Raw genomic sequence first — 57671 nt, 5'->3', positions numbered from 1 at the left:
GTAAAGGTGTTAACCGCAGTTAACAGTGCGACGTGCCAATATTCCGACAGGCGGGTATTTTGGTGTCAATATAATGTCGATTTGTTTTTGGCGACGGGGCCTGGGGCACTCAATATTGGCCTGGCTCGAATGAGCTGAAACCCAAATGGGGCATGCTCTGGCTGAGGAGTACCGGCCCTTGGACTCCATCAAATCTCAGCATTCAGCTGTTAAAAGCGCCCGCCAGAGCCTCTGCTTTGGCGGTTTTTTTCATGCCCGAACCACCCGACGACCTATATGGAAAGTCAGTCATTGCTGTGCCTTACTGCACACTCCACAAGGAGCCAAGCAATGCGACACAGAGGCTCGCAGTTCTGGTTATGGACCGATAACCGGTTACCTCTCCATACCTATGAAGAAGTGCTCAAAGATGGGGTGCAGGTGGAAGTGCGGGCGCGGATGAGTCATGAGGGTGTCACCAAGGTGTTCATCGGTATTTACGATGGCCATGGGGTCATGCTGTGTGAGGAGTTTCACGACAGGGATCGCGATGAGCCTTGCTGCGCGGTGTTGAAGTGGGGCACTCAGCGAGCGAGGGATATTTTGGCGGAGACGCAGGGGTTCGTCGCACCGCATCGGGGGCAGTTGACGCTAGGCCCGGTCATCACCGATGAGTCGGTACTGGCGCTGCGGCGGATGGAAATGAGCGAACATGAGCGTTTCAAGCTCCGCTGTGAAGACGCATGGTCGGAATACCTGGCCGCCAAAGCGGCCATGTTGAACCTCATGCGAGCACCCAAAGTCGATCCCAAGGTCTGGGCAGACCACAAGGAGCGACTGAGACAGGCGATTGACCGGCGCATCTGTGTGCAACGCACCTATTTACGCTGAGCCATTTCCGGCCCCTCAGGTCTGGGGCTGGCGCAGGGTCTCGATGGTTGCGATCAGGTCATCGTAGGAAACCGGTTTTCCAATGTGCTGGTTAAAACCCGATTGGCGGGCCTTTTTTATGTCGCTGCTGGAGCCATAGCCGGTCAGGGCAATGGCCGGAACATCCTTGGCCAGCGGCAACTGACGCAGTGCATTCATCAGCTCATGGCCGTTCAGGTCCCGGGCGATTTTGACGTAGCCTTTGAGATTGTCACCGCTGAGCAAGGTCACCTCGCCGCTGCAAAAGAAGCGGTTGCCGTCCTTGCGCACGTGCCAGCGCTCATCTTCGCTGCGGCCATGGGTGCGCACCAACAGCAGTTCGTTTTCAGGCACGCCGGACGCACGATCTTCAGGCCGCGTCTGCGACCAGGTCCTCGTAATGCAGGCGATGGGTAATATCGAGCAGGGAGCGGCCGGTATCCACCGGCAACATGCTGAAGATGTCAGTGGCGCGCGGGGTGAACCACTTGATGCGCATGCTGCGATCGACAAATACCGTGGCGATGTCGGTGGAGGCAATCAGGTTGGTCAGGTAGTCGTTGATCTTGTCGGTTTCTTCGACTTTGGTTTTCAGCTCGTAGTTGACCGTCAGCAGCTCTTCGTTGATCGATTGCAGCTCTTCCTTGCTGGTCTCCAGTTCTTCGGTGGCCGAGCGCAGTTCTTCGTTGATGGCCTGCATTTCTTCGTTGGACGCCTTGAGCTCTTCGCTGGAGACTTCCGATTGTTCGATGGTGTCCTGCAAGTGCAGCTTGGTGCGTTGCAGTTCGCGCTCAAGGTTGGACAGCACCTGGCTTTCGGTCTGTAGCACGGTGGTGGCCGCTCGTTCGGCAGGGTCGACCTCGACTTCCTCGAAAATCACCAGGACGTATTCGCCGTCAGATTCTTCATCCTTATAGGGATGCGCGACCAGATCAATCAGGTAACTGCGCTCATCACGCTTGATCGGCACTTCGCGGGACTTGACCGGGAGGCCACTCTGCTGGACCTGGAACAGCGTGGTGCGGATTTCCAGGCGCAGTTCCGGAAGAATCAGTGTCAGCAAGTTACGCGACAATTCGCCGCCAACATGACGCAGGAAACGTCCGGCACTCTCGCTCATGTGCAGGATGTCGGCGTTGGCATCGATGATCACGCTCGGTGGTGCGGACTGTTCGAGGGCGCGTTGATGGATATCGCCAAATGACAATTTACGCGGCGCGCTGCTTTGCGGGACCTGTTGGGAAGTGTTGGTCCGCACATAGCCTCCACGCGGCATGGTCGGTGTGCGCCGACTGTTGGCCGTGCCGGTCTTGGCACGGAAGATTCGGTTGCGTTTATCCACCGGCGCGAACAATTCGTGGCACGCGTCCGCGCTCTCGGAAGTACCGAGGAACAGGAAACCACCGGGACGCAGGGCAAAGTGGAACATCTGGAGGATTTCGCGTTGCACTTCGCGATCCAGATAGATCAGCAGGTTGCGGCAAACAATCAGGTCGATCTGCGAGAAGGGTGGGTCGGACAACAGGCTGTGCTTGGCGAACAAGACCTTTTCGCGGATTTCCTTGCGAATCCGATAATGATCGTCTTCCTTGATGAAGTAGTGGCGCAGCCGCGAGGGTGGCACATCGGTGATGATGGCCTGTGGATACAGGCCGGCCCGGCCGACGCTGATGGCGCGTTCGTCGATGTCGGTGGCGAACAGCTGCATCGACGCCGCACTGGCGTCCAGTTGCAATTGATCGTTGAGCAGCATGGCCAGGCTGTAGGCTTCCTCGCCCGTGGAGCAGCCCGCGGACCAGACGCGGATTTCTTCTTTCTCGGGTTGCGCGGACAGGGCCGCGCTGACCAGTTGCGGCACGACATCCCGCTCCAGGGCTTCGAAAGCCTCTCTGTCACGGAAGAAGTTGGTCACGCCGATCAGCATGTCGCCCAGCAGCGCCTTGGTTTCTTCAGGGTTGTTTTGCAGATACTGGTAATAGCCACTCAGGTCCGGTTGGCCGGTGACCTGCATCCGGCGTTCGATCCGGCGCAACACGGTGGCACGTTTGTAGTGCTTGAAGTCATGGCCGGTGCCGGTGCGCAACTGAATCAGGATGTCGCGCAGCATTTGTTCGGCAAGTGCGGCGTCGCGCTCGGACACCGCAGCAATGGTTTGCAGTTCCGGATCGTTGGCGGTGGGCAAACAGATTTCCCTGGAGTTGCGCCATAGCTCCAGCAGTTTTTGTGGCATTTCCACTACGGGCAGCACCAGGTCAACCATGTGGATTTCGATGGCGGCGCAAGGCATGCCATCGAACTCGGCGTCTTCCGGTGCCTGGACCAGTGTGATGCCACCTTGTTCCTTGATCCGTGACAAGCCCACCGCGCCGTCCGAGCCGGTGCCTGACAGCACCAGGCAGAAGGCGCGCTCGCGGTGCACGTCGGCCAGGTTGCGGAAGAACAGATCAATGGACGCGTGGCGACCTTCGCGCGGATCTGTAGCGCTGACCTCCAGAAAGCCATCGTTCATTGTCAGCCGTTGCGCCGGTGAAATGACGTACACCCGGTTTTTCTCGATAGCCACCGTTTGGGTCACCTGCAGAACCGGCATCTTGGTCGATTCCTGGATGATCTTGTCAGCGATGCTTTGGTGATCGGGCGACAGGTGGAGAATGATCACGAACGCCATGCCATTGTCCTGGGGCATGTTTTCAAAGAACAGTTTGATCGCTTGCAGCCCGCCCGCCGACGCACCGATGCCCACCACCGCAAAGTCCAGGGTGCTGGGGGGCAGGGCCTTTCGCTCAGGAGCAGGGGCCGAGTGCTTGGGAGTGGTGGTCATTACGCTTGCCTTTGGCGGGGGGGAAACGCCTCGAGTTCAAGTGGGGGGTGGGTGCGCCTTAATAAATCAGGATAATCCCGATTTTCAATAACACCTTCAAATATTTAGCGCGTACTGAGCGGCATGGTTTCTCAAGGGAACGCCACTACTGGCCGATAACCCGAACAGTCATGGTCTTCTTCTTAAATTGCCTGGAAATCTTCGATGCTGTCGTATCACCAAAAGCGCTTTTTGATCGTCGATGATTTCTCGGATTTCCGCAGTTCCGTCAGGTCCATGCTGCGCGAGCTGGGCGTCAAGGATGTCGACACCGCCGACACCGGTGAGCAGGCGCTGCGTATGTGTTCGCAGAAGGCCTACGATTTCATCCTGCAGGACTTTCACCTGGGCGACGGCAAGAAGAACGGCCAGCAGGTGCTTGAGGACCTGATGATCGAGAAGCTGATCAGCCATGAGGCCGTGTTCGTCATGGTCACCGCCGAGACCAGTCAGGCGATGGTGCTCAGTGCGTTGGAACACGAACCCGATGCGTACCTGACCAAACCGTTCAACCGTTCCGGCCTGGCTCAACGCCTGGAGCGGCTGGAGCAGCGCAAGACCTTGCTCAAGCCGATTCTGCAGGCCCTTGACCGGGGCAAACCGGTTGAAGTGCTCAATGCCTGCATCGCCCTGTGCAAGCAAGATATCCGCTACTCGCCGTTGTGCCTGCGCTACCGCGCCGATGCCTTGCGCGACCTGAATCAGAACGAGGCGCTGGAGCGTCTCTATGACAGCATCATTGCTGATCGACCTTTGCCGTGGGCGTTTGCCGGGCTGGGTAAGCTGCTGTTCAAGCGTGGCCAGGTCGCTCAGGCCAAAGGCGTCTACGAAAAAGCTCTGAAAGTGTTCCCGATGATGCCGGCGCTCTACGACGGCATGGCCGATGTGCTGGTCGCCGAAGGCGACACCAAGGCGGCCCAGCGTGTGCTGGAAGAAGCGATCCGCTTGTCGCCGCTGGCGGTGCGCCGACAAGCGCTGCTGGGCAAGTTGGCGATGGCCAACGAAGATTTTGACACCGCCTCCAAAGCCTATCGTCAGGCCGTGGCGCAGGGCGCGCAGTCACGTTTCAAGGATGCGGAGAGCAACCTTGGCCTGGCCCATGCCTTGATCAGTAAAGGCAGCGAAAAAGGTCTGGATACCCGGACTCGACTGGAAATCAACACGACGCTGAGTGCGGTGGCCAAGGAAAACCCTTCCGACCCGGGTCTGCAGATTCGTGCGCGATTGATGAAAGCCACCAGTCTGCTGCTCAACGATGCCGAAACCGCCGAGAAGCTCACCGAGCAGGCGATGATGCGCCTCGATGGCATGGAACAGTTTATGAGCGCCGAAGCGGCGCTGCTGGTGGCCAAGCAACTGCAGATGCTCGGGCAGGCCAGCGCCGGTGCCTCGATGCTGAAAAACTGTGCGGAAATCTACGGCGACGACCCGACAGTGATGAAGGGCATCGCCAAGTTGACCGACGATCCGACCATTCTCAACTCCGGCAACGCCGCTGCCGACCTCAACCGTCAGGGCGTGCGGGTGTACAAGACCGGCAACCTGGTGGAGGCGCGGCAGGTGTTCCGCAAAGCTCTGGCGCTGCAACCCAAGAACATCAGTATCGCGCTGAACATGGCGCAATCGCTGCTGCACGGCACCGACACCAGTGTCCCTTCGGCGGAGCTGGAGGAATGTCGGACGTGCCTGAAAATGGTCGGCCTGATGCCCGACACCGATGCGCGTTTTCCCCGTTATCAGAAGTTGCGAAGCAAGGCGTTTGGCGAATGAACGACAGCGAACAGGCACTCGATTTTTCCACGGTGATTGCCTCCACCGTGCACGACATGAAGAACTCCCTGGCGATGCTGATGCAGGCCCACAGCCAATGGTTGGCGCGCTTGCCAGATCCGCAACACCACACCCCGGAGCAGGGCGTGATCGAATTCGAGTTCGCGCACCTCAATGGCATGCTCGTGCAGTTGCTGGGACTGTACAAACTCGGGGTCAACCAGATGCCGTTGCAACCGGCCTACCATGAACTGGATGACTTCATCGAAGCGCAATTGGCCTGCCACCAGGACGTGTTCGCCAGCCGCGGCATCATGGCGACCTATGAAGTGGACCCGCTGAGCCCTCTGGGTTTCTTCGACCGGGAGCTGATTGCTTCGGTGCTGGGCAACAGCATCAACAACGCCATTCGTTACGCCCGCCATGCGGTGTTGATCAGCGTCAGCGATGAAGCCGGGCAACTGGTGCTGACCGTCAACGACGATGGCGAGGGTTATCCTCCCGAGATGATCGAGCGTCAGGCCGATTACGTGCAGGGCATCAACCACAGCAGTGGAAGCACCGGCCTGGGCCTGTATTTTGCCGGGCGGATTGCCGCACTCCATCAACGCAACGGCGTGGGCGGACGCACCGAAATCAGCAATGGCGGCCCGCTGGGTGGCGGGGTGTTCAGCCTTTACCTTCCCTGATGGGCATATCCCCCCGTAGGAGCTGGCGCAGCCTGCGATCTTTTGATCTTGCCTTTAAACAGCAACGTCAAAAGATCGCAGGCTTCGCCAGCTCCTACCGGATTGTGGTGGCCGAAAATCAGAGGTTTGCAGCCAATGATTTTCTTTTTGTGCGCTGCTTGATATTCCGAACAGGCGGAGCCTATTTTGTACGGGTCGCCGTTCGCGGCTTGCACATCAACAAAGGATTGCGTCATGACAACCGATGGCCATAGTTCATTCGCGGAGCGATTGACGGGCATTGATGAGATCGAATGTGTTACGCCGGATTTGAATGGCGTACCCCGCGGCAAGGTAATGACCGCCGAAGGCTTTCTCGAGGGGCGGCGTTTGCAGATGGCGCGGGGGGTGCTGCTGCAATGCATCATGGGCGGATACCCGCCAGCGCGCTTTTACGGCTGCGATGATGGCGACCTGGCGCTGGTGCCCGATCCTGCACAGATCCATCGCTTGCCGTGGAGCCAGCAGCCGCGAGCCTTGGCCATTTGCGATGCGCACGAGCTGACCGGCGAAAGCTCGTCTCTGTCGACCCGCGGCCAACTCAAAGCCGTGATTGCGCGTTACGCGGCTCTCGGCCTGGCGCCGGTGGTGGCGACCGAGCTGGAATTTTTTGTCTTCGCGCCCAATACCGACCCGACTCAACCGTTCCAGCCGCCGCTGGGCCTGGACGGTCGTCGCGAGGACGGTCATTCGGCGTTCAGTATCAGTTCCAATAATGGTTTGCGGCCGTTCTTCAGTGAAGTCTACGCATGCATGGGGGCCTTGGGCTTGCCGCGCGATACCTTCATGCACGAGATGGGCGTCAGCCAGTTCGAGATCAACCTGCTGCACGGCGACCCACTGCTGCTGGCCGACCAGACTCTCCTGTTCAAACATCTGCTTAAAGAAGTTGCGCTCAAGCATGGCCTGACCGTGGTTTGCATGGCCAAGCCGCTGGCGCACACGCCGGGCAGTTCGATGCATATTCATCAGAGCATCATCGAGATCGGCAGCGGGCGTAACGTGTTCAGCAACAAGGCTGGAGAGCCGACGGCGACCTTCCGTCATTTCATCGCGGGTCAGCAGGCCGGCATGGCGGATTTCACGGCATTGTTCGCACCGAACGTGAACTCGTATCAGCGCTTGTGCCATCCGTATGCGTCGCCGAATAATGCCTGCTGGTCCCACGACAACCGGGCGGCCGGATTGCGTATTCCGGCCAGTTCGCCCGCCGCTCGTCGGGTCGAGAACCGCTTGCCGGGGGCTGATGCAAATCCTTACCTGGCGATCGCCGCCAGCCTTGCCGCAGGGTTGTATGGCATTGAACACAAACTGGAGCCTGGCGAGCCGATCCAGGGTGAGTTCGAAGTGCCGGACAATCTTTCGTTGCCGTGTACCTTGCATGCGGCTCTTGAGCGTCTGAAACGTAGCCAATTGGCGAAGGAACTGTTTGGCAAGGAGTTCATCGAAGGCTACATCGCCTCGAAGACCATGGAGTTGACCAGCTTCTTTGATGAAATTACTCCCTGGGAGCGACGTGTTTTAGCGGCCCAGGCCTGACGTTCCATCGTCTTCGGGCTATCTTTTCGGGTAGCCCGATTCTCACTGCAAGGAGCCGCTCGGAACGCCGATGCGCCAAATCTGGAAACCCTTTCGAGCGCTTTATTTTGCCTCGCTGATGATGTTGATCGGCTCTGGCCTGTTGAGTACTTACCTGGCCTTGCGCCTGGCCGCCGACCACGTCGACAGCCTGTGGGTCGGTGCGTTGATGGCAGCCAACTATTGCGGCCTGGTGCTGGGTGGCAAGATCGGCCACCGGCTGATTGCCCGGGTCGGGCATATTCGCGCCTATTCGGCCTGCGCCGGGATTGTCGGTGCGGCGGTGCTGGGCCATGGCCTGGTGGACTGGTTGCCGGCCTGGATCTTCCTGCGGGTCATCGTCGGCCTCGGCATGATGTGCCAATACATGGTCATCGAAAGCTGGCTCAATGAGCAGGCTGAAGCCTCGCAGCGCGGGACGGTGTTCAGCGGCTACATGATCGCTTCGTACCTGGGGCTGGTGCTGGGTCAGTTGATTCTGGTCATGCACCCGGGCCTGGGTCTTGAGCTGCTGATGCTGGTCGCCTTGTGCTTCGCGCTGTGCCTGGTGCCGGTGGCCCTGACCCGGCGGATTCACCCGGCGCCGTTGCACCCGGCACCGATGGAGCCGCGGTTCTTCATCAAGCGCGTGCCGCAGTCGTTGAGCACGGTGCTGGGGGCGGGACTGATCATTGGTTCGTTCTACGGTCTGGCACCGCTGTATGCCTCACAGCAGGGGTTGTCCACGGAGCAGGTCGGCCTGTTCATGGGTAGCTGCATTTTTGCGGGGTTGCTGGTGCAATGGCCGTTGGGCTGGCTGTCCGACCGTTATGACCGGGCGCTGTTGATCCGCTGTTTTGCGCTGGTCCTGGCGCTTACCGCGTTGCCGCTGGCAATCATGCAACAGGTACCGCTGGAGATTTTGTTTATCACCGGGTTCTGCTGTTCGCTGGTGATGTTCTGCCTGTATCCGCTGGCGGTGGCATTCTCCAACGACCACGTCGAGGGTGATCGTCGGGTGTCCCTGACAGCGATGCTGTTGGTGACCTACGGTGTCGGCGCCAGTATCGGACCACTGGTGGCCGGGGTGCTGATGAAGCTGTTCGGCAGCCACATGCTCTATGCCTTCTTCAGTTTCTTCGCGTTGGTGCTGGTGTGGCGGATTCGTCCAAAAGCGGTGACCAACCTGCATGTGGTGGACGATGCACCGCTGCATCACGTCGCCATGCCGGACAGTATGTCGAGTTCGCCACTGGTGGCTTGCCTTGACCCGCGGGTCGATGAGCAGGTGGTGCAAGACCAGATGCAGAGCCCGATCAACCCTGAGCCGGACCTGGAACCTGAATCAGAGCCCGAAACCGATCCGCCGCCCGAAGACCCTGATGCACCTCGCGAGCAAAGTTTCACCGAGGCCAGGCCATAACAACGTATAAAAACAACGCATAAAAAAACGGGCAGTCACCGCAAGGGACTGCCCGTTTTCTATTGAAGCGTCGTATTACATGTCGTCTTTGTCGAAGCGCCGCGCTTCACGCTGAAGCTGATAGACGAACCGCTCGACCTGGCGCTGCACCAGCCCGCTCATGTTGTGAAAGCGTACGCCGGCGAAGGTGATGGAGATCCTTTCTTCGAAGTGCAGGTAACGCAGCTCGACGGGTGCCGTCATGTTGCCAAAGGGCAGGGCGGCGATGAAGCGGTCATAGACCTGGCCCAGTTGCAGGCTGTCCGTGATGTCGCCTTCGAAGCGCAACTTGCAGCCGGTGGCGGAGATGTCCAATAGCTTGCCGCTGATCGGCGACTTGAGCTTTTCACCGCCCAGATCGACGTTGACCAGTTGTGCCAGCTTCAATGCTGCGCGGAATGCATTGCGACGCTGGTGGTAAACCACCTCGGCGGGCAGGGCGCCACGGTAGCAGCGACCGCCACCGGATTCGTCGATGGTCAACGGGCCGTTGCTTTCCCAGGCAATACGCACGCCGTCGTGAAAGCCTTCGACCTTGAACGGTTCGCCGGCGAGCAGGAAGCGTTCACCATCGCGGGGAATCATTTCGTCCAGGGCAATCATGTTGCTGTTACGGTCAATGTCCACCAGATAACTCTGGAAGCGCTGGCTGCGCTCATGGAACGTGATGATCAGCGGGTCATGGCTGTCTTGCAGCTGGCGCAGGGTGCCGGAGATCTCCAACGGCGTGGTGAGCACCTTGGGTGGCTGCGGAGCATCTTCCGCGCTTAAGGCATTGAACACGGTTCATCAATCTCCAGACAAAATATGACTACGACTGGCCGTCATATTGCCAGCATGTTGCGCGTCTTGATAGTGCGCGCTTTTCAGCAGGCTCAAGCCTGACTGAGCGGGCGTGGCTTCGCAAGCGTGGAGGTTGATCCGCGCGCATCGTAGAGCGCTGGCGGCTCGCCGCCGTTGAGGATTTTCAGCTGATTGGCCGTCGCGGCCTGTTGCACCAGGATCGACTGGCCATTCTTGACGTTGGCCGCTTGGCACTGAGCCAGAAGATCGGTCAACACATCACTCCGCTCCAACAGCTGATCGCCAATGCTCGAATGGCTGGCAAGTTGCTCCAGGCCGTTGCGATTGGTCGGCAGGTTGAGGCTGGCGAGGATTTCACTGCGCTTGCGGCCATGCTGATCGAGCAAAATGATCAATGCCTGTTTCTGCGCCAGAATCTCTTCGAGCAGTGGCATGTCACGACCGTGCAAGGCGAGGGACTCGGTTTGCAGTAACTCCAGCAAGTGCTGTGCTGGAGCGAAATCGTCGGTGATCAGTTGCAGTAAATTAGTGTCGTGCATGGCTGGCCTTGGGTTTTAAGCGTCCAAAAGCCTGGCGCAGGCCTGGGCCTAGCGCTGGGCTTCGAAGTTGAGCAGTTTGCTGGCTACACGGTTGCTGTCGACTTTATAGCTGCCATCGGCAATCGCTGCTTTCAACTCGGCCACGCGGGCGTTGTCGACGGCAGGCTGATCGCGCAGCTTGTCAGTGACCTTCTGCAACTGTTGAGCCTCATTGCTGAGATGTACTGATTCCCCGCTTTTAACGGTACTGGCCTGTTCGGCCGGGGTATTCAGCGGCGCGGATTTGCCGGTTTCGGCGGTTTCCTTCGCGGTGCTGGTACGTGTGCTACCGGTTAGTGACGAGGAACTGTTCAAACGGCTGAAATCGATGACCATGACAAAAAACCTCTGGGTATTTGGACGCTTGCCATGTTTTCGGCCATACCCTGGAAAACTTTAGGCCCATTTATCAATGAGCTTGCGCGCGTCAGCGCTTGCCCTGCATAGGGCACAGTCTAGGGAACAGTCGAGCGGCGCGCCACATCTTCACCAACAGAGAGTTCTACATGGCCACTTCCACCTGGCCGGGCGCGGTGACTTGCGCCTTGATGACCCGCTGGGAGTTGAGGTTTTTCACCCGAATCTGTTCGCGCAAGCCGCCGTTGGACAGCGCTTCACCCGGCATGCGCACGCTGAGCGTTCCACTGCGGGCGGTAATCACCACCTGGTCACCCTTGCTGATGACTTCTGCCTGTTCCATGTGCACCAGGGTCATGACCTGGTCGGCGACCATTGGTCGGGTAAGTTTCTGCCCGATCGCCTGGTCGACGGAAGTCAGGTAACCCTGGCTGATCAGGCTGATGTCACGCTCGCGCAGGGTCACATCCTGGGGCTCGACGATACCGGCGCGTCGCAGCGGGCGGGTGGTGGTCACAATGTCGCGAAACAGGCGCACTTGAGCGGGTACGAAGACCGTCCAGGGCGACGCGCCCTCGCAGCGAACCTTGACCGTAACCCGTCCCAGCGGCGTGGCCGGGCTCTCCAGGGACGCTGTCAATTCCTTGTCGCACATGGGCATGCGCAGCCGCGGATCAAGCTGCTTGACCTCGATCTCGTAGCGGCCCTCCGTTTGACTGGTGGCCAGATAGTCTTCTACGGTGAATTCAAGAAAGCCCTGAGTGACGCCGATAAGCATGTCAGGCAAGGTAACCGCGTCAGCAAGGGCAGGGCAGCCAGCGTTGAACAGGCAGACGGCCGACACCGCGCAAAGCAATTTGCGGGCGTTTGATGTCAGGCGTCGGAAAAATGTCGGTTCTGTGTTCATAAGAGTTAAAAAGCAAGCGCCGTGCCGTTTAGTGATGAATGCGCGTCGCAACACACTTAAGCGTTGGTGTAGGAGTCTGTGCATGGCTGGTGTAATGGATGCGGTAAACCAGCGCACGCAACTGGTAGGGCAGAATCGCCTTGAGCTGTTGTTGTTCCGTCTCGACGGCCAGCAGCTGTATGGGATCAACGTGTTCAAGGTTCGGGAGGTGCTGCAATGCCCCAAACTGACGCTGATGCCAAAATCCAGTCCTGTCGTGTGCGGTGTGGCAAATATTCGGGGGGCGACCATTCCGATTCTTGATCTGGCCATGGCGACCGGTTCCGGGGCTTTGAAAGACAAGAACAATCCCTTCGTGATCATCACGGAGTACAACACCAAGACCCAGGGTTTCCTGGTGCGCTCGGTGGAGCGCATCGTCAACATGAATTGGGAGGAGATTCATCCGCCACCCAAGGGCACGGGACGCGATCATTACCTGACGGCTGTGACTCGGGTCGACAATCAGTTAGTCGAAATCATCGACGTCGAGAAAGTGCTGGCAGAAGTGGCGCCGACACCGGAAGCGATTTCCGTTGGCGTGGTGGATGTCGAAACCCAGCACAAGGCGCTCTCTTTGCGAGTACTGACGGTCGATGACTCGTCGGTGGCGCGCAAGCAGGTGACCCGTTGCCTGCAGACGGTCGGTGTCGAAGTGGTGGCGTTGAACGACGGTCGGCAAGCGCTGGATTACCTGCGCAAGCTGGTCGACGAGGGCAAGAAGCCGGAAGAAGAGTTCCTGATGATGATTTCCGACATCGAGATGCCGGAGATGGACGGGTACACCCTCACGGCCGAGATCCGCAACGACCCTCGCATGCAAAAGCTTCACATCATCCTGCATACTTCGTTGTCGGGTGTATTCAATCAGGCGATGGTCAAGAAGGTCGGTGCCGATGACTTCCTTGCCAAATTCCGTCCTGATGACCTGGCATCCCGGGTAGTCAACCGGATCAAAGCAGCAGACATCAGCCAGGGGCCTTCTGCCCCTAACGGTTAATACGATTTAAGAGGCGGCATCTTTGTCTACGGGTAATTTGGATTTCGAACAGTTCCGGGTCTTCCTGGAAAAGGCCTGTGGCATTTTGCTCGGTGAAAACAAGCAGTACCTGGTCTCGAGCCGTCTCAACAAACTGATGGAACAGCAAGGCATCAAGTCCCTGGGTGAGCTGGTCCAGCGCATCCAGACCCAGCCGCGCAGCGGTTTGCGCGAGATGGTGGTGGACGCCATGACCACCAACGAAACCCTGTGGTTTCGTGACACCTACCCGTTTGAAGTCTTGAAGAACAAGGTGCTGCCCGCAGCGATCAAGGCCGCCCCTGGCCAGCGTCTGCGGATCTGGTCGGCGGCCTGTTCGTCGGGTCAGGAACCGTATTCGCTGTCGATGTCGATCGATGAGTTCGAGCGCGTGAACATGGGCCAGTTGAAGATGGGCGTGCAGATCGTTGCCACCGACCTGTCCGGTACCATGCTGACCAACTGCAAGGCCGGCGAGTACGACAGCCTGGCGATCGGCCGTGGCCTGTCGCCCGAGCGCCTTCAACGTTACTTCGACCCGAAAGGGCCGGGACGCTGGGCCATCAAGGCACCGATCAAGAGCCGGGTGGAGTTTCGCTCGTTCAACTTGCTGGACAGCTACGCGAGCCTCGGCAAGTTCGACATCGTGTTCTGCCGCAACGTGCTGATCTACTTCTCCGCCGAGGTGAAGAAGGACATCCTGTTGCGCATTCACAGCACGTTGAAGCCAGGCGGTTATCTGTTCCTCGGTGCTTCCGAGGCGCTGAACGGTTTGCCGGATCATTACCAGATGGTCCAGTGCAGCCCGGGGATTATTTACCAGGCCAAGTGATTGGCCGGCAGCGTAAAGAAACTGTCGACCTCAAAGTAATGCCAGTCAGCCAAGCTGACTGGCCTTTTTGTTTTGGGCATAGGACATCGAACGCTATTGGCGGTACCCGAGATTATTTGAGGTCGCTGTACGTCAATGGGTACGCACACAGCGGTGGGTGGGAATCTGTCCATTCCCTGGCAAACGCCTTGCCGGCTTCGATTTGTTCGGGGGTGGATCGGCTGGTCAGAGTGGCCAGCAGATTGGCTGCTTCACGATGCCTGATATATTCCCGAGTGCTGTCGACCACCAGCCAAAGCAAGCCATAGCCCTTGATGTAGTCATAGCTGAAGTTATAGCGATCGAGGTTTTGTTCGGTGTCGAAATAGTGCATTAGCGCGTAGCTATAGGCGAGTACGGCGTTGAGATCATTGTGTTCAAGTCGCTTTAACAGCCAATACTGCTGATAAGGAATATTCCTGTACCTGACCCGCTGGTTGCTCAACCAGGTCATCGCAGGAGGGAAACCGGCTTGGGCGGACTTTCTCAGCATGATGTCCCGCAGGCTGTCCCAGTTTGAATCGGCAGGCCTGAGTGCCCTGTCGTTTTCGTAGAGGAGGGCCTGGAGGTAGATCGCCTCTCCATTGCCCGCTACGCCAGCCTTTTTCAGCCAGGCGATATCCTTGGTCAGTTCATACATTTCAAGCATGGCGTCGCTGTCGCCAATATCGGCCCGCTCGCGCGCCAGTTTCAAGGCTTTCGCAAGAGAGTCGGTATCGCCCAGGCGCATCAACGAATAGACGTGATCTTGCGCGCCGGCCAGTTCGTACCACTTTTTGGCCGAGCCGGTGGTATTGCCTTCGCGGCGTCGAAAGATTTCGCCCAGCGCATATTGTGATTCGGCATCACCAGCAGTGGCCGCGATAGTCAGGTCGCTTTCAGCATCCAGGTATTCCCGCAGATGGTAACGCTGCAGTCCTCGTGTTTTGGCAGCCCGTTGCGGATCGGTTAATGGCGACACGAGCGAGTGGATTGATTTGATCAGTGTGTGAAGCGCCGTAAATACATCAGCGTGAATATGCATGTTCAGTCCCTGTGTGGATGCAAAGTGGAGTTGCCAACACAGGTTATCGGGGGGGCGGTGGCCAGAAGCGGTACATATTTATGGACGCCTGCCACTTTTGCGTCAGCTCCTCAGAGGCATGCGCCCATGGACAAGCGGCAGAAAAGCGGCAGACGGCGGAAACCCGTTGCCGCTTTTCTGGCATTGCCACGTTGCCACGGCCCGCAAAGCCCCGGTTTACGGGCTTTTTTGAATTGGCACGCCGCTTGCTATGTCCCTGTTACGAAAAATCAGGTCACCCGAAGGTTTCCGACATGAGCATCAGCTTCGATAAAGCGCTCGGTATCCACGAACAAGCCCTGGGCTTCCGCGCTCAGCGTGCCGAAGTCCTGGCCAACAACATCGCCAACGCCGACACCCCGAACTACAAGGCTCGGGATCTGGACTTCTCGAAAGTGCTCGCCGAGCAGAACGAAAAGACCAAGAGCGGCACTTTCGCCTTGAACATGACCAACAGCCGTCATATCGAAGCCGAAGGCCTGGGCAATGGCGACGAGTCGCTGCTGTATCGCACGCCGATGCAACCGTCGATCGACCAGAACACTGTGGACGCCCAACTGGAACAGTCGAACTACGCGGAAAACGCGGTCGGCTTCCAGGCCAGCTTCACCCTGCTCAACAGCAAATTCAAAGGGCTGATATCAGCCCTGCGCGGAGAGTAAGCCATGTCTCTATCCAGTGTTTTCAACATTGCCGGTAGCGGCATGAGTGCCCAGACCACTCGCTTGAACACCGTCGCCAGTAACATCGCCAACGCCGAAACCGTCTCGTCGAGCATCGACCAGACCTACCGTGCTCGGCACCCGGTATTCGCCACCATGTTCCAGGGTGGCCAGAGCGGTGGCAGCGACTCGCTGTTCCAGAACCAGGACGCCGCCGGTCAAGGCGTGCAAGTGCTGGGCGTGGTCGAAGACCAGAGCAACCTTGAGGCGCGCTACGAGCCGAACCATCCGGCGGCCGACGCCAAGGGCTACGTCTACTACCCGAACGTCAACGTGGTGGAAGAAATGGCTGACATGATTTCCGCGAGCCGTTCGTTCCAGACCAACGCCGAAATGATGAACACCGCCAAAACCATGATGCAGAAGGTCCTGACCCTCGGTCAGTGATAAGGGGCGACTCAGATGAGTGTTACCGATACCACCAGTGGCATTAGCCTCAAGGACATCCTGGCCAACTCCTCGATCAAGACCAGCACCACGACGGATGGCCTGGCGTCGGCGACGAACAGCGCCACCGGCAAAAAGGCCCTGGGCAAGGACGCGTTCCTGCAGTTGCTGGTAACGCAACTGAAAAACCAGAACCCGCTGGAGCCACAGGACAACGGCGCGTTCGTCGCCCAGTTGGCGCAGTTCAGTAGCCTGGAAGGCATCACCACGCTCAACGACACCGTCAGTGGCCTGGCGAGCAATTACAACTCGTCCCAGGCGTTGCAGGCGTCGTCGCTGGTCGGGCGTTCGGTTATTGCACCGGGCGACAAGGCTGTGGTCGATACCTCCAAGAGTTTCAGCGGCACCCTTGCCGTACCGGCGTCGGTGGACCCGGTCCAGGTCAAGATCACCGATGCCGATGGCAAGGTTGTCCGCACCCTCAACCTGGGCAGCCAGGTCGCCGGTACTTCCAGTTTCATCTGGGACGGCAAAAACGATGCAGGCGAAGTGGCCAAGGCGGGTACCTATACCTTTGGCGCTACGGCGACCTACGACGGCAAGGCGACCTCGCTGGTGACGTACCTGCCGGCCACCGTCAACAGCGTGACCATCAGCCAGACCGGCGGTGAGTTGATGCTCAACCTGGCCGGGGCGGGCAGCATCGCCCTGTCCAAAGTACAAACCATTGGTATGTAGAGCCGACTAACACGGCACAAAGGAGTGGAATATGTCTTTCAATATCGGCCTTAGCGGTCTCTATGCAGCCAACAAACAACTGGACGTGACCGGCAACAACATCGCCAACGTCGCGACCACCGGTTTCAAATCGTCCCGTGCGGAATTCGAAGACGTTTACTCGGCCACCAAGCTGGGTTCCGGCAGCAAAACCATCGGTAACGGCGTGCGCCTGGCCAACGTTTCCCAGCAGTTCACCCAGGGCGACGTCAACAACACCGGCAACGTGCTGGACATGGGCATCAACGGTTCCGGCTTCTTCGTGCTGAGCGAGAACGGTTCGATGTCCTACACCCGTGCCGGTACGTTCAAGGTCGACAAGGACGGTTACGTCACCAATAGCGATGGCTCTGCGCGTCTGCAGGGTTATGGCGTGGATGCCAATGGCAAGATCCTCAATGGCGTTTTGACTGACCTGCGCATCGATACTTCGAACCTGGCGCCAAAAAACACCTCCACGGTTTCGTCGACGATTAACCTGAACTCCACCGCACCGGTTATCGATCAGGTTGCCACCCCGTTCGACCCAAGCAAAGAAGCTTCCTTCACCAAGCAGTTCAGTACCCCGATTTACGACACTCAGGGTAACTCGCACGTCATGGACCAGTACATGGTCAAGACGGGCGCGAACACCTGGAAAACCTACACCCTGATTGATGGTCGCAACCCGGATGGCACCGACCCTAGTCCTACCGCGATTCCGTTGAACCCGCCGGTCGCTTCGACCATGGTGTTCGATACCTCGGGCAATCTGGTTTCGGTCACCACACCGGCCGTTCCGGCGCCGATCGTCAGCCCTGACCTGAAGATCACCGGCTGGGTTCCCGGTACCGTGACCAATGGCGTGTGGACAGCGAACGGCGCTACTTCCGGCGTCGTTACGGTCTCCATGGACAAAACCACGCAGTACAACGCTGACACCGCGCGTTCGATTCCTTCGCAGAACGGCTACGCCACCGGCCAGATCACCAACCTGACCATCGACACCAGCGGTGTGATGCTCGCCAACTTCAGCAACAGCCAGACCAAGCCCATCGGCCAGATCTCGCTCGCCAGCTTCACCAACGAACAAGGTTTGCAGCCTGTAGGCGGCACCAGTTGGAAAGAAACCTATTCGTCGGGTATCCCGGGCTACGATGCGCCGAACACCGGTACCCTGGGCGAGATCCACTCCAACTCTCTGGAAGAGTCCAACGTCAACCTGACCAATGAACTGGTCGACCTGATCAAGGCGCAGAGCAACTACCAGGCGAACGCCAAGACCATTTCCACCCAAAGCACCATCATGCAGACCATCATTCAGATGACCTGATGCGGGTTGGCTGAAAGCGCTGCACAAAGAGCCCCTCGATCGAGGGGCTTTTTTGTGCCTGGCAGAATCAATATCAAAAGATCGCAAGCTCCTACAGGAAATTGCGATCCCCTGTAGGAGCTGTCGAGTGAAACGAGGCTGCGATCTTTTGATCTTAAAGGCAGGCAAAAGAAAACCCCCGACAATCCAGAGGACTGTCGGGGGGGTCGGGTTACCGGCTCAGCTTATTGGCAAGCTTCGCAATCCGGCTCGTCGATGGCGCAAGCCTTCGGCACTGGAGCTGGACCTGCGGGAGCTGCCAGGACCGAATCTTCACCGTGGTTGCCGCCGCTGGAAACAGCGTTCAGCTTGCCGGTGTTGATGGTCGACTTCTCGGTGCTGGTTGCGGCCAGGGCACGGAGGTAGTAAGTGGTTTTCAGACCACGGTACCAGGCCATGCGGTAGGTCACGTCCAGCTTCTTGCCCGAAGCGCCAGCGATGTACAGGTTCAGCGACTGAGCCTGGTCGATCCACTTCTGACGACGGCTGGCCGCGTCAACGATCCACTTGGTGTCCACTTCGAAGGCAGTCGCGTAGAGCTCTTTGAGTTCTTGCGGGATGCGCTCGATCTGCTGCACCGAACCGTCGTAGTACTTCAGGTCGTTGATCATGACCGAGTCCCACAGACCGCGAGCCTTCAGGTCGCGAACCAGGTACGGGTTGATCACGGTGAATTCGCCCGACAGGTTCGATTTCACGTAGAGGTTCTGGTAGGTCGGTTCGATCGACTGCGATACGCCAGTGATGTTGGCGATGGTCGCGGTCGGTGCGATGGCCATGATGTTGGAGTTACGAATGCCTTTCTGTACACGGGCACGAACCGGTGCCCAGTCCAGGGATTCGTTCAGGTCAACGTCGATGTACTTCTGGCCACGTTGCTCGATCAGGATCTGTTGCGAATCCAGCGGCAGGATGCCTTTGGACCACAGCGAACCCTGGAACGTCTCGTAAGCGCCGCGCTCGTCGGCCAGGTCGCAGGAAGCCTGGATCGCGTAGTAGCTGACCGCTTCCATCGACTTGTCGGCGAACTCGACGGCCGCGTCGGAACCGTAAGGAATGTGCTGCAGGTACAAAGCGTCCTGGAAGCCCATGATGCCCAGACCGACCGGACGGTGCTTGAAGTTGGAGTTCTTCGCTTGCGGCACCGAGTAGTAGTTGATGTCGATAACGTTATCGAGCATGCGAACGGCGGTGTTCACGGTGCGTTCCAGCTTGGCGGTGTCCAGCTTGCCGTTGGTGATGTGGTTCGGCAGGTTGATCGAGCCCAGGTTGCAAACAGCGATCTCGTCCTTGTTGGTGTTCAAGGTGATCTCGGTGCACAGGTTCGAGCTGTGAACCACGCCGACGTGCTGCTGCGGGCTGCGCAGGTTGCACGGGTCTTTGAAGGTCAGCCATGGGTGGCCGGTTTCAAACAGCATGGAGAGCATTTTGCGCCACAGGTCTTTGGCCTGGATGGTCTTGAACAGTTTGATCTTGCCTGGGTACTGGGACAGGGCTTCGTAGTACTCGTAACGTTCTTCGAAGGCTTTGCCGGTCAGGTCGTGCAGATCCGGCACTTCGGACGGCGAGAACAGGGTCCACGGGCCGTCATCGAAGACACGTTTCATGAACAGGTCAGGGATCCAGTTGGCGGTGTTCATGTCGTGGGTACGACGACGATCATCACCGGTGTTCTTACGGAGTTCGATGAACTCTTCAATGTCCATGTGCCAGGTTTCCAGGTAGGCACAGACAGCGCCTTTGCGCTTGCCACCCTGGTTAACGGCAACGGCGGTGTCGTTCACTACTTTCAGGAACGGAACAACGCCCTGGGATTTGCCGTTGGTGCCCTTGATGTACGAACCCAGTGCACGAACCGGCGTCCAGTCGTTGCCCAGGCCGCCAGCGAATTTGGACAACATGGCGTTGTCGTGGATCGCGTGGTAGATGCCCGACAGGTCATCCGGCACGGTGGTCAGGTAGCAGCTCGACAGCTGTGGACGCAGGGTGCCGGCGTTGAACAGGGTCGGGGTCGAGGACATGTAGTCGAAGGACGACAACAGGTTGTAGAACTCGATCGCACGGTCTTCCTTGTTCTTCTCTTCGATCGCCAGGCCCATGGCCACACGCATGAAGAAGATCTGCGGCAGTTCGAAGCGGATACCGTCCTTGTGGATGAAATAACGGTCGTACAGGGTTTGCAGGCCCAGGTACGTGAACTGCTGGTCGCGCTCGTGGTTGATCGCCTTGCCGAGTTTTTCCAGGTCGAAGGTGGCCAGGACCGGGTTCAGCAATTCGAATTCGATGCCCTTGGCGATGTACGAAGGCAGGGCCTTGGCGTACAGGTCGACCATTTCGTGGTGGGTCGCGCTTTCGGCGACTTCCAGGAAGCTCAGGCCTTCGGCACGCAGGGTGTCCATCAGCAGGCGAGCGGTCACGAACGAGTAGTTCGGCTCACGCTCGACCAGCGTACGGGCGGTCATCACCAACGCGGTGTTGACGTCGGTCAGGGCCACGCCGTCGTACAGGTTTTTCAGGGTTTCGCGCTGGATCAGGTCGCCGTCGACTTCTTCCAGGCCTTCGCACGCTTCGGTAACGATGGTGTTCAGGCGGCCCATGTCCAGAGGAGCAAAGGTGCCATCGGCGCGGGTGATGCGGATCGACGGGTGAGCGTTGACTGCTTCCTCGGCCGGTGCGTGGGCGGCGCGTTCTTTCGAACGACCGTCACGGTAGATCACGTAGTCGCGCGCTACTTTCTGCTCGCCGGCACGCATCAGGGCCAGTTCGACCTGGTCCTGGATTTCTTCGATGTGAATCGTGCCGCCCGAGGGCATGCGACGCTTGAAGGTCGCGGTGACTTGTTCGGTCAGACGGGCAACGGTGTCGTGGATTCGCGACGAAGCGGCAGCGGTGCCGCCCTCAACTGCGAGAAACGCTTTGGTGATGGCGACGGTGATCTTGTCATCGGTGTAAGGAACGACAGTGCCGTTACGCTTGATCACGCGCAGCTGGCCAGGCGCGGTGGCGGACAGATCCGAAGTCGAATCAGCGGCCTGCGGCAAGGTGCCCTGCGGGTTCTCGCGAGTTGTGTCGGTTTGCATGGGGGGTTGTCTCCACATTCTCTATGTTTGTTTGGGCACCATCACGGTGCCCACCGTTCCGTCCTGAAGCACTACAACCGGCGAGGGGCCGGGCATACCAACTTCGGGACAGATCAGGAAGGGGCAATTGGGGCGCCGCTTCCATGCCGAAGTCTTTGGTCCCAGGCCTTGAACCTGAAACCGGGATCCTTTTGGGTGACAGTAACTGACTGCAACACCCGTACCGTTAACGCCGTTTTCGGCTCAAAAACAGTAGCCATCCGCACGGGCGGTTTGGTCTTTCGAAAATACGTTTGGTTCAACCGGACAGAGGCAATAAAAGCGCTTGAAATCGGTGTCTGATTTGTGTTTGGTTTTTTACGCAAAACCCTACATGTAGGGTTTTTTTGGCGCCGGGGTACAAGATAATGCGTTTTGGGGGGTGTTGCAACGTACTACCTGTGGATAAACCTGTGCGTAAATTGTGTGTGAAAGGTGGAACGGGCGTGTAGGCCGCGACCTAGCTGGAGCGGACCGTTTTTCACTGATTTTCACCGATTGAAAACAGTCGCTCGGGTTTTTAAGGGCGCGAACCCTATCACAAAAAACCGCGTTGTCCGAACGCATTTACCGGCTTGTGTTCTTGGCGAGTGGCGTTTATACAATCGGCCAATGCAGATGCATTCTTATCCTCCCCAATCATTACAAAAAGACGGGCGGATCCTTCCTTATTAAGTGTTGTTGGCAAGCAGAGGTCACCGTGGAGCAAGAAGCCTGGCAGGTATTGATTGTCGAGGACGACCAGCGTCTGGCCGAACTGACCCGCGATTACCTGGAAGCCAATGGCCTGCGCGTATCGATCGAGGGTAACGGCGCCTTGGCCGCAGCCCGAATCATCAAGGAGAAACCGGACCTGGTGATCCTCGACCTCATGTTGCCGGGCGAGGATGGCCTGAGCATCTGCCGCAAGGTCCGCGACAAGTATGACGGCCCGATCCTGATGCTCACCGCCCGCACCGACGATACCGATCAGATTCTTGGCCTGGACCTGGGTGCCGACGACTACGTGTGCAAACCGGTTCGCCCACGTCTGTTGCTGGCGCGCATCCAGGCCTTGTTGCGACGCAGTGAAGCCCCGGAAGTGGCGCCGGAAAAACAACGGCGCCTGCAGTTCGGTCCGTTGGTGGTCGACAACGCATTGCGCGAAGCCTGGCTCAACGACAACGGCATCGAGTTGACCAGTGCCGAGTTCGACTTGCTTTGGCTGCTGGTGGCCAACGCCGGGCGCATCCTGTCCCGGGAAGAGATTTTCACTGCATTGCGCGGCATTGGCTATGACGGCCAGGACCGTTCCATCGACGTGCGCATCTCGCGCATTCGCCCGAAAATCGGCGATGACCCGGAGCATCCGCGGCTGATCAAGACCATCCGCAGCAAAGGTTATCTGTTCGTTCCGGAAGCCTGCACGCTGTGAACTCGATCTTCCTGCGCATCTATGGCGGCATGTGCGCGGCGCTGATTCTGGTGGCGGTACTCGGCGTGCTGGCCTTGCACCTGCTTAACCAGGTGCGCGGCGAGCAATACCGCGAACGCCTCGCCCACGGCACGTTCTCGCTGATGGCCGACAATCTGAACCCGATGAATGAAACCGAGCGCCACCGTGCCTTGCTGGTGTGGGAACGGTTGTTGGGGATTCCTCTGGCACTGAAGACCTTTGCCCAAACCGACCTCGACCTCACCCAGCGCACCCGCGTGCTGCGCGGTCAGGCGCTGGTGGAACAGACCGGTCCGCATGCGGCGAAGGTTTACCGGTTGGTCAGCGACAAGGAACAGCTGGTGCTGACCGGCGAAGTCCAGCAGATCAGCGAACAACTGGCCCGGGCGACTATTTACCTCTTGGCCGACGAATTGGTGCGCTACCCGGTGGCCGAGCAACCCGATCGCCTGGCGCAATTGAAGCGCGATAAAGGGTTTGGTTTCGACTTGCGGCTGGTGACGATCGAACAGGCGGACATGGACGAGGACCAGAGTCGCCGGGTGTCCGAGGGCGACACGGTGATGGCGCTGGGCAAGGGCGGCGATTCGATCCGGGTGTTTGCCGGCATGGTCGGTACGCCGTGGGTGCTGGAAATCGGCCCGTTGTATCAGATGAATCCTTATCCGCCGGAGTGGCTGGTGCTGATCGCCGCCCTGGGTTTGAGCCTGATCGGTTTGATCGTCTATTTGTTGGTGCGCCAACTTGAGCGACGTTTGCGTGGCCTGGAAGCGGCCGCCACGCGCATCGCCAAGGGCAGCCTGGAAACCCGCGTGCCGGCAAGCGGCGCGGACTCGGTGGGGCGGCTGGCCTCGGCGTTCAACGGCATGGCCGAGCACTTGCAGCAACTGTTGGCAATTCAGCGTGAGCTGGTGCGCGCCGTGTCGCATGAGCTGCGCACACCCGTGGCGCGGTTGCGATTTGGTCTGGAAATGATCGGCTCGGCCACCACGCCGCAGGCGTTGGAAAAATACTGCGAAGGCATGGACAACGACATCGAGGATCTCGATCGACTGGTGGACGAGATGCTCACCTACGCACGACTGGAACAGGGTTCACCGGCGCTGAATTTTCAGCGGATCGATCTGGATGCGTTGGTCGATCAGGTGATCGAAGAACTGGCGCCGTTACGCGCCGAGGTCACGGTGCAGCGCGGTTTGTGTTTGTCCGCCGCTGACAACGACGACGCTTGGGTCGAGGCCGAGCCGCGCTACCTGCACAGGGCGTTGCAGAACCTGGTGAGCAACGCCATGCGCCACGCTCAATCACGGGTGACCGTCAGTTATCAGGTCGGGCAGCAGCGCTGTCGAGTGGATGTCGAGGATGACGGGCCGGGCGTGCCGGAAACGGCCTGGGAGAAGATCTTCACGCCATTCCTGCGCCTCGATGACAGCCGTACCCGCGCCTCCGGTGGGCATGGATTGGGGTTGTCCATCGTGCGGCGAATCATCCATTGGCATGATGGCCGGGCGTTGATCAGCAAGAGCAAAAGCCTGGGTGGGGCGTGTTTCAGCCTGAGCTGGCCGCGGAATCAGGAGAAGCGTTGAGGCTTGGCGTATGACCTGTAGCAGCTGGCGAAGCCTGCGTTCGGCTGCGCAGCAGTCGTTAAACCATACAACTCGGTGCTTCAGATAAACCGCATGCACAGGATTTACGACTGCTTCGCAGCCGAACGCAGGCTTCGCCAGCTGCTACAGGGATCGCGTTCTCAGGCCTTGATGCTGACCAGACTCAACAACTGCCCATCCACCACCCCAAACTGCGCATCCAACTCAGTGCCATTGCACCATTCGCTGGACAGATCAGTCAGCAACCGCAGCCGCACTTCACCGCTCTCGGTCCACTCCAAGACTTCAGCGTGCTCGAAATAGAAGCGTTGCTGAACGATCGGATACAGCGCCTTGAACAGGCTTTCCTTCACCGAAAACGTCAAGGTCACCAGCATCGCCAACTGATCGCGACGGCCAGCGGTCATGCGTTGCAACTCGGGCGGGGTGAGGATTTCCCCGGCCAGTCGCTCGGCCCGTTCGGGGTTGAGCAGGTTTTCCAGGTCCATCCCCAGGCCGTGCCAGTGGGTTTTCTTCGCGACAATCGCCGAGGCCCGGCCGGTGCTGTGGGTAATCGAGCCCGTGATGTGCGTCGGCCACACCGGTGCCCGGTCTTCGCCGATGGCCGGGATGAAGCTCAGCCCTTCCAACTGTTGCAATGCCGCCCGAGCGCAAACTCGCCCGGCGAGGAACTCGGCCTGACGCTTGGCGACCGAACGCTGGATGGTGGGCGGCGGCTCGATGGCGCTGCGCTGGAAATCATCGCTGGCCAATTGCGAGGTATCGAAGTGAGTGCTCAACAGCACCGTATCGGGCAGCGCAAACGGCAGCGGCCAATGGGCATCGAGTGGGGTGCAGCAGACGGGGAGGGCGGGGGCGCGATTCATGTGGGGCATTTTGCCGGGTTGCTCTCAGGCTGGGTAGCCCTGACGGCAGACTGAGGTGTGGCCCTTCGCGAGCAGGCTCGCTCCCACAGGGATTTATGATGCTACATAGATCCAGTGTGGGAGCGAGCTTGCTCGCGATTAGCCGCGCCGCGGTCTGCCTGCTCAGCCAAATATCTTCTTGAAAAACGCCTGCATGTCCGCCCAGGATTTTTCATCCGCCGCCTTGTTATAGCCAATGTCCGGCCCGGCATGATCGCCATGGCTCAGACGATCCGCATCAGGATTACTGAACCCATGCTTGGCGCCCTCCAGGCTGACGAACTTATAGTCAGCCCCGGCCTTGTCCATTTCAGCCTTGAACGCTGCAACGTTATCCGGTGTGACCATGCTGTCCATCGCCCCATGCTCAACAAGAATTTTCGCTTTCACACTGCCAGGCGTCGCAGGCGTGTTAGTCGCCAGCGCACCGTGAAAACTCACCACGCCCGCCAGCGGCAAACCCTGACGTGCCGCATTCAGCACCACGCCGCCGCCGAAGCAATAACCGATAGCCGCGAGTTTGTTCGGGTCGGTTTGCGGTTGCTTCTTCAACAGATCGAGCCCGGCCTGAAAGCGCGCGCTGGACGCGGCACTGTCTTTCATTGCCGCTTGCATGAAGGCCATGGCGTCCTTGGGATGCTCGGTGTTCTTGCCGTCGCCATACATATCGATGGCCAGCGCGCTGTAACCCAGGCCGGCCAGATCACGGGCGCGGCGCTTGGTGTAGTCGTTGAGCCCCCACCATTCGTGCACCACCACCACGCCCGGGCGCTGGCCTTTAATGGCGTCGTCGTAGGCGTAATAGCCGATCAGCTTGGTGCCATCGGCACTCTGATAGGGGATTTCCTGAGTCTTGATAGCCGCCTGGCTGAGCCCGCTCAGGGCCAGCAAGACGAAAGCGAGAAACATGCGCATGGTCGGATCTCCAGACAGAAAAGTCATCAAAACAGCTTAGTCGGTTTGATTCAGCTCAGGTTCAGAGTGCGTTCAGGGGGAGTTCAGGGCCGGGTGAGTAACCTTGCCCCGTACCCAAATAGCACATAAGGAACTCCCCTATGACGGGCTTCAAAAAACTGCTTCTGGCTTTCACTGTCCTGAGCGCGAGTACCGCGGCTTTCGCTTCCGACGACAATTTCGCCAGCCTTACTTTTGGACAGACCAGCGACAAAGTCAAAAAGTCCCACGCCCTGAACGACAACCTCAACAGCCCGAACGCCGACGGCGTGATCGGCAAGGACAACACCTGGGGTGTGCGTCTGGGCCAGCAAAACAGCCAGGGCCGCTACTACGCCACTTACGACAACGTGTCGGGCTCGCACAATGGCATTAAACTGCGTCAGGAAAACCTCTTGGGCAGCTACGATCTGTTCTACCCGGTGGGCGGCAGCACCAAGCTGTTCGGCGGCGCCACGGCCGGTTTAACCAAAATGACTCAGGAGTCGCCAGGTTTCAGCCGCGACAGCGACATCGGTTACGCCATCGGCGGCCAATTGGGTGTCCTGCAACAGGTTTCGCAAAACACCTCGGTGGAACTGGGTTACCGTTATCTGCGCAGCAACGCCAGCACCGAGATGAGCGAGCGCGGTGGCAGCAAACAGGGTTCGCTGGACCTGACCAGCAGCGCCCAGACCTACCTGTCGGCGAACTACGCTTTCTGACAAGGGCATGCGCCAATGCCAGTGAGTTAAGCGATACCCTGTGGGAGCGAGCCTGCTCGCGAAAGCGGTATTTCAGGCGACATCAATGTTGACTATGCCGCCGCCTTCGTCGGAACGCCGCCCGGAGCAGGCTCGCTCCCACAGGTTGCGCTTAACTGACCGTTGCCATGTTAGCCATCGAGGTACGCGTGCCTCTGGAGATGTTGATTTGCGTAGGAGAGCGTTATGAAACTGCTGGTCGTCGAAGATGAAGCGCTGCTGCGCCATCACCTGCAAACCCGCCTGACGGACAGCGGCCACGTGGTCGAGTCCGTGGCCAACGCCGAAGAGGCGCTGTACCAGACCGAGCAGTTCAACCATGACCTGGCGGTGATCGACCTCGGTCTGCCGGGCATGGGCGGGCTCGACCTGATTCGTCAGCTGCGCTCGCGCGGCAAGACCTTCCCGATCCTGATCCTCACCGCCCGCGGCAACTGGCAGGACAAGGTCGAAGGCCTCGCCGCGGGCGCCGACGATTACGTGGTCAAGCCGTTCCAGTTCGAAGAACTCGATGCCCGGCTGAACGCGTTATTGCGCCGTTCCAGCGGTTTCACCCAGTCGAACATCGTCGCCGGGCCGTTGCTGCTGGACCTCAATCGCAAACAGGCGTCCCTCGATGAACAACCGCTGGCGCTGACCGCTTACGAGTATCGGATCCTCGAGTACCTGATGCGGCATCACCAGCAAGTGGTGGCCAAGGATCGCTTGATGGAGCAGCTCTACCCGGACGATGACGAGCGCGATCCGAACGTGATCGAAGTGCTGGTCGGCCGTCTGCGCCGCAAACTTGAAGGCCCGGCCGGTTTCAAACCGATCGATACCGTGCGTGGCCTCGGCTACCTGTTCAATGAGCGCTGCACTTGATTCGTTCCCTTCGTGTCCGGTTGATGCTCGCCGCCACGATCCTGGCGGTGTTGTTCATGCTGGCGTTGCTGCCAGCGATGCAGGGCGCGTTCAGCCTGGCGTTGCAGGACTCGATCGAACAGCGTCTGGCGTCAGACGTCACCACGCTGATCTCCGCCGCCCGGGTGGAGAACAACCGCTTGCAGATGCCGGCGCAGTTGCCCGATGAGCGTTTCAACCTCACTGACGGCCGATTGCTTGGCTACATCTATGACCGCGAAGGGCATCTGGTCTGGCGCTCGAAGGGCACCCAGGAAGAGCACATCAACTACAAACCGCGTTACGACGGACGCGGTAACGAGTTCGCGAGAATCAGCGAAGCCAACGGCCAGGAATTCTTCGTCTATGACGTCGAGGTCAAACTGCTCGGCGGCAAGAGCGCGGCGTTCAGCATCGTCGCGCTGCAACCGGTGCGTGAGTATGAAGCCACCCTCGAAGGCCTGCGGGAAAACCTCTACCTCGGATTCGGTGCCGCCTTGCTGGTGTTGCTCGCGCTGCTGTGGATCGGTTTGACCTGGGGCTTGCAGGCATTGCGCCGGCTCAGTCAGGAACTGGACGAGATCGAAAGCGGTACCCGCGAAAGCCTCAGCGAACAACACCCGCGCGAACTGCTGCGCCTGACCGGCTCCCTCAACCGCTTGCTGCACAGCGAGCGCGAACAACGCAGCCGCTATCGCGATTCCCTCGACGACCTGGCCCACAGCCTGAAAACCCCGCTGACCGTGCTGCAAGGCGTCAGCGAAGACATGGCCAAGCGCCCGGCAGATCGCAATCAGGCCTGGGTGCTGCAAACCCAGATCGAACGCATGAGCCAGCAGATCAGCTATCAACTGCAACGCGCCAGCCTGCGCAAAAGTGGCCTGGTGCGCCATCAGGTACGCCTGCGCCCGGTGCTGCAAAGCCTCTGCGACACCCTGGACAAGGTCTACCGCGACAAACGCGTGCGGGTGGCTTTCGATATGCCGGAGCCGTGTTATGTGCCTATCGAACAGGGTGCCCTGCTGGAAATGATGGGCAACCTGCTGGAGAACGCCTATCGCCTGTGCCTCGGCGAAGTACGCATCAGCGTGCGCGAAAGCCTTGGAGGGATTGAGTTGTGCGTTGAGGATGATGGGCCGGGCGTGCCACCGGATCAGCGAGCGCGGATTCTGCAGCGGGGGGAGCGGCTGGATCGGCAGCATCCGGGGCAGGGGATTGGTCTTGCGGTAGTGAAGGACATTATTGAAAGCTACAGCGCCAAGCTGACGCTGGGGGATTCGCCGATGGGCGGGGCGGCGTTCCGGATTCATTTTCCGGTGGTTTGATCGAAAGGTTGATTGTGTTCTTTCGGGCCTCATCGCGAGCAGGCTCGCTTCCACAATTGGATCTGCGTCGTTCGCAAAAAGTGGATGCTCCGCAGATCTCCGGTGGGAGCGAGCCTGCTCGCGATGAGGCCAGCCCTTACAGCGCAAATCCCACAGATTCTCTGCAATAAACAGCGGTGTTTAAAACACATCTCCAGACACTCACTCAGGCTACACATCCTTGCGCCGCTGCCTACGACTACGCCAGAATCCGCCGGCTTGTGCGCCTAAGGGCCGGGCTCTATCGTTTGCCGGTCGCTGAAAAACAGCGATCGGGTTTGGTAGCCCGGTTCAATCTGGCGCATTGCGCAACCTAATGCAGGGACTTTTTTCGTCTTCTGTTTTTATGGTGGCCATGCGTAGGGCGCCCTTGGGCGCGCCGGGTTGCCAGATGACCGGTCTACCAACCTCCGTATGGCCGCCACCCTCGTTTGGTAGCGAGGGTGATGGCTCCACTTTTATAATCTGGAGTTCCATCAATGTTCAAGATCACCCCAAATCCCCCAGAAACCGACGACGTTTCCCCGCACGAAACCCCCGACTCCAAAAAACTCAACGAAGCCGCCGATCGCGCCCTCGATTACTACCTCAACCCGGCTGCCCGCCTCAAAGCCACCCCGCGCACACCCGGCACCATGTTCATCGTCAACCCGGAACTCGATACCGAAACCCTGTTGGCCCACGCTTGCGAGTCGCTGGCCTCGGCCAATGTCATGACCATGGACCTGGCGGATCATATGGAGGGACCGAGTCGCAATTCGCTGTTGGGTATTGCGCAAATCATGCTGGGCGAGCTGGCGGTGAATCGGGCGCTGGATAACATCGATCCACAGTAGTCGTTCGGTCAGGTAGACCGCGTCATCGTTCAATCGCGAGCAGGCTCGCTCCCACATTTGGATCTGCTGGGTTCACAAAATGGTGTGTGCACAGCAAATCTATTGTGGGAGCGAGCCTGCTCGCGAAGGGGACAGTCAATTCAACCGGAGATTCAGTTCTCTTGCGCGCGGTAAGCCCCAGGCGTCAAACCGGTCCACTTCTTGAACGCCCGGTGAAACGCCGAAGGCTCGGAAAACCCCAACTGCTCGGCAATCTGCTGCAACGACAAATCCGCCCGCCCTAGGTGATAAATCGCGATGTCCCGGCGCAGCTGATCCTTCAATTCCTGAAAACTCGACCCTTCCTCCCGCAAATGCCGACGCAAGGTTTGCGGGCTGATGTGCATATGCGCAGCCACCGCTTCAAGGTCCGGCCAGCGAGAACTGTCGCGGCTGAGCAGCCTTCGCAACTGGCTGCTCAAACTGTCACCGTCATCCGGGCGCGACAACAGGTCGGCGGGGGAGTGTTCGAGGAAGTGTTTGAGCGTCCGTTCGTCCTGCAACAGCGGCATGCTCAAGTAGCGACTGTGAAACAGCAGGCTGCTTTGCGCCGTGGAAAACGCCAGAGGGCAGGGGAACAGTAAATCGTATTCGGCGCCGTGCTCGGGTTTCGGGTAACTGAACGTCGCCTGTTCCAGGCGAATACGCTGGCCGATCAGCCAGCTGCCGAGTCGATGCCACACCATCAGCTGGCTCTCGGTGAGGAAGTGGTCCGGGTCGCGGAACTGCGAATCGTCGAGGCTCAGGCGAATCATTTCGTCTTCGCGGGTCAGGGTCAGACGCGGACTGTCGGGGAATAAGCTATAAAACAATAAGCCGCGATGGAGTGCTTTCTCCAGATTGCGGCAGTGGATCACCGCATGGCACATCATCGCGAAGCTCCCGGTTTTGCTCGGGACCGGCCCGAAGCCCAGGTATTCGTCGTCCAGTGCCAGCCACAGTCCCTGGATCAATCGGGTGAACTGTTCAGGCGCGATTCGCGCACGCGGCTCTTCAAGCAACTCGGGGCTGATGCCGAGTTGTTGCAGTAAACTTGAATAGTCATAACCCAGCCGGCGTGCGCCACCGAGGGCGGCACGGGCGAAATGACTGGCGATGGTGCGTTCGCGCATAGAAGGCAAGTCCGTCCATTGAACGGCCGATGGTAGCCGTGGAGCCTGATGATGGACAAGGCGGATATCCGCCAATTTGCAGGACGAGGTCTGGTCGATGGGCGGGAATCCGCCACTTTGCCGTAACCGTTTGGTGACAAAGAAAAACCTGCAACCCTTGATGTCAAAAGGCTTGCTGGCGATTTGACGAAGGTGGCACGGGCCTTGCGATACAACCGGCAGATGCCTGCCGTTGCGCAGCTCGACAAAACAAATCCCTCCAGTGCAGGAGGGTTCGCAATTGAAGTGTTCAGGGCAACAGATGGATGTTGTCACCGGGCACTCTTGAGGAACTTTGCAATGACGACTCGTCAGCCACTGTACAAATCCCTGTATTTCCAGGTGATCGTTGCCATCGCCATCGGCATTCTGGTCGGTCACTTCTACCCACAGACCGGTGTGGCCCTCAAGCCGCTGGGTGACGGGTTCATCAAACTGATCAAAATGATCATCGCCCCGATCATCTTCTGCACCGTCGTCAGCGGTATCGCGGGCATGCAGAGCATGAAGTCGGTCGGCAAAACCGGCGGTTATGCGCTGCTGTACTTCGAAATCGTGTCGACCATTGCGTTGCTGGTCGGTCTGGTGGTGGTCAACATCGTGCAGCCGGGCGCCGGCATGCACATCGACGTGGCCACGCTGGATGCCTCCAAAGTCGCTCAATATGTAGCGGCCGGTGCTGATCAAAGCGTCATTGGCTTCCTGCTGAACGTGATCCCGAACACCATCTTCGGTGCGTTCGCCACCGGCGATATCCTGCAAGTGCTGATGTTCTCGGTGATCTTCGGTTTCGCCCTGCATCGCCTGGGTGCCTACGGCAAGCCGATCCTGGACTTCATCGATCGCTTCGCCCACGTGATGTTCAACATCATCAACATGATCATGAAGCTCGCGCCACTCGGTGCCCTGGGCGCCATGGCCTTCACCATCGGTGCCTACGGTGTGGGTTCGCTGGTGCAACTGGGTCAGTTGATGGCGTGCTTCTACATCACTTGCCTCGTGTTCGTACTGGTCGTGCTGGGCGGTATCGCTCGCGCTCACGGCTTCAGCGTGCTGAAAGTGATTCGCTACATCCGTGAAGAACTGCTGATCGTGCTGGGTACTTCTTCTTCGGAGTCGGTGCTGCCACGCATGCTGATCAAGATGGAACGTCTGGGCGCGCAGAAATCCGTTGTGGGTCTGGTGATCCCGACCGGTTACTCGTTCAACCTCGACGGTACTGCGATCTACCTGACCATGGCGGCGGTGTTCATTGCTCAGGCAACCGACACCCACATGGACATCACTCACCAGATCACCCTGTTGGTGGTATTGCTGCTGTCCTCCAAAGGCGCTGCGGGCGTGACCGGTAGTGGCTTCATCGTGTTGGCGGCCACCTTGTCCGCCGTTGGCCACTTGCCGGTTGCCGGCCTGGCGCTGATCCTCGGTATCGACCGCTTCATGTCCGAAGCCCGTGCCCTGACCAACCTGGTCGGTAACGCTGTTGCCACCCTGGTTGTCGCCAAGTGGGTCAAGGAACTGGACGTTGACGTGATGCACGCTGAACTGGCTTCTGGCGGTCGCGGTATCTCCGACGAGCGCGTTGAAGACGACCTGGGTGTGGCCGAAGGCCCAACCCCAACCAACGTCAAATAAGACGGCTGCACTGAAAAAACCCGCTTCGGCGGGTTTTTTCATGCCTGGGATTTGAGCGCAACGGTCAGCGCAACTGATGCATAAGGTGATTGCTGCAAGGGCGTTGTCTGCCTAGTCTGGAGGCATCGTTTACGGAGAACGCCCATGCTCGGTCCACTGGCATCACTCAAGGTTCTGGATTTCTCGACACTGCTGCCGGGGCCGTTTGCCTCGTTGTTGCTGGCGGACATGGGCGCCGAGGTGCTGCGCATCGAATCGCCAACGCGCATGGACCTGCTGCGGGTTTGGCCGCCTCACGATCAGGGCGTCTCCGCCAGCCACGCCTACCTCAATCGCAACAAGCGCAGCCTGGCGCTGGACCTCAAGCAGCCTGAGGCGCTGGAGGTGATCAAGCAGTTGCTGCAGGACTACGACATCGTGCTGGAGCAGTTCCGTCCCGGCGTGATGGAACGATTGGGTCTGGGTTATGAAGCCTTGAAGGCGATCAATCCGAAACTGATCTACGTGTCGATCACCGGTTACGGCCAGACCGGCCCCTACAAGGACCGCGCCGGCCACGACATCAACTACCTGGCGCTGGCGGGGCTGGCGAGCTACACCGGCCGCGCCGACAGCGGGCCGCTGCCGTTGGGCATGCAAGTGGCGGATATCGCCGGGGGCTCGTTGCACGGGGTGATCGGGCTGCTGGCGGCGGTCATCGCCCGGCAGCAAAGCGGATTGGGGCAACACCTGGATGTGAGCATGACCGACTGCGCGTTCAGCCTGAACGCCATGGCCGGCGCCGGGTATCTGGCCTGTGGCGAGGAGCCGGGAAGGGAGGACCAGATGCTCAACGGTGGCAGTTTCTATGACTATTACCGTTCCCGCGATGGGCGCTGGTTCTCGGTAGGCAGTCTGGAGCCCGCGTTCATGAAACAACTGTGTGCGGCGCTCGGTCGGCCGGAACTCGCGGCACAGGGGCTCTCTCCCAAGCCTGCGGAGCAACAAGCGCTCAAGAATGAGTTGAAAGCCGAATTCGAGAAGCATGACTTCGCCCAGTTGTGCGAGTTGTTTGCCGGCGTCGATGCTTGCGTGGAGCCGGTGTTGAGCCTGAGCGAAGCGCTGCGGCATCCGCAGATGAAGGCTCGGCAACTGGTCACTGATGTGCCGCGAGGGGACGGTTCGACCCAGGCGCAGATGGCCTGTCCCTTGAAGTTCTCGCAAGGGTTGCCCGAGCCGCGGCATATCGGTGCGGTCATAGGGCAGCATACGGATCAGGTGTTGGGGGAGTTGGGGTACAGCGTTGAGCGGATTGAAGCGTTACGGCGTGCCAAGGTAGTTGTTTAGCCTGTCAGGACGCCTTCGCGAGCAGGCTCGCTCCCACACTGGATATATGTCACGCCGAAGATCCCCTGTGGGAGCGAGCCTGCTCGCGATGAGGCCAGCACAAACACAGAAAATCTAACTACTCGACCCGCATTTCCCCACTGAACACCAACGTGCTCCGGCACCGTCGACACAAATACCGCCGTCCTTGCCGCACCAAACCATGGCGCTGGGCGGAGAACGGGAAGTCACTGTCCGCGCACGGGCATTTGTAGATGTAGCGGGTCACGCTGCGGCGTTTGACGTCATAGGTGTGGCATCGATTGGGTGGCAGTTCGTACACGCCGCGCATGATCAGTTGCCACTCTTCGCCATGCGGCTGGATGCGGTCGCCGAACAGCTGATGGGCGATCAGGTGCGCTACCTCGTGGGCCACGGTCTGCTTGAGGAAGTCTTCGGTGTTTTCCCGATACAACTGAGGATTGAAGCGCAGCAGGTTCTCGTGCAAATGCGCGACACCGGCTTTTTGCCCGCGCAGCTTGAGGCTCACCACGGGGCGTTTGAAAGGTCGTTTGAAAAAGGATTCGGCGAGTTGGTAACAGTCTTCGACGCGGGTATTGAGTTGCTCGGGCATGCTTGATGGATCTCCAGAGACGCCGAGTATGCCGCAACCCTCGGGACTTGCGAATCGCTGAGGCGCCGAATGGTCGTCGCTGACATTAGAAGGCCGCCTTGCGGCGGCCTGTGTTGGCAGATATTGTTTTTGGGTGATGTGTTGCTAGTTCGTATAGACCGGCCCCACGCCGAGTCCCCAAACAATTACCGTGAACGCCATGATGGCCACCAGCACCACCAGGCCTACCGCAAGCACCGAACTCGAAAACAGAAATCCCTCGTCTGATGGAATGTTCATGAAAGTGGGTAGCCCCACATACAGCAGGTACACCGTGTAGCAGATGGCCGCGGTGCCGACGATCATCCCAAGCCACATGTGTGGGTACAGCGCCGCCAGACCGCCGATAAACAGAGGTGTCGCGGTGTAGGTCGCAAATGCAACGCAGCGTGCCAGGCTCGGGTTGGCGTCATAGGTGCGAGCCATCCAGTGGATGAACGCGCCCATTACCGCCACACCGCCGAGCATCGCCAGGTACGACATGACCGTCATCCATATCGCGCTTTCCACCGTCAGCATCACCGGTGCGCGACTGCCAATGACCCAGCCGACCTGTGTGGTGCCGATAAACGCCGACACCGCAGGGATCGCCGCCAGAATCAGGGTATGAGTGAGATACATGTGGCTGATGCTTTCCTCCTGGTCGCCACGAATCTCTTTCCATTCTTGGTCAGGGTGGGTGAATAGCCCCACTACGTGATGGATCATGCCAGTCACTCCTCTTGTTTTTACCGTCGCCCCCCAGTGGAGCGCCTACGGGCCAAAGTGGCCGAGTAAGGAAAGGTCTGGATTATGTGTGCGACCTTAAGTCGCAGTATAGAAAGGTCTTAACGACGCAGGTTGCAGGGCTTTAGAGCAAATTGCGCTGTAAAAACACCTGCTAATCGCCGTAGGGTCTGTCACCACCATCCCCTGTGGGAGCGGGCTTGGTCCGGGCAGCGTTCCGACGAAAGCGGTATGTCAGGCAATATTGTTTCGACTGACACTCCGTCTTCGCGAGCAAGCCCGCTCCCACAGGGGATGGTGGGCACTTCGCCGACGACGCGTTTTTGCGTAAAATGCCGGCCTTTCGTCACACCTCACGGATTTCGCGTCATGGGCACTCTTACGGTCAACCAGAACAAACTGCAAAAGCGCCTTCGCCGCCAGGCCGGTGAGGCTGTTGCCGATTTCAACATGATTGAAGACGGCGACAAGGTCATGGTCTGCCTGTCCGGTGGCAAGGACAGCTACACCATGCTCGACGTGCTGATGCACTTTCAGAAGGTCGCCCCGATCAAGTTCGAGATCGTGGCCGTGAACATGGACCAGAAACAACCAGGTTTCCCTGAACATGTGCTGCCGGCCTATCTCAAAGAGCTGGGCGTCGAGTACCACATCGTCGAGAAAGACACCTATTCGGTGGTCAAGGAGCTGATCCCGGAAGGGAAGACCACCTGTTCGCTGTGCTCGCGCCTGCGTCGCGGCACGCTCTACACCTTTGCCGACGAAATCGGCGCGACCAAGATGGCCCTCGGTCATCACCGCGACGACATCGTCGAGACCTTTTTCCTGAACATGTTCTTCAACGGTTCGCTCAAAGCCATGCCGCCAAAGCTGCGCGCCGACGATGGCCGCAACGTGGTGATCCGCCCGCTGGCCTACTGCAACGAAAAAGACATTCAGGCCTACTCGGACTTCAAGCAATTCCCGATCATCCCGTGCAACCTCTGCGGCTCCCAGGAAAACCTGCAACGCCAAGTGGTCAAGGACATGCTTCAGGAGTGGGAACTCAAGACGCCAGGCCGCACCGAAAGCATCTTCAGAAGCTTGCAGAACGTGATCCCCTCGCAACTGGCGGACCGCAATCTGTTCGACTTCACCAACCTGCGCATCGACGAAACCGCGGCCTCGCGGTTCGTCAACGTCGTCAACCTCTAAACACAATCACTGTGGGAGCCAGCCTGCTGGCGATAGCGGTGGGTCAGACACATCATTGTTGACTGACCCGTCGCTATCGCCAGCAGGCTGGCTCCCACATGAGTCTTTTCACTTACTCATCAGGAGAGGGCATGCGCGATTACAAGTGGCTGCACGAATACTGTCTGAACCGCTTCGGTTCAGCGGCTGAACTGGAAGCCCATCTGCCCGTTCCGAAAACCCCGGCGCAATTGCGCAAGATCAGCGACGACCGCTACCTCTCGACCATGGCGCTGCGCGTCTTCCGCGCCGGGCTCAAGCACAGCCTTGTGGACGCCAAATGGCCGGCGTTCGAAGAAGTGTTCTTCAAGTTCGACCCTGAGAAAGTCGTGCTGATGAGTGCCGAACACCTTGAGCGTTTGATGCAGGACGCGCGGATCATTCGTCACCTGGGCAAACTCAAGAGCGTGCCGCGCAACGCGCAGTTCATTCTGGATGTGGCGCATGAGAAGGGCAGCTTCGGCGCGTTGATCGCCGATTGGCCGGTCACGGATATCGTTGGGTTGTGGACCTACCTGAAAAAGCGCGGTCATCAATTGGGCGGGTTATCGGCACCGCGGTTCTTGCGAATGGTAGGCAAGGATACGTTTGTGCCGAGCTACGACGTGGTCGCGGCGTTGAATGCGCAGAAGATCGTCGACAAGGTGCCGACCAGTCTGCGGGATCTGGCCACGGTGCAGGGCGTGTTCAACCAGTGGCATGAAGAGAGTGGTGGGCGGCCGATGAGCCAGATTTCGATGATGTTGGCGTATACCGTCAATCATTAAAATTGGGGTTGAGGTCAAAAGATCGCAGCCTTCGGCAGCTCCTACAGAGATTGGCGTAGGAGCTGCCGAAGGCTGCGACCTTTTTGATCAGGCGACGGAGGTTTCGCCTTCACCCGCCAACTTGCGGTTCAACTGAAACCGCCACCGCACATACAGCAGCGCCGAGCAGAACACCGCCAGGCTCGCGCCCATCTCGAGCAAACCAAACAACTGCCGGTTCGGGTCATACGCCGCCAATGCGCCCTTGATGAAATACAGGTTCACCACAAAACACATCCATGAATGCCCGCGCGCGCTGCCGATAATCATCCCCGGCGCCAGCAACAGCAGCGGCACCAGTTCGATCAGCAGAATCACCCACGGCCGGGCGCCGTGCAGGTCAGCGATCACCAGGTAGTAGGCGCACAGCAAACCCACCAAACCGAAGTAACACAGCAGGCTGATGACGCGCATCGCCCGAACGCGCGGTTCGAGCCATTCGATGGAGGGCAAAATCTTTGGCTTCTTGGCCACGTCAGTTCCCCAGTTTCTGTGCAGTCTTCGCCAAGCGCAGGCCCAAGGCCCGACACAGCGCGACTTCGTGTTCATTCAAGCCGCTTTTGCCATCGGCCCCGGCGTGATGGCTGGCGCCGTAAGGCGTGCCGCCGCCACGGGTTTCCAGCAGGGCCGATTCGCTGTAAGGCAGGCCGGTGATCAGCATGCCGTGGTGCAGCAAGGGCAACATCATCGACAGCAGCGTGGTTTCCTGGCCGCCGTGCAGGCTCGCGGTGGAGGTGAAAACGCCAGCCGGTTTGCCCACCAGAGCGCCGGTCAGCCATAGGTTGCTGGTGCCGTCGAGGAAGTATTTGAGCGGCGCCGCCATGTTGCCGAACCGGGTCGGGCTGCCCATGGCCAGGCCCGCGCAGTTCTTCAAATCGTCGAGGCTGGCGTACAGCGCGCCTTCGTCCGGGATGTCCGGCGACACGGCTTCGCACTCGGTGGAAATCGGCGGCACCGTGCGCAGGCGCGCTTCCATCCCGGATTGCTCGACACCCCGGGCGATCTGCCGGGCCATTTCATTGGTCGAGCCGCTGCGGCTGTAATACAGAACCAGAATGTACGGCGCACTCACGGCAGCAACTCCAGCACATTCTCCGGCGGCCGGCCGATGATGGCTTTGTCGCCGACTTCCAGAATCGGTCGCTCCATGAGCTTCGGGTTGGCGGCGATGGCGGCGATCAACTGCGCTTCGCTCAGGCTGCTGTCGGCCAGGTTGAGGGTTTTGTATTCGTCCTCACCTGTGCGCAGCAGTTGCCGGGCGCTGATGCCGAGCTTGGTCAGCAGGCTCTGGATTTGCGCAGCGTCCAGCGGGGTGTCCAGGTAGCGGACCACCGTCGGGGTCAGACCACGGGCTTCGAGCAGTTCGAGCGCACCGCGGGATTTCGAGCAGCGCGGGTTGTGATAAAGCGTCAGATCGGTCATGTGCGGTTCGCATCTTGCGTAAGGTGACGGCTATTCTAACTGTGCAGCGCGTAATCCAGAACCTTGGGAGGCGATGGGTCGCAGGCGCATTCAATTTTGAACAAGGAATACGACATGACTAGGCGACTGGCAGCGGCATTGGCGATCATCGGTACGTTATTGCTGGGGGGCTGTGGTAACGACTATGGCATCGACCAGAACGGCCGGAAAGTCGCCGCCGAACGTCTGGACAAACAATGGCTGGTGCTCAATTACTGGGCTGAATGGTGCGGGCCGTGCCGGACCGAGATCCCGGAATTGAACACCCTCGCCGATCAGCTCAAGGACAAGAAGATTGGTGTGTTCGGGGTCAACTTCGACAATGTGCAGGGTGAAGAGCTGAAAAGCGCCAGTGAAAAACTGGGCATCAAGTTCACCGTGCTGGCTTCTGATCCGGCCGATCTTTTTGAGTTGCCGCGCAGTGAGGCGTTGCCGGTGACTTACATCATCGATAACAAGGGCAAGGTACGGGAACAGTTGATGGGCGAGCAGACGGCGGCTGGGGTGATGGCCAAGTTGGAGGCGTTGCAGGCGAAGAATTGAAGGTGGGGAGGGGGATCTGAATGCTGTGTTTGTCTTTAAGAACCACCCCTCACCCCAGCCCTCTCCCCAGTGGGGAGAGGGGGAAAGGGGGCAAATCGGGGGGCTTTTCAAAACCTGAGTTCGACTCGATATCTCAGGTCGCATAATTACTCGAGGTATCCCCGATCAGTCCCCTCTACCTCTGGGAGAGGGTTAGGGTGAGGGCTGGCGATCTAACTGCTCAACGTCCCCTCTACCTCTGGGAGAGGGTTAGGGTGAGGGCTGGCGATCTAACTGCTCAACGCCCTCTCCCCAGTGGGGAGAGGGGGAAAGGGGGCAAATCGGGGGCTTTTCAAAACCTGAGTTCGACTCGATATCTCAGGTCGCATAATTACTCGAGGTATCCCCGATCAGTCCCCTCTACCTCTGGGAGAGGGTTAGGGCTGGCGATCTAACTGCTCAACGCCCTCTCCCCAGTGGGGAGAGGGGGAAAGGGGGTGGACTTGCCCCTACAAAACCGGACACCAACTCCCCGCTAAATTGATGCAGCTGCCAAGCGCCTGAATTCCCTCGGTGAGCGATAGTTCAAGGCGCTGTGCGGATGCTGCTCGTTGTAGTGTTCGAAGGCAATTGCCAGGTTACGTAACGCCGTTTCTTGATCCGGCTTGGGCATGTGCGCCACGTAGTCACGCTTGATCGTCTTCACGAAACTCTCGGCCATACCATTGCTCTGCGGGCTGCGTACCGGGGTGGTCACCGGCTGCAAACCGATCTGTCGAGCAAACAGGCGCGTCTGTTCGGCGGTATAGGCTGAGCCGTTGTCGCTTAGCCATTGCACCGGAGTGGCGGGCAGTTGATCACCGAAGCGCTTTTCCACGCTTTCCAGCATCAAGTCGCGGATATCATCGCCGCTGTATCCCGTTGGACTTGCAACCCAGCCGATGGCCTCACGATCACAGCAGTCCAGGGCGAAGGTCACGCTCAGTTTGGCGCCGTCCTCGCAGCGGAACTCAAAACCGTCCGAGCACCAACGTGTATCGCTGGTTTGCACCGCAATACGGCCTTCGTGCCGACGCGGCACGCCGGGCTGTTTGATCCGGCGCTCCAGCAGCAAGTTGTGATCACGCATGACCCGGTAAACCCGCTTCACGTTGATCGCGGGTAGCAACTGGGTTTCACGTTCGCGACGCAGTAATCCCCAGACACGACGGTAGCCATAGCTGGGCAGTTCGCTGACCTGTTGCTGGATTTCAACTACCAACTCAGCATCGTTCACAGGCCTGCTTCGCCGAACTTTGGGCGATACCGATTGCTTGATTCGAACCGTTAATTGCGAGCGCGCCACACCGAGACATTCGCTGACCAGCTTCACTGGTCGTCCCCCGGCAACAAGGGTGAGTGCGCAATCCATTTTCGCGACCGGGCAATCTCCACGGCCTCTTTGAGGATTTCTGCTTCCATCGTTTTTTTGCCCAGCATCCGTTGCAGTTCACGGATCTGCTTGAGCGCATCGCTCAGTTCGGACGCAGGCACCACCGCTTCACCGGCACTGACCGCCGACAGGCTGCCGTCCTGATACAGCTTGCGCCACAGGAACAGCTGGTTGGCATTGATGCCGTTGCGCCGAGCCACCACCGAAACGCTTTGCCCTGGCTCAAGACTCTCGCGAACCATGGCCAGTTTTTGCTCTGGGCTCCAGCGGCGCCGCCGCTCCTGGCCCAAAAGCTCCCCACTCTTATCGTTGCTATTAGTCATAAACATAACCGTTTGCCTATCCCTTATCGTAAGGGGGAAACGGTGTCCTGTCTTTCATGGGGCTCGTTCAGGGGGCAAATCGGGGGCTTTTCAAAACCTGAGTTCGACTCGATATCTCAGGTCGCATAATTACTCGAGATATCCCCGATCAGTCCCCTCTACCTCTGGGAGAGTGTAGTGGTCTAATGAAACCGGACACCCATTTAGGCGAAAATGCTCGCCAAATCGAGGTGTCAAATGACCAAACAACGCCGTTCCTTTTCTGCTGAATTCAAACGCGAGGCTGCCGACCTCGTGCTCAAGCAAAACTACAGCTACATCGAAGCCAGCCGTTCACTCGGCGTCGGCGAATCGGCCCTGCGCCGTTGGGTCGACCAGGTTCAGCAGGAGCGCCAAGGCGTCACCCCGCAGAGCAAAGCGCTGACACCGGAACAGCAGAAAATCCAGGAGTTGGAAGCCCGGATCGCCCGCCTTGAACGGGAAAAATCGATATTAAAAAAGGCTACCGCGCTCTTGATGTCGGAAGATCACGAGCGTACGCGCTGATCAATCAGCTGAGCGTCCATGAACCGATTGATTGGCTGTGCAACGTGTTTGAGATCAACCGCTCAAGTTATTACGCCCACCGCCTCAAGCGCCGAACGCCGGATGTCGAACGGCTTCGGTTGCGCAGTCGGGTGAGCGAGTTGTTTTCACAAAGTCGCAGTGCTGCCGGCAGCCGTAGCCTTCTCTCGTTGATGCGTGACGAGGGTGAGCAACTCGGTCGGTTCAAAGTGCGCAGCTTGATGCGTGAGCTTGACCTCGTGAGCAAACAGCCAGGTTCTCATGCCTATAAACGAGCGACGGTTCGCAGTACGCGAGTCGTTTATTTCGCCAGAGGCTGTGGCGTTATCGCATGCGCCAGAGCATGAGTCGCCGGGGAAATTGCTGGGACAATGCGCCGATGGAGCGCGTGTTCCGCAGTTTGAAAACCGAATGGATACCGACTCTGGGTTACAGAACGGCCCTAGAAGCCCAGCGCGATATCAGCCATTTCTTGATGCATCGGTACAACTGGATTCGCCCCCATCAATTCAACGGTGGGCTGGCACCAGCTCGGGCCGAAGAAAAACTTAACGTCGTGTCCGGGATTAGTTGACCACTACATCGATATCTCAGGTCGCATAATTACTCGAGGTATCCCCGATCAGTCCCCTCTACCTCTGGGAGAGGGTTAGGGTGAGGGCTGGCGATCTAACTGCTCAACGCCCTCTCCCCAGTGGGGAGAGGGGGAAAGGGGGCAAATCGGGGGCTTTTCAAAACCTGAGTTCGACTCGATATCTCAGGTCGCATAATTTCTCGAGGTATCCCCGATCAGTCCCCTCTACCTCTGGGAGAGGGTTAGGGTGAGGGCTGGCGATCTAACTGCTCAACCTTCTTCGAGCCACCAACGCAACGGCTTCCCTTCTGCCGGCCAGAAACGCATCTGGTCGATCGGCGAGACGTCCCAGCGCTGAACGTTTTCCAACGCCTGAAGGAAGCGTTTTTCCTGCTCCATCAACGCCGGCGCACACAGTTTGCGGGTGCTGCCAACCTTGCCGAAGCTCAGCTTGTCGCCTTCCAGGGTGTACGGCGCGAACCAGTGGTTGCAGCCGCCGTTGCCGTAGGCCCGACCGTCTTCACCGAGGGTGACGGTCAGGTGGCTGTAATCCATCAACGGACGTTCGCCAATCCACTCCAGAATGTAGCTGCGGTTCTGTTGCAATTGCACCGGCTCGGCGGCGCAGCCCAGCAGGCTGGCGCCAACCATAGCGGTCAGAGCGAGGTGTTTCATCACGCGGGCTCCTGGCATTTCGGGCACAGGTGCTTCTCGCCGACCGTGGTCCAGCCCAGTTCGGCGATCCGTGCGGTGGCAGCAGGCTTTTCAGCCTTGTTGCCCAGCTTGGCGTCGACCGCGAACTCGAAGTTCAGCTCTTTGGCGCAGCTGTCGCAGTTTACCTTCCAGGTGTGGATCGCCAGTTCACCGAACACCGGACCACTGGCCACCGCGACCCATTGGCCAGGCGGATTGATCAAGTGGCGAACCGTTTCGACGGTCAGGCGCATGGACAAGTCCTTGGCGCCCTTGAGGGTCACTACCAGCACGTCGTTGTTACGAATCGAGCCGCCGTTGCCGGTGACTTGATAACGCCCCGGCACAAGGGCGCGGCATTCGGTGAGGGTGTGTTGCGGGTTCATCAGGCTATAGCGGAAATCGTGTTCGACCATGGGTCCTCCAAATATGCGCGGCATGCTAGCACGGACATCAGCGCAGCATGGCGCGGGCGTATGACCTTCGATCTGGTTCAAATTACCGGCCGACTCATGGCACACTGCCGCTTTTGCATCTCTAAGGAATGGGCATGGCATTAATCGAATGTGTTGAGTGCAAGCAAAGTATCAGCTCCATGGCGCCTGCTTGCATTCATTGCGGTGCACCGGCGGGAACGGTGCAAGCGGCTACTTCAACGGCAGCGCCTGTGCAGGCACCCCTTTCCTTCGGGCGATTGCCGGCCGATGAGAAAGTGGCCAGGGTGACCCCGGCCGCGTTCGGACGTAGACGGAAAACTGAAGTTGCAGCCGAGGTTGCGCCACCGATTCCCACACCCAGCGGCGTGCGTCCGGTGGAACTGTGGTTGAAGCTGATGATTTTTTTCCTGCCGCCGTTTTTTGTCTGGTTCCTGCTGCGTCGTGGGCATTCCGTGGGGCAACGCTTGCTGGGCTTCGGCTGGCTGGGCCTGATGATCCTCTTGTCCAAGGCCTGATCGGCTCAGCCCTCGACCTGATTCTGCGGCGTGCCGGCGGTCCAGGCGGCGATGTTCAGCAAGGTGGTCGCGGCAATCGCGCCCAGGGCTTCGCGGGTCAGGAAGGCCTGGTGAGCGGTGATGATCACGTTCGGAAAGGTCAGCAGCCGCGCCAGCACATCGTCCTGCAGCGGCAGGTCGGAACGGTCCTCGAAGAACAGCTGCGCCTCCTCTTCATACACATCCAGCCCCAGATAACCCAGTTGACCGTCCTTCAATGCATCGATCAGCGCCGGTGTGTCCACCAGACCACCGCGGCCGGTGTTGATCAACATCGCACCCGCTTGCATGTACGCCAGTGACTCGCGATTGATCAAGTGTTTGCTCTGCTCGTTGAGCGGGCAGTGCAGGCTGATGATCTGCGACTCGGCCAGCAGTTCCGGCAGGCTCAAGTAGCGGGCACCGAGGGCTTCGACTTGCGGGTTGGGGAAGGGGTCGTAGGCCAGCAATTGGCAGCCAAAGCCGTTCATGATTTTCGCGAAGGTCGCGCCGATCTGCCCGGTGCCGACCACGCCGACGGTCTTGCCCACGAGGTCGAAGCCGGTCAGCCCGTGCAGGCTGAAGTCCCCTTCGCGCGTGCGGTTGTAGGCGCGGTGCAGGCGTCGGTTGAGCGCCAGGATCAGCGCCACCGCATGTTCCGCCACCGCATGGGGCGAGTAGGCCGGGACGCGCACAATCGCCAGCCCCAGACGCTTTGCCACTGCCAGATCGACATGGTTATAACCGGCCGAGCGCAGGGCGATCAGGCGTGTACCGCCCGCGGCCAGGCGTTCGAGCACCGGCGCGCTGAGGTCATCATTAATGAAGGCACAGACCACTTCGTGATGCTCTGCCAGCGCCACCGTATCAAGGCTCAGTCGCGCTGATTGAAAGTGCAGCTCAATGCCGGCCGGTAGCTCGGCACTGAGAAAACTGTCGCGGTCGTAAGTCTGGCTGCTGAAAAGAATCGTACGCATGCAGTCCTCCTGGATATTTTTCGAGTCCTGTGTGGCGACGCACTGCTCCATTGTGGGAGCGAGCCTGCTCGCGAAGAGGGAGTGTCAGCCGACATCACTGTTGTCTGACACGCCGCTTTCGCGAGCAGGCTCGCTCCCACAGTGGAACGGCGCCGCACCGGACAGGGGCTGATGATCTTGGCGGAATGGGCGTCCGGCGCCATTGCGCAGCATCAAGCGTTTATACGGGCATGGGCGGCCAGGCGATTGATGGCCCGGTCGAGGTCTTCCAGCGCGCTGGGGGCTTTGGGGTCCTGTTGCTTGAGCAGGGTTTCGCTGCGCTGGCAGGCAGCGCGCAGTTGCGGGACGCCGCAATAGCGCGTCGCACCGTGCAGGCGATGGACGCGCTCGATCAGGGCATTCTGGTCGTTGGTTTCCCGGGCGAAGCGAATCGCCTCGCGGTCGGCTTCCAGCGACGCCAGCAGCATTGCCAGCATGTCCGCCGCCAGATCAGCCTTGCCGGCGGCCAGGCGCAAACCTTCTTCGTGATCGAGCACCTGCAACTCATGACCGCCACCGTGGCTGTCGCTGGAGCGCTCCGGCCCATGATTGCGCAGCGCGAGGCCGGTCCACTTCAGCACCACTTGGGCCAATTGCCGTTCGCTGATCGGTTTGGTCAGGTAGTCGTCCATGCCGCTTTGCAGCAGCGCGCGTTTTTCGTTGGCCATGGCGTGAGCGGTGAGGGCAACGATTGGCAGCGGTGTGCAATGCCGCTCACTTTCCCACTGGCGAATCGCTTCGGTGCTTTGCCGCCCGTCCATGCCGGGCATCTGAACGTCCATCAGCACCAGGTCGAAGGTTTCGGTCTGCACCGCTTTGACCGCCGCGTAACCGCTTTCCACCGCGAGGACTTTGGCGCCCATGTCCTCGAGCAGGGTTTGCACCAGCAGCAAGTTGGCCGGGTTGTCGTCGACACAAAGCACTTTTGGCGCACGGCTGGACACCGGTTCGCCGGGTTCGCTGCGTTGCTGGCGCGGATTGACCAGGTCGGACAAGGCCCGCCGCAGCTTGCGGGTGCAGGCCGGTTTGGCCTGGAGCTGGCTGTGCGGATTAGGCACCGAGAGGTGGAACAGCGTCTGTTCGGTGGTCGGGCACAACACCAGCACCTTGCAGCCCAGGTGTTCGAGGTCCCAGATGTGTTGATTGAGGCGCTCTGGTGGCATGTCGTTGCTGGTGATGCCGAGCACCGCCAGGTCGATCGCCTGATCGGTCTGATGCGCGCCGGTCACGCCATTGGTCAGGCTTTCCAGCGTATTGAACGGAGTCACTTCGAGGCCACAGTCTTCCAGTTGATGCTGCAAGGCCTGACGGGCCAGTTCGTGGTTTTCCAGCACTGCCACCCGACGCCCGAGCAACGGCGGGCCGGGCAGGTCTTCGGCGTCGTCGCGGGTTTTGGGCAGGCTCAGGCTGATCCAGAATTCCGAGCCTTCGCCGGGCGTACTGTCGACACCGATCTCGCCGCCCATCTGTTCGATCAGACGTTTGGAAATCACCAGCCCCAAACCAGTGCCGCCAGGTTGCCGGGACAGAGAGTTATCGGCCTGGCTGAAGGCCTGGAACAAGGCGCGCACGTCCTGGTTCGACAGCCCGATACCGGTGTCCTGAATGCTGATGCGCAGTTGCACGCTGTCTTCGTGCTCTTCTTCGAGCATGGCCCGGGCGACGATGGTGCCTTCGCGGGTGAACTTGATCGCATTGCTGACCAGGTTGGTGAGAATCTGCTTGAGCCGCAGCGGGTCACCCACCAGCGACAGCGGCGTGTCGCGATAAACCAGGCTCACCAGCTCCAGTTGCTTGGCATGGGCGGCCGGGGCGAGGATCGTCAGCGTGTCCTGGAGCAGGTCGCGCAAGTTGAACGGAATATTGTCGAGCACCAGTTTGCCGGCCTCGATTTTCGAGAAGTCGAGAATCTCGTTGATGATCCCCAGCAGGCTGTCGGCGGACTTTTCGATGGTGCCAAGATAGTCGAGCTGGCGTGGGGTCAGCTCGCTTTTTTGCAGCAGATGCGTGAAGCCGAGAATGCCGTTGAGCGGCGTGCGGATTTCATGGCTCATGTTGGCCAGGAACTCGGATTTGATCCGGCTGGCTTCAAGGGCTTCCTTGCGCGCCAGGTCCAGTTCGATGTTCTGGATCTCGATGGTTTCCAGGTTCTGGCGCACGTCTTCGGTGGCCTGCTCGATGCTGTGCTGCAATTCTTCCTGCGCGTTCTGCAGGGTGCCGGCCATACGGTTGATGCCGGACGCCAGTGTGTCCAGCTCCTGGCTGCCGAGGGGCGGCAGACGGGTTTCCAGATGACCGTCCTTGAGTTGCGCCACCGCTTGCTTGATCTGGCTCAGCGGCCGATTGATGCTCCTGCCCATGCGCAATGCCAGCAACGCCGCACCGGCCAGGCCTGCGCCGATCAGCAACAGGCTGGCGAACAAGCTGCGATAACCGCGCAGGAGCATGCCGTTGTGGGACAGTTCGAGTTCTACCCAGCCAAGCAGGCGGTCGGCTTCTTCAGGAATCAAATCGCCGGCCAGATTGCGGTGCTTGCCGAACACCGGCAGCAAGTAGCGCGTCGCGTCATTGCCGCTGCGGCGCAGCATCTGCGAACTGTTGCCGACTGGCGCCGGATTGAGCATGGTCGGGCCGGCATGGGCCAGCAGGGAGCGGTCGGGCGCGAGGAACGAAACGGCGCGAACGTCCGGTTGTTCCAGCGATTGGGTGGCAATGCGTTCCAAAAGCTCGGTGTTCTTGTGGCCCATGGCCGGGGCCACCAGGGGCGCCAGTTGTTCGGCGATCATCTCGCCACGCTGCATGAGCTGGGTTTGCAGGTCGGATTGCTGCATCCAGGTGAAATAGCCGCCCAGAACCAAGGCCATCAGGCTGGTCGGCAACAGGGTCAGCAATAGCACGCGGCCTTTTATTCCCAGTTTCTTGAGCACGCATCTCTCCTGCATCCAGCTATTTAATGACCTGCACGTACGTCCAGCACGCACCACCTGCGCAGTGTAGCGATTTGCAGGCGGGCAATCTTCGTAAAATTGATGTCGGCATTCGTCGGCTGGATCACCACTTTTACCTCACGGGCAAACCTTGTGTTGCTCGCAGCAAGGCAATCTTGAATAATCGGCGACTGAGAATTATTTGCAGATACTCATGACTCCCATCACTGCTCGCCATCCTCGCATCCTGTCTATAGAAGACGACCTCGTGCTCGGTGCTTATGTTCATGAGCACTTGGGACGTTGCGGTTTTCAGGTGACGTGGTGCCAGAACGGTCTGGAAGGCTTGACCATCGCCCGCCAGCAAGCCTTTGACGTGGTGCTGATGGATATTCTGCTGCCGGGCCTGGACGGGCTGAATGTTCTGACGCAATTGCGCCAGAGCCATTCCACCCCGGTGGTGCTGATGTCGGCGCTCGGTGCCGAGGCGGATCGCATCAGTGGTTTTCGCCTGGGCGCCGATGATTACCTACCCAAACCCTTCAGCATGGTCGAGTTGCGGGTACGCATCGAAGCGATCCTGAGGCGTGTCGCGCTCGACCGCCAGCCAGTGCCAGCACCGATTGCCCCTTCGGTGGACAGCCTGCGTTTCGACGATGAATGCTGTGATGTCTTTTATGGCGAACACGCTGCCTGCCTGACCCGCAGCGAATACCGGTTGCTGGAAACGCTGAACCGCAATGGCGATGAAGTCCTGAGCAAAGCCTTCCTTTACCAGCACGTGCTGCAGCGCGGCTACGCGCCCCATGACCGCAGCCTCGACATGCATATCAGTCAGATCCGCCGCAAGCTCAAGGCCGTCGGTTACCTCGAGCGCGAAGTGCGCACGGTGTGGGGCAAGGGTTACGTATTGAGTGCTGTCGATGAAGTGGACTGACCTGCCGGGCAGGCATTCGCTGTTCTGGAAACTGGCGTGTTTGTTGGTGGCGTTCTGTCTGCTGATGATCTGGCTCAGTTGGTCCTGGGGGCGCTACATGGAACAGAAAAACCTGTTCCTGTCCGACGAGGCACGGGGCACGCTGACGCGCTACGCCGCCGAGGCCGAGCAGGTGTGGAATGAGCGTCAGAGTGCAGGCGTCGATGTCTGGTTGCAGAGCGTCGGCCATCGCGAGTCGACATGGGTCGGTGTGATTGGCGGCGATTTGCAGTCATTGAGCAGTTACCCGCTGACGGAAAAAGAAACCCAGCGCCTGACCTTTTTACGCGGTCTGGATTGGCCGACGAGTCGCCATACCAAAGGTTTGCCGTGGTTGAGAGTGCCGTTTCCCAAGGATCCGTCCGCTGGCAGTCTGGTGATCGAACTGCCCCGGCGTTTCGTACCCGGGCACTACCGGGTGTTCTGGCGCGTGATCACCAACGGGGTGATTCCCGGGTTGTTCACCTTGCTGCTGTGCGTCGGTCTGTATCGGTTGCTTGTCGTGCCTTTGAACAGTCTGCGCGAACAAGCCAATGCCTGGCGTGCCGACCCGTTGAACGTACGGTTGTCGAGCCGCCTCACCAATCGCCCGGATGAGCTGGGTGAACTGGGCCGGGCCTTCGATCACATGTCCGAGCGCCTGCAAAGCACGGTGGCCCTGCAACAACAACTGCTGCGCGACCTGTCCCACGAATTGCGCACGCCACTGAGTCGCCTGCGGGTGGCCAGCGAAAGCGAGCAGGGGTTGACGCAATTGCGCGAGCGCATTGGCCGAGAGGTCGATGGCATGCAGCGTCTGGTGGAAGACACTCTGCAATTGGCCTGGCTCGACACCGAGCGCACTCGGTTACCCGACGAATCGATCCAGGTTCAGGCGTTGTGGGAAATGCTCACGGAAAATGCCTGCTATGAAAGTGGCTGGCCGGCGAGCCAGTTGCAGTGTGCGGTGGATTCGTTCTGCTGGGTGGGCGGCCATCTCAATACCTTGGCTCAAGCGCTGGAAAACATCCTGCGCAATGCCATTCGTCATTCACCGCAGGGCGGTGTTGTGCGTCTGGGTGGGCAGCGCGATGGTGACTTCTGGCATGTGTGGCTGGAGGATGAGGGCGGCGGGGTGGCTGATGAAGATCTGGAGCGGATCTTCTCGCCGTTCATCCGACTTGACGGATCGCGGCCGGGGGATGGTGGATTTGGTTTGGGATTGAGCATTGCGAGGAATGCGGTGCAGCGCCAGGGCGGGAGTTTGTGGGCTGAGAACACTGAGACCGGGTTGCGGCTGAATATGCGGTTGGTGGCTGATATTGATGGCGTCAGTGATGACGCTTTCGCGAGCAGGCTCGCTCCCACAGTGGATATGTGTCGGCCACAAATGGTGTGATCAACCCTTAACCCTGTGGGAGCGAGCCTGCTCGCGATAGCGCCATCACTGACACCACCATTCTGATTTTGCCGGAGCGTTCCCGTTATTTTGTACGACCTTTCCTAAAGGTTATCGCCGACACCTTGAGCCTGACTTGACGGAATAGACTCGCGTTTTTCCTCGTCCTCTAGGAGTTCGGCATGAATGCATCCAGCGTCCCCGGTAACGCAGCCGACGACCGTTTCAATGAAGTACTTGCGCTGATTCACAGTGCCAAGCAGCAGGCCATGCAAGCGGTGAATACCCAGTTGATCGAGCTGTATTGGCAGGTGGGTGCTTACATCAGTCGCAAGCTGGAAAAAGCCGAATGGGGCGATTCTGTGGTCAGCCAATTGGCCGAGCATCTGGCTCAGACTCAACCAGGGTTGCGCGGGTTTACCCGCCCCAATCTGTTTCGCATGCGTCAGTTCTACGAAACTTACCGCGGCGACGAGAAAGTCTCACCGCTGGTGAGACAAATATCCTGGACTCATAATCTGGTCATCTTCAGCCTGGGCAAACTGCCGGAGGAGCGGGAGTTCTACCTGCGTATGGCTGTTCAGGAAAAATGGTCAAAGCGTGAACTGGAGCGTCAGTTCAAAGCTGCACTGTTCGAGCGAAGCGTGACCCAACCGGCAAAAACCTCTGCGGTGCTGAGACAAACTCACCCTGAGGCACTGGACGTGTTCCGCGACGCTTACATGCTCGAGTTTCTCGACTTGCCCACCGGTCATGGCGAAACCGATCTGCATAAAGGGTTGCTGGCGCGCCTCAAGGAGTTTCTGATCGAACTGGGTCGCGACTTTTGTTTTGTCGGCTCTGAACACCCGATGCAAGTCGGCGGGCGTGATTTCGCCCTGGATCTGCTGTTCTTCCACCGTGGGCTCAACTGCCTGGTGGCCATTGAGCTTAAGGTCGGTCGCTTTGAGCCTGAGTATCTGGGCAAGCTGAACTTCTATCTGGAAGCGCTGGATCGCAAGGAGCGCAAACCCCACGAAAACCCTGCCATTGGCGTGTTGCTGTGTGCCAGCAAGGATGACGAGGTGGTCGAGTACGCCCTTAACCGCAGCCTGTCGCCAGCGCTGATCGCTGAATACCAGGTGCAGCTACCGGACAAACAGTTGTTGCAGGCCAAGTTGCATGAGTTCTACGCATTGAATGTCGCGCAAGGCGAAGAGTACTGATCCAGCCCCTTATTCCCATAAACCATAAGCACCGTACTTTGCGTGATATGGCCTGGGTCGGTTTGCCGGTATGATAGGCGCCCCCGCAGTCTGGATTGCGAATACACCATGACCTTGCAGTACCCAACCATCGCCGATTGCGTCGGCAACACTCCGCTGGTCCGTTTGCAGCGCCTGCCTGGCGCCACCAGCAATACCCTTTTGCTCAAGCTCGAAGGGAATAACCCGGCGGGTTCGGTCAAGGACCGTCCGGCGCTGTCGATGATCACCCGCGCCGAACTGCGCGGGCAGATCCACGTCGGCGATACGCTGATCGAAGCGACCTCGGGCAACACCGGGATCGCCCTGGCGATGGCTGCCGCGATCAAGGGTTACAAGATGATCCTGATCATGCCGGACAACTCCAGCGCCGAACGTAAAGCCGCCATGACGGCGTATGGCGCCGAGCTGATTCTGGTCACCCAGGAAGAGGGCATGGAAGGCGCCCGCGACCTCGCCCAGCGAATGGAAGCCGAAGGCCGCGGCAAGGTGCTGGATCAGTTCGCCAACGGGGACAACCCCGAAGCGCACTACACCACCACCGGCCCGGAAATCTGGCGTCAGACCGAAGGCACCATCACCCATTTCGTCAGTTCCATGGGCACCACCGGTACCATCATGGGCGTCTCGCGCTACTTGAAAGAGCAGAACGAGAGCGTGCAGATCATTGGCCTGCAACCGATGGAAGGCTCGGCGATTCCGGGCATCCGTCGCTGGCCGCAGGAATACCTGCCAAAGATCTACCAGGCCGAGCGCGTGGACCGGATCGTCGACATGGCGCAAAGCGAAGCCGAAGACGTGACCCGTCGTCTGGCCCGCGAAGAAGGCATCTTCTGCGGCGTGTCCTCGGGCGGTGCGGTGGCAGCGATGCTGCGTCTGTCCAAAGAAGTTGAAAACGCGGTGATCGTCGCGATCATCTGCGACCGTGGCGACCGTTACTTGTCGACCGGCATTTTCGACGCGCCTAACTGATGGCCAAGCAAGAGAGAGGCCTGCGCTTCCAGCCCACCGGTGGCAGCAAGGCCCCGCAAATTCCGACTGGCAAAAAGCAGCGCTTGAGTATCGAGCGCCTGGCTAATGACGGTCGCGGTATCGCATTTTTTGAAGGTCGCACCTGGTTCGTCATCGGCGCATTGGCCGGTGAAGAAGTCGAAGCACGCGTGTTGGGTGCCCACGGCAAAGTGGTCGAGGCGCGCACCGAACGGGTGTTCCAGGCCAGCGAACTGCGCCGCCCGGCACCGTGCCCGCATGCCGGTCGCTGTGGCGGTTGCAGCGTGCAACATCTGCCGCACAACGAACAACTTGCCCTGAAACAGCGCATGCTCGCCGAGCAGTTGTCGAAGGTCGCCGGTGTCGAACCCGAAGAGTGGGCCGCGCCGTTGAGCGGTCCGGAATTCGGTTACCGCCGTCGTGCCCGGGTAGCGGTGCGCTGGGACATGAAAGCTAAAAAACTCGAAGTCGGTTTCCGCGCAGCTGGCAGTCAGGACATCGTTGCGATCAACGAATGCAGGGTGCTGGTACAGCCCTTGCAACCGATCATGACCCGCTTGCCGGAAATGCTCCGGCGCTTGAGCAAACCTCAGGCGCTGGGGCATGTGGAGTTGTTCAGCGGTTCGTCGTTGGCAGTGTTGCTGCGGCACATGGCGCCGCTGTCCGACGCCGACATGACGATCCTCAAGGATTTCTGCGCGTTCCATGAAGCCCAACTGTGGCTGCACGGTGATGGTGAACCGCAACCGGTCGAGGCTGACCAGTCGTTGGGTTATCGACTTGAACAGTGGGATTTGAACCTCGCGTACCGACCGGGAGATTTCATCCAGGTCAACGCCGGGGTCAACGAAGCGATGATCGCCCAAGCGTTGGAGTGGCTGCAGCCGACGGCTGAGGAACGAGTTCTCGATCTATTCTGTGGTTTGGGTAACTTTGCGTTGCCGCTGGCCAAGGTCGTTCGCGAAGTGGTGGCGGTGGAAGGTGTGCAGGCGATGGTCGAGCGAGCAGCCGCGAATGCTGCTAGCAACAATCTTCATAATGCGAAGTTTTTTCAGGCCGATTTATCCCAGCCTTTGACCGATGCCGAATGGGCGCGCGAAGGCTTTTGTGCGGTACTCTTGGACCCACCGCGTGACGGTGCTTTCGAGGCAGTGCGCAAGCTTGCGTCCCTGGGCGCCAAACGGTTGGTGTATGTGTCGTGCAATCCGGCAACTCTGGCGCGCGACACGGTCGAATTGATCAAGCAGGGCTACCGGTTAAAACGTGCCGGGATTCTCGATATGTTTCCTCAGACGGCACATGTCGAGGCCATGGCGTTATTTGAAGCGAGCTAGGACGGCTCGTCTGGTCCGACTGGCCTGCCCGCACCACTCTCGCATTAGCCCCGCGAGCGTCCACGGGTAACGAAAGGTCAGCGATTTGACGCATTGAATCTGCGTCGTAGGGAAGGTAAGCAAGATGGTACAGGTGAGAGCACACCAGCCGATCAACACCGACGGCAGTATCAATCTCGAGGCTTGGCTCGATCACGCGGTCAGTGTCGATCCGGCACTGGATCGCGAAGCCTTGAAGGAAGCGTGCGAGTTTGCTCGTGCGTCTGAACAACAAGCCAATGCGGCGAAAAACCTGTGGTCCGAAGGGACCTCGAGTTTCCGCACGGGCCTTGAGATCGCCGAGATTCTCGCCGACCTCAAACTCGATCAGGATTCGTTGGTTGCCGCGATCCTGTATCGCGGCGTGCGCGAAGGCCAGATTGAGTTGCCGGCGATCAGCCAGCGCTTTGGTCCGGTGGTCGCCAAGCTCATCGACGGCGTGTTGCGCATGGCGGCGATCAGCGCCAGCCTCAGCCCCCGTCAATCCCTGGTGCTGGGCACGCAGGGCCAGGTCGAAAACCTGCGCAAGATGCTGGTCGCCATGGTCGACGACGTACGCGTCGCGTTGATCAAACTGGCTGAGCGCACCTGCGCGATCCGTGCGGTGAAAACCGCCGATGACGAAAAACGCAACCGCGTCGCCCGTGAAGTCTTCGACATCTACGCGCCGCTGGCTCACCGTCTCGGGATCGGTCACATCAAGTGGGAGCTGGAGGACTTGTCCTTCCGTTACCTCGAACCCGATCAGTACAAGCAGATCGCCAAGCTACTCCACGAGCGGCGTCTGGATCGCGAGCGCTTCATCGCCGACGTGATGAGCCAACTGAAGAATGAGCTGACCGCCACCGGCGTCGACGCCGACATCAGCGGCCGGGCCAAACACATCTATTCAATCTGGCGCAAAATGCAGCGCAAGGGTCTGGAATTCAGCCAGATCTACGATGTGCGCGCCGTTCGTGTGCTGGTGCCGGAAATGCGCGACTGCTACACCGCGCTCGGTATCGTCCACACCCTGTGGCGACATATCCCGAAAGAATTCGACGACTACATCGCCAACCCGAAAGAAAACGGCTACCGCTCGCTGCACACCGCGGTGATCGGCCCTGAGGGCAAGGTGCTGGAAGTGCAGATCCGCACCCACGCCATGCACGAAGAAGCCGAGCTGGGCGTTTGCGCGCACTGGCGCTACAAGGGCACCGACGTCAAATCCGGCTCCAACCACTACGAAGAGAAAATTTCCTGGCTGCGCCAGGTCCTCGAGTGGCATGAAGAATTGGGCGACATCGGCGGCCTGGCTGAACAGCTGCGGGTCGATATCGAGCCGGACCGGGTCTACATTTTCACCCCGGACGGTCACGCCATCGACTTGCCGAAGGGCGCGACGCCGCTGGACTTCGCCTACCGCGTGCACACCGAAATCGGTCATAACTGCCGTGGCGCGAAGATCAACGGGCGCATCGTGCCGCTCAACTACAGCCTGCAAACCGGTGAACAGGTCGAGATCATCACCAGCAAGCACGGCACCCCGAGCCGCGACTGGCTGAACCCGAACCTGGGTTACATCACCACCTCGCGGGCACGGGCGAAGATCGTTCACTGGTTCAAATTGCAGGCGCGCGATCAGAACGTCGCCGCCGGTAAAACCTTGCTGGAGCGCGAACTCAACCGCCTCGGTCTGCCAGCGGTAGATTTCGACAAGCTGGCCGAAAAGGCCAACATGAAAATGGCCGAAGACATGTTCGCCGCGTTGGGCGCAGGCGATTTGCGTCTGGCACAACTGGTGAACCTGGCGCAGCAACTGGTCGAGCCGGAGCGCGGCAACGAACAGCTGGAACTGATTCCGCGCAAGGCCACCGGTTACAAACCAGGCAAGCGCGGCGACATCCAGATCCAGGGCGTCGGCAACCTGATGACCCAGATGGCCGGCTGCTGCCAGCCGCTGCCGGGGGATGCGATCGTCGGTTACATCACCGTGGGCCGCGGCGTGAGCATTCACCGTCAGGACTGCGCCTCGGTGCTGCAACTGGGCGGGCGCGAGCCCGAGCGGATCATCCAGGTCAGCTGGGGGCCGGTGCCGGTGCTCACCTATCCGGTGGACATCATCATCCGCGCGTACGACCGGTCCGGTTTGCTGCGTGACGTTTCGCAAGTGCTGCTCAACGAGCGGATCAATGTGCTGGCGGTCAACACCCGCTCGAACAAAGAGGACAACACCGCGTTGATGTCCCTGACCATCGAGATTCCGGGACTGGATGCACTGGGGCGGTTGCTGGGGCGGATTTCCCAGTTGCCGAACATCATTGAGACCCGTCGTAACCGGACGCCGTGATGAGCAGCGCCGATCCAATGTGGGAGCGAGCCTGCTCGCGAAGAGGGCGTGTCAGTCGACATCAATGTTGTCTGACACACCGCTTTCGCGAGCAGGCTCGCTCCCACAGGATTTTGCAGTGAGAGAGATTGATGTACAGCCTTGAAGATTTGCTGCACCTGATGAGCCGTCTGCGCGACCCGCAGTACGGCTGCCCGTGGGACATCAAGCAAACCTACGAAACCATCGTCCCGCACACCATTGAGGAAGCCTACGAAGTCGCCGACGCCATCGAGCGCGGTGACTTCGATCACTTGCAGGGTGAGTTGGGGGATTTACTGTTCCAGGTGGTTTATTACAGCCAGCTGGCACGGGAAGAAGGGCGCTTCGAATTTGCCGGTGTCATCGACAGCATCACTCGCAAGCTGATCCGCCGTCATCCTCATGTGTTTCCTAGCGGTGATCTTTACGCGCCGCTGGATGTTCCGCGCCTGAGTGAAGAGCAGGTCAAGCAGCGCTGGGAAGAGATCAAGGCTGAAGAACGGGCAGAGAAATCTTCGGCGCCCGAACAGTTGTCCTTGCTCGACGATGTACCCGCAGCGCTGCCGGCATTGTCCCGTTCGGCGAAGCTGCAGAAGCGCGCGGGGCAGGTCGGTTTCGACTGGCCGGACGCCTTGCCGGTGCTCGACAAAGTGCGCGAAGAGCTCGATGAAGTGCTCGAAGCCATGGCTGACAATGACTCGGCAGCGATTGCCGACGAAGTCGGTGATCTGTTGTTTTCCGTGGTCAATCTGGCGCGCCATCTCAAGGTCGATCCCGAAACTGCACTGCGTGGCGCCAACAGCAAGTTCGAAAGACGCTTCCGTTTTATCGAACAGGCATTGCGCGACACCCACCGTCCCATAGAAGATTGCACCCTCGAAGAGTTGGACGCCTTGTGGGGCGAAGCCAAACGTCAGGAAAAGAATTTGCCCAGCTGCGGTTGAGCAGTTGCCTAAGTGAGTAATAAGCACCATGAGCATTTCCCTTCGCGACCAGTTGCTCAAAGCAGGGCTGGTCAACCAGAAGCAGGCCAAACAGGTCGGCAAAGAGAAGCAGAAACAGCAGCGTCTGGCCCACAAAGGTCAGATCGAACTCGATGACTCGCAGCAGCGGGCGGCTCAGGAAGCCATGGCCGAGAAGGTCAAGCGCGACCAGGAGCTGAACCGTCAGCAACAGGAGAAGGCCGAGGCCAAGGCTCGCGCTGCTCAGGTCAAACAGTTGATCGAAGTCTCGCGTCTGCCGAAGCTGACGACCGAGGACTACTACAACTTCGTCGACGACAAGAAGGTCAAGCGCATCTGCGTCAACACCCTGATGCGCAACAAG

At 59.3% G+C, this 57671-nt stretch carries 52 protein-coding genes and 2 pseudogenes (1 of these 54 cut by a window edge); 32 read left to right on the top strand and 22 right to left on the bottom strand.

The window, feature by feature from the left end:
• The first annotated feature begins 330 nt into the window (after positions 1-330).
• The gene (locus EAH74_RS04675) at positions 331-870 is read left to right on the top strand and encodes a hypothetical protein (RefSeq protein ID WP_140676509.1); all 540 of its coding nucleotides are present in this window, start codon (positions 331-333) and stop codon (positions 868-870) included.
• Positions 871-885: 15 nt separating this feature from the next.
• Here EAH74_RS04675 and EAH74_RS33735 read toward each other — a convergent pair whose 3' ends face one another.
• Both EAH74_RS33735 and EAH74_RS04665 read right to left on the bottom strand, forming a co-directional pair.
• Positions 886-1242 carry a response regulator gene (locus EAH74_RS33735; protein ID WP_430539707.1) on the bottom strand — a complete coding sequence of 119 codons (357 nt, stop codon included), beginning with the start codon at positions 1240-1242 and terminating at the stop codon, positions 886-888.
• Between the two features lie 19 nt (positions 1243-1261).
• Positions 1262-3709, bottom strand: a pseudogene (locus EAH74_RS04665) (CheR family methyltransferase); the annotation flags it as partial.
• A gap of 204 nt (positions 3710-3913) precedes the next feature.
• On the opposite strand from EAH74_RS04665, the gene EAH74_RS04660 reads away from it, so the two are divergent.
• Entirely contained in the window at positions 3914-5518 is a 1605-nt protein-coding gene (locus EAH74_RS04660) for a tetratricopeptide repeat-containing response regulator (protein ID WP_074879190.1), read from the top strand.
• A complete protein-coding gene (locus EAH74_RS04655) occupies positions 5515-6207 on the top strand; it encodes a sensor histidine kinase (protein WP_140676506.1) in 693 nt (230 codons plus the stop codon). The genes EAH74_RS04660 and EAH74_RS04655 overlap by 4 nt, the downstream gene beginning before the upstream one ends.
• Here the strand turns inward: EAH74_RS04655 and EAH74_RS04650 are convergent.
• The gene (locus EAH74_RS04650) at positions 6195-6443 is read right to left on the bottom strand and encodes a hypothetical protein (protein ID WP_140676503.1); all 249 of its coding nucleotides are present in this window, start codon (positions 6441-6443) and stop codon (positions 6195-6197) included. The two genes, EAH74_RS04655 and EAH74_RS04650, sit on opposite strands and share 13 nt — an antisense overlap.
• 100 nt (positions 6444-6543) lie before the next feature.
• Here EAH74_RS04650 and EAH74_RS04645 point away from each other — a divergent pair, with 100 nt between their 5' ends.
• Positions 6544-7785 carry a glutamine synthetase family protein gene (locus EAH74_RS04645; RefSeq protein ID WP_193560120.1) on the top strand — a complete coding sequence of 414 codons (1242 nt, stop codon included), beginning with the start codon at positions 6544-6546 and terminating at the stop codon, positions 7783-7785.
• Between the two features lie 70 nt (positions 7786-7855).
• On the top strand, positions 7856-9226 hold the full coding sequence (locus tag EAH74_RS04640; RefSeq protein WP_140676497.1) for an MFS transporter: 1371 nt from the start codon (positions 7856-7858) through the stop codon (positions 9224-9226).
• 75 nt (positions 9227-9301) lie between these two features.
• Here EAH74_RS04640 and EAH74_RS04635 read toward each other — a convergent pair whose 3' ends face one another.
• From EAH74_RS04635 to flgA, 4 genes are all read right to left on the bottom strand, one after another.
• A complete protein-coding gene (locus EAH74_RS04635; protein ID WP_123368747.1) occupies positions 9302-10048 on the bottom strand; it encodes a flagellar brake protein in 747 nt (248 codons plus the stop codon).
• A gap of 92 nt (positions 10049-10140) precedes the next feature.
• Complete coding sequence (locus tag EAH74_RS04630) at positions 10141-10608, bottom strand: flagella synthesis protein FlgN (RefSeq protein ID WP_140676495.1); 468 nt, start codon at positions 10606-10608, stop codon at positions 10141-10143.
• A gap of 48 nt (positions 10609-10656) precedes the next feature.
• Positions 10657-10983 carry a flagellar biosynthesis anti-sigma factor FlgM gene (gene flgM / locus EAH74_RS04625; protein WP_123368749.1) on the bottom strand — a complete coding sequence of 109 codons (327 nt, stop codon included), beginning with the start codon at positions 10981-10983 and terminating at the stop codon, positions 10657-10659.
• Positions 10984-11149: 166 nt separating this feature from the next.
• Entirely contained in the window at positions 11150-11911 is a 762-nt protein-coding gene (gene flgA / locus EAH74_RS04620) for a flagellar basal body P-ring formation chaperone FlgA (RefSeq protein ID WP_140676492.1), read from the bottom strand.
• Positions 11912-11993: 82 nt separating this feature from the next.
• On the opposite strand from flgA, the gene EAH74_RS04615 reads away from it, so the two are divergent.
• Both EAH74_RS04615 and cheR read left to right on the top strand, forming a co-directional pair.
• On the top strand, positions 11994-12950 hold the full coding sequence (locus tag EAH74_RS04615; protein ID WP_140676489.1) for a chemotaxis protein CheV: 957 nt from the start codon (positions 11994-11996) through the stop codon (positions 12948-12950).
• Between the two features lie 22 nt (positions 12951-12972).
• Positions 12973-13800: a protein-glutamate O-methyltransferase CheR gene (cheR, locus tag EAH74_RS04610; RefSeq protein ID WP_140676486.1), complete on the top strand. Its 828-nt coding sequence runs from the start codon at positions 12973-12975 to the stop codon at positions 13798-13800.
• A 112-nt stretch (positions 13801-13912) separates the two neighbouring features.
• Here the strand turns inward: cheR and EAH74_RS04605 are convergent, their stop codons facing one another.
• Positions 13913-14863 carry a tetratricopeptide repeat protein gene (locus EAH74_RS04605; RefSeq protein WP_140676483.1) on the bottom strand — a complete coding sequence of 317 codons (951 nt, stop codon included), beginning with the start codon at positions 14861-14863 and terminating at the stop codon, positions 13913-13915.
• Between the two features lie 293 nt (positions 14864-15156).
• Between EAH74_RS04605 and flgB the strand changes: the two genes are divergently transcribed.
• From flgB to flgE, 4 genes are read left to right on the top strand one after another with little or no spacing between them, the layout of a single operon-like run.
• Positions 15157-15564 carry a flagellar basal body rod protein FlgB gene (gene flgB, locus EAH74_RS04600; protein WP_140676480.1) on the top strand — a complete coding sequence of 136 codons (408 nt, stop codon included), beginning with the start codon at positions 15157-15159 and terminating at the stop codon, positions 15562-15564.
• A gap of 3 nt (positions 15565-15567) precedes the next feature.
• Positions 15568-16011 carry a flagellar basal body rod protein FlgC gene (gene flgC, locus EAH74_RS04595; protein WP_007937507.1) on the top strand — a complete coding sequence of 148 codons (444 nt, stop codon included), beginning with the start codon at positions 15568-15570 and terminating at the stop codon, positions 16009-16011.
• Positions 16012-16026: 15 nt separating this feature from the next.
• Positions 16027-16749 carry a flagellar hook assembly protein FlgD gene (flgD, locus tag EAH74_RS04590; RefSeq protein WP_140676477.1) on the top strand — a complete coding sequence of 241 codons (723 nt, stop codon included), beginning with the start codon at positions 16027-16029 and terminating at the stop codon, positions 16747-16749.
• 31 nt (positions 16750-16780) lie between these two features.
• A complete protein-coding gene (gene flgE, locus EAH74_RS04585; protein WP_123368755.1) occupies positions 16781-18100 on the top strand; it encodes a flagellar hook protein FlgE in 1320 nt (439 codons plus the stop codon).
• A 224-nt stretch (positions 18101-18324) separates the two neighbouring features.
• On the opposite strand, the gene EAH74_RS04580 is transcribed toward flgE, so the two are convergent.
• A complete protein-coding gene (locus EAH74_RS04580; RefSeq protein WP_140676475.1) occupies positions 18325-21219 on the bottom strand; it encodes a ribonucleoside-diphosphate reductase subunit alpha in 2895 nt (964 codons plus the stop codon).
• Positions 21220-21958: 739 nt separating this feature from the next.
• Between EAH74_RS04580 and EAH74_RS04575 the strand changes: the two genes are divergently transcribed.
• Positions 21959-22672 carry a response regulator gene (locus tag EAH74_RS04575; RefSeq protein WP_074879161.1) on the top strand — a complete coding sequence of 238 codons (714 nt, stop codon included), beginning with the start codon at positions 21959-21961 and terminating at the stop codon, positions 22670-22672.
• The gene (locus EAH74_RS04570) at positions 22669-24279 is read left to right on the top strand and encodes an ATP-binding protein (RefSeq protein WP_140676473.1); all 1611 of its coding nucleotides are present in this window, start codon (positions 22669-22671) and stop codon (positions 24277-24279) included. The genes EAH74_RS04575 and EAH74_RS04570 overlap by 4 nt, the downstream gene beginning before the upstream one ends.
• 161 nt (positions 24280-24440) lie before the next feature.
• Here the strand turns inward: EAH74_RS04570 and EAH74_RS04565 are convergent, their stop codons facing one another.
• The gene (locus EAH74_RS04565; protein ID WP_205012900.1) at positions 24441-25166 is read right to left on the bottom strand and encodes a 4'-phosphopantetheinyl transferase family protein; all 726 of its coding nucleotides are present in this window, start codon (positions 25164-25166) and stop codon (positions 24441-24443) included.
• Positions 25167-25328: 162 nt separating this feature from the next.
• Complete coding sequence (locus EAH74_RS04560) at positions 25329-26120, bottom strand: dienelactone hydrolase family protein (protein WP_123368759.1); 792 nt, start codon at positions 26118-26120, stop codon at positions 25329-25331.
• Positions 26121-26260: 140 nt separating this feature from the next.
• Here EAH74_RS04560 and EAH74_RS04555 point away from each other — a divergent pair, with 140 nt between their 5' ends.
• From EAH74_RS04555 to EAH74_RS04540, 4 genes are all read left to right on the top strand, one after another.
• The gene (locus tag EAH74_RS04555) at positions 26261-26863 is read left to right on the top strand and encodes a porin family protein (RefSeq protein ID WP_140676467.1); all 603 of its coding nucleotides are present in this window, start codon (positions 26261-26263) and stop codon (positions 26861-26863) included.
• A 225-nt stretch (positions 26864-27088) separates the two neighbouring features.
• Positions 27089-27766 carry a response regulator gene (locus EAH74_RS04550; RefSeq protein ID WP_140676464.1) on the top strand — a complete coding sequence of 226 codons (678 nt, stop codon included), beginning with the start codon at positions 27089-27091 and terminating at the stop codon, positions 27764-27766.
• A complete protein-coding gene (locus EAH74_RS04545) occupies positions 27763-29109 on the top strand; it encodes an ATP-binding protein (RefSeq protein WP_140676461.1) in 1347 nt (448 codons plus the stop codon). The genes EAH74_RS04550 and EAH74_RS04545 overlap by 4 nt, the downstream gene beginning before the upstream one ends.
• 518 nt (positions 29110-29627) lie before the next feature.
• Entirely contained in the window at positions 29628-29984 is a 357-nt protein-coding gene (locus EAH74_RS04540; protein ID WP_140676458.1) for a DUF6124 family protein, read from the top strand.
• 152 nt (positions 29985-30136) lie between these two features.
• Here EAH74_RS04540 and EAH74_RS04535 read toward each other — a convergent pair whose 3' ends face one another.
• The gene (locus EAH74_RS04535) at positions 30137-31135 is read right to left on the bottom strand and encodes an AraC family transcriptional regulator (protein ID WP_140676455.1); all 999 of its coding nucleotides are present in this window, start codon (positions 31133-31135) and stop codon (positions 30137-30139) included.
• A gap of 339 nt (positions 31136-31474) precedes the next feature.
• Between EAH74_RS04535 and EAH74_RS04530 the strand changes: the two genes are divergently transcribed.
• Both EAH74_RS04530 and EAH74_RS04525 read left to right on the top strand, forming a co-directional pair.
• A complete protein-coding gene (locus EAH74_RS04530) occupies positions 31475-32809 on the top strand; it encodes a dicarboxylate/amino acid:cation symporter (RefSeq protein WP_140676452.1) in 1335 nt (444 codons plus the stop codon).
• A 144-nt stretch (positions 32810-32953) separates the two neighbouring features.
• On the top strand, positions 32954-34135 hold the full coding sequence (locus EAH74_RS04525; RefSeq protein WP_140676450.1) for a CaiB/BaiF CoA transferase family protein: 1182 nt from the start codon (positions 32954-32956) through the stop codon (positions 34133-34135).
• 118 nt (positions 34136-34253) lie between these two features.
• Here the strand turns inward: EAH74_RS04525 and EAH74_RS04520 are convergent, their stop codons facing one another.
• Both EAH74_RS04520 and EAH74_RS04515 read right to left on the bottom strand, forming a co-directional pair.
• Positions 34254-34748: a SprT family zinc-dependent metalloprotease gene (locus tag EAH74_RS04520; RefSeq protein ID WP_033055255.1), complete on the bottom strand. Its 495-nt coding sequence runs from the start codon at positions 34746-34748 to the stop codon at positions 34254-34256.
• 144 nt (positions 34749-34892) lie between these two features.
• The gene (locus tag EAH74_RS04515) at positions 34893-35495 is read right to left on the bottom strand and encodes a Yip1 family protein (protein WP_008147981.1); all 603 of its coding nucleotides are present in this window, start codon (positions 35493-35495) and stop codon (positions 34893-34895) included.
• Positions 35496-35882: 387 nt separating this feature from the next.
• Here EAH74_RS04515 and ttcA point away from each other — a divergent pair, with 387 nt between their 5' ends.
• Positions 35883-36707: a tRNA 2-thiocytidine(32) synthetase TtcA gene (gene ttcA, locus EAH74_RS04510; RefSeq protein WP_140676447.1), complete on the top strand. Its 825-nt coding sequence runs from the start codon at positions 35883-35885 to the stop codon at positions 36705-36707.
• Positions 36708-36838: 131 nt separating this feature from the next.
• Positions 36839-37513, top strand: a complete 675-nt coding sequence (locus tag EAH74_RS04505) for a DNA-3-methyladenine glycosylase I (RefSeq protein WP_074879137.1) — start codon at positions 36839-36841, stop codon at positions 37511-37513.
• An 87-nt stretch (positions 37514-37600) separates the two neighbouring features.
• On the opposite strand, the gene EAH74_RS04500 is transcribed toward EAH74_RS04505, so the two are convergent.
• From EAH74_RS04500 to arsC, 3 genes are read right to left on the bottom strand one after another with little or no spacing between them, the layout of a single operon-like run.
• The gene (locus tag EAH74_RS04500; RefSeq protein ID WP_140676444.1) at positions 37601-38026 is read right to left on the bottom strand and encodes a DUF2069 domain-containing protein; all 426 of its coding nucleotides are present in this window, start codon (positions 38024-38026) and stop codon (positions 37601-37603) included.
• A 1-nt stretch (position 38027) separates the two neighbouring features.
• Complete coding sequence (gene wrbA, locus EAH74_RS04495) at positions 38028-38624, bottom strand: NAD(P)H:quinone oxidoreductase (RefSeq protein WP_046046494.1); 597 nt, start codon at positions 38622-38624, stop codon at positions 38028-38030.
• Positions 38621-38974 carry an arsenate reductase (glutaredoxin) gene (gene arsC / locus EAH74_RS04490; protein ID WP_123369215.1) on the bottom strand — a complete coding sequence of 118 codons (354 nt, stop codon included), beginning with the start codon at positions 38972-38974 and terminating at the stop codon, positions 38621-38623. Before arsC ends, wrbA begins: the two co-directional genes overlap by 4 nt.
• A 114-nt stretch (positions 38975-39088) precedes the next feature.
• Here arsC and EAH74_RS04485 point away from each other — a divergent pair, with 114 nt between their 5' ends.
• Positions 39089-39556 (top strand): TlpA disulfide reductase family protein, encoded by a 468-nt coding sequence (locus tag EAH74_RS04485; protein ID WP_140676441.1) that lies wholly within the window; start codon positions 39089-39091, stop codon positions 39554-39556.
• A 514-nt stretch (positions 39557-40070) separates the two neighbouring features.
• Here the strand turns inward: EAH74_RS04485 and EAH74_RS04480 are convergent.
• Positions 40071-41290, bottom strand: a protein-coding gene (locus EAH74_RS04480) for an IS3 family transposase (RefSeq protein WP_430539705.1) whose coding sequence is annotated in 2 segments (ribosomal slippage) — positions 40071-40945 and positions 40945-41290 — 1221 coding nt in all. Because the reading frame shifts where the segments join, the coding sequence is not laid out codon by codon here.
• Positions 41291-41527: 237 nt separating this feature from the next.
• Between EAH74_RS04480 and EAH74_RS04475 the strand changes: the two are divergent.
• Positions 41528-42428: pseudogene (locus EAH74_RS04475) on the top strand (transposase).
• Positions 42429-42698: 270 nt separating this feature from the next.
• Here the strand turns inward: EAH74_RS04475 and EAH74_RS04470 are convergent.
• A complete protein-coding gene (locus EAH74_RS04470) occupies positions 42699-43103 on the bottom strand; it encodes an META domain-containing protein (protein WP_140676435.1) in 405 nt (134 codons plus the stop codon).
• Complete coding sequence (locus tag EAH74_RS04465) at positions 43103-43537, bottom strand: hypothetical protein (protein ID WP_008147995.1); 435 nt, start codon at positions 43535-43537, stop codon at positions 43103-43105. Before EAH74_RS04465 ends, EAH74_RS04470 begins: the two co-directional genes overlap by 1 nt.
• 134 nt (positions 43538-43671) lie before the next feature.
• Here EAH74_RS04465 and EAH74_RS04460 point away from each other — a divergent pair, with 134 nt between their 5' ends.
• Positions 43672-44073, top strand: coding sequence for a hypothetical protein (locus EAH74_RS04460; RefSeq protein ID WP_140676432.1), 402 nt, complete (start codon positions 43672-43674; stop codon positions 44071-44073).
• A gap of 5 nt (positions 44074-44078) precedes the next feature.
• Here the strand turns inward: EAH74_RS04460 and EAH74_RS04455 are convergent, their stop codons facing one another.
• Complete coding sequence (locus EAH74_RS04455; protein ID WP_140676429.1) at positions 44079-45068, bottom strand: 2-hydroxyacid dehydrogenase; 990 nt, start codon at positions 45066-45068, stop codon at positions 44079-44081.
• 212 nt (positions 45069-45280) lie between these two features.
• A complete protein-coding gene (locus EAH74_RS04450; protein WP_140676426.1) occupies positions 45281-48034 on the bottom strand; it encodes a response regulator in 2754 nt (917 codons plus the stop codon).
• Between the two features lie 214 nt (positions 48035-48248).
• On the opposite strand from EAH74_RS04450, the gene EAH74_RS04445 reads away from it, so the two are divergent.
• From EAH74_RS04445 to EAH74_RS04410, 8 genes are all read left to right on the top strand, one after another.
• The gene (locus EAH74_RS04445; RefSeq protein ID WP_140676423.1) at positions 48249-48971 is read left to right on the top strand and encodes a response regulator transcription factor; all 723 of its coding nucleotides are present in this window, start codon (positions 48249-48251) and stop codon (positions 48969-48971) included.
• Positions 48958-50388, top strand: coding sequence for a sensor histidine kinase (locus EAH74_RS04440; protein ID WP_140676420.1), 1431 nt, complete (start codon positions 48958-48960; stop codon positions 50386-50388). The genes EAH74_RS04445 and EAH74_RS04440 overlap by 14 nt, the downstream gene beginning before the upstream one ends.
• Before the next feature lie 182 nt (positions 50389-50570).
• Positions 50571-51593 carry a PDDEXK nuclease domain-containing protein gene (locus EAH74_RS04435; RefSeq protein WP_140676417.1) on the top strand — a complete coding sequence of 341 codons (1023 nt, stop codon included), beginning with the start codon at positions 50571-50573 and terminating at the stop codon, positions 51591-51593.
• A gap of 108 nt (positions 51594-51701) precedes the next feature.
• The gene (gene cysM / locus EAH74_RS04430; protein WP_008148007.1) at positions 51702-52604 is read left to right on the top strand and encodes a cysteine synthase CysM; all 903 of its coding nucleotides are present in this window, start codon (positions 51702-51704) and stop codon (positions 52602-52604) included.
• Positions 52604-53956, top strand: a complete 1353-nt coding sequence (gene rlmD, locus EAH74_RS04425) for a 23S rRNA (uracil(1939)-C(5))-methyltransferase RlmD (protein WP_140676414.1) — start codon at positions 52604-52606, stop codon at positions 53954-53956. The genes cysM and rlmD overlap by 1 nt, the downstream gene beginning before the upstream one ends.
• A 124-nt stretch (positions 53957-54080) precedes the next feature.
• Positions 54081-56324, top strand: a complete 2244-nt coding sequence (relA, locus tag EAH74_RS04420) for a GTP diphosphokinase (RefSeq protein ID WP_140676411.1) — start codon at positions 54081-54083, stop codon at positions 56322-56324.
• A gap of 131 nt (positions 56325-56455) precedes the next feature.
• Positions 56456-57289 carry a nucleoside triphosphate pyrophosphohydrolase gene (gene mazG, locus EAH74_RS04415; protein WP_140676408.1) on the top strand — a complete coding sequence of 278 codons (834 nt, stop codon included), beginning with the start codon at positions 56456-56458 and terminating at the stop codon, positions 57287-57289.
• Positions 57290-57317: 28 nt separating this feature from the next.
• Positions 57318-57671: the 5' portion of a DUF2058 domain-containing protein gene (locus tag EAH74_RS04410; protein WP_008148015.1), read on the top strand. Its footprint extends 189 nt past the window's final position; the window shows 354 of its 543 coding nt (coding positions 1-354); its start codon is at positions 57318-57320; its stop codon lies off the right edge, out of view.

It is taken from the genome of Pseudomonas mandelii (assembly GCF_006438925.1).
Taxonomy (GTDB): Bacteria; Pseudomonadota; Gammaproteobacteria; order Pseudomonadales; family Pseudomonadaceae; genus Aquipseudomonas; species Aquipseudomonas mandelii_C.
Note: the sequence above shows the minus strand (reverse complement) of the source record. Positions and strands in the feature narration are given on the sequence as shown.

Coding starts and splice junctions, on each gene's coding strand:
- EAH74_RS04675 (WP_140676509.1), top strand. CDS start 331: ATGCGACACAGAGGCTCGCAGTTCTGGTTATGGACCGATAACCGGTTA.
- EAH74_RS04660 (WP_074879190.1), top strand. CDS start 3,914: ATGCTGTCGTATCACCAAAAGCGCTTTTTGATCGTCGATGATTTCTCG.
- EAH74_RS04655 (WP_140676506.1), top strand. CDS start 5,515: ATGAACGACAGCGAACAGGCACTCGATTTTTCCACGGTGATTGCCTCC.
- EAH74_RS04650 (WP_140676503.1), bottom strand. CDS start 6,443: ATGACGCAATCCTTTGTTGATGTGCAAGCCGCGAACGGCGACCCGTAC.
- EAH74_RS04645 (WP_193560120.1), top strand. CDS start 6,544: ATGACCGCCGAAGGCTTTCTCGAGGGGCGGCGTTTGCAGATGGCGCGG.
- EAH74_RS04640 (WP_140676497.1), top strand. CDS start 7,856: ATGCGCCAAATCTGGAAACCCTTTCGAGCGCTTTATTTTGCCTCGCTG.
- EAH74_RS04630 (WP_140676495.1), bottom strand. CDS start 10,608: ATGCACGACACTAATTTACTGCAACTGATCACCGACGATTTCGCTCCA.
- flgM (WP_123368749.1), bottom strand. CDS start 10,983: ATGGTCATCGATTTCAGCCGTTTGAACAGTTCCTCGTCACTAACCGGT.
- flgA (WP_140676492.1), bottom strand. CDS start 11,911: ATGAACACAGAACCGACATTTTTCCGACGCCTGACATCAAACGCCCGC.
- EAH74_RS04615 (WP_140676489.1), top strand. CDS start 11,994: ATGGCTGGTGTAATGGATGCGGTAAACCAGCGCACGCAACTGGTAGGG.
- EAH74_RS04605 (WP_140676483.1), bottom strand. CDS start 14,863: ATGCATATTCACGCTGATGTATTTACGGCGCTTCACACACTGATCAAA.
- flgB (WP_140676480.1), top strand. CDS start 15,157: ATGAGCATCAGCTTCGATAAAGCGCTCGGTATCCACGAACAAGCCCTG.
- flgC (WP_007937507.1), top strand. CDS start 15,568: ATGTCTCTATCCAGTGTTTTCAACATTGCCGGTAGCGGCATGAGTGCC.
- flgD (WP_140676477.1), top strand. CDS start 16,027: ATGAGTGTTACCGATACCACCAGTGGCATTAGCCTCAAGGACATCCTG.
- flgE (WP_123368755.1), top strand. CDS start 16,781: ATGTCTTTCAATATCGGCCTTAGCGGTCTCTATGCAGCCAACAAACAA.
- EAH74_RS04580 (WP_140676475.1), bottom strand. CDS start 21,219: ATGCAAACCGACACAACTCGCGAGAACCCGCAGGGCACCTTGCCGCAG.
- EAH74_RS04565 (WP_205012900.1), bottom strand. CDS start 25,166: ATGAATCGCGCCCCCGCCCTCCCCGTCTGCTGCACCCCACTCGATGCC.
- EAH74_RS04560 (WP_123368759.1), bottom strand. CDS start 26,120: ATGCGCATGTTTCTCGCTTTCGTCTTGCTGGCCCTGAGCGGGCTCAGC.
- EAH74_RS04555 (WP_140676467.1), top strand. CDS start 26,261: ATGACGGGCTTCAAAAAACTGCTTCTGGCTTTCACTGTCCTGAGCGCG.
- EAH74_RS04550 (WP_140676464.1), top strand. CDS start 27,089: ATGAAACTGCTGGTCGTCGAAGATGAAGCGCTGCTGCGCCATCACCTG.
- EAH74_RS04540 (WP_140676458.1), top strand. CDS start 29,628: ATGTTCAAGATCACCCCAAATCCCCCAGAAACCGACGACGTTTCCCCG.
- EAH74_RS04535 (WP_140676455.1), bottom strand. CDS start 31,135: ATGCGCGAACGCACCATCGCCAGTCATTTCGCCCGTGCCGCCCTCGGT.
- EAH74_RS04530 (WP_140676452.1), top strand. CDS start 31,475: ATGACGACTCGTCAGCCACTGTACAAATCCCTGTATTTCCAGGTGATC.
- EAH74_RS04525 (WP_140676450.1), top strand. CDS start 32,954: ATGCTCGGTCCACTGGCATCACTCAAGGTTCTGGATTTCTCGACACTG.
- EAH74_RS04520 (WP_033055255.1), bottom strand. CDS start 34,748: ATGCCCGAGCAACTCAATACCCGCGTCGAAGACTGTTACCAACTCGCC.
- EAH74_RS04515 (WP_008147981.1), bottom strand. CDS start 35,495: ATGATCCATCACGTAGTGGGGCTATTCACCCACCCTGACCAAGAATGG.
- ttcA (WP_140676447.1), top strand. CDS start 35,883: ATGGGCACTCTTACGGTCAACCAGAACAAACTGCAAAAGCGCCTTCGC.
- EAH74_RS04505 (WP_074879137.1), top strand. CDS start 36,839: ATGCGCGATTACAAGTGGCTGCACGAATACTGTCTGAACCGCTTCGGT.
- arsC (WP_123369215.1), bottom strand. CDS start 38,974: ATGACCGATCTGACGCTTTATCACAACCCGCGCTGCTCGAAATCCCGC.
- EAH74_RS04485 (WP_140676441.1), top strand. CDS start 39,089: ATGACTAGGCGACTGGCAGCGGCATTGGCGATCATCGGTACGTTATTG.
- EAH74_RS04470 (WP_140676435.1), bottom strand. CDS start 43,103: ATGAAACACCTCGCTCTGACCGCTATGGTTGGCGCCAGCCTGCTGGGC.
- EAH74_RS04465 (WP_008147995.1), bottom strand. CDS start 43,537: ATGGTCGAACACGATTTCCGCTATAGCCTGATGAACCCGCAACACACC.
- EAH74_RS04460 (WP_140676432.1), top strand. CDS start 43,672: ATGGCATTAATCGAATGTGTTGAGTGCAAGCAAAGTATCAGCTCCATG.
- EAH74_RS04455 (WP_140676429.1), bottom strand. CDS start 45,068: ATGCGTACGATTCTTTTCAGCAGCCAGACTTACGACCGCGACAGTTTT.
- EAH74_RS04445 (WP_140676423.1), top strand. CDS start 48,249: ATGACTCCCATCACTGCTCGCCATCCTCGCATCCTGTCTATAGAAGAC.
- EAH74_RS04440 (WP_140676420.1), top strand. CDS start 48,958: ATGAAGTGGACTGACCTGCCGGGCAGGCATTCGCTGTTCTGGAAACTG.
- EAH74_RS04435 (WP_140676417.1), top strand. CDS start 50,571: ATGAATGCATCCAGCGTCCCCGGTAACGCAGCCGACGACCGTTTCAAT.
- cysM (WP_008148007.1), top strand. CDS start 51,702: ATGACCTTGCAGTACCCAACCATCGCCGATTGCGTCGGCAACACTCCG.
- rlmD (WP_140676414.1), top strand. CDS start 52,604: ATGGCCAAGCAAGAGAGAGGCCTGCGCTTCCAGCCCACCGGTGGCAGC.
- relA (WP_140676411.1), top strand. CDS start 54,081: ATGGTACAGGTGAGAGCACACCAGCCGATCAACACCGACGGCAGTATC.
- mazG (WP_140676408.1), top strand. CDS start 56,456: ATGTACAGCCTTGAAGATTTGCTGCACCTGATGAGCCGTCTGCGCGAC.